This window comes from Pseudoalteromonas thalassia, assembly GCF_049257215.1.
Taxonomy (GTDB): domain Bacteria; phylum Pseudomonadota; class Gammaproteobacteria; order Enterobacterales; family Alteromonadaceae; genus Pseudoalteromonas; species Pseudoalteromonas lipolytica_C.
Window position 1 is genome coordinate 57,672 of sequence record NZ_JBMMUE010000008.1, and the last position, 57,671, is coordinate 115,342.

The 57,671-nt window shown below is 40.9% G+C and carries 57 protein-coding genes (2 of these 57 cut by a window edge); 19 read left to right on the top strand and 38 right to left on the bottom strand.

Translation table 11 applies throughout. The features are described 5' to 3' along the window. Positions 1 to 279, bottom strand: partial view of an HvfA family oxazolone/thioamide-modified RiPP metallophore gene (locus AAEU31_RS11000; protein WP_135924220.1) — the 5' portion only. It extends 261 nt beyond the left edge of the window; 279 of the gene's 540 nt are visible here — the first part of the coding sequence; it begins with the start codon at positions 277 to 279; its stop codon lies beyond the left edge, outside the window. A 170-nt stretch (positions 280 to 449) separates the two neighbouring features. On the opposite strand from AAEU31_RS11000, the gene AAEU31_RS11005 reads away from it, so the two are divergent. Both AAEU31_RS11005 and AAEU31_RS11010 read left to right on the top strand, forming a co-directional pair. After that, positions 450 to 1,427 carry a tRNA-dihydrouridine synthase gene (locus AAEU31_RS11005; protein ID WP_138557976.1) on the top strand — a complete coding sequence of 326 codons (978 nt, stop codon included), beginning with the start codon at positions 450 to 452 and terminating at the stop codon, positions 1,425 to 1,427. A 51-nt stretch (positions 1,428 to 1,478) separates the two neighbouring features. Beyond that, entirely contained in the window at positions 1,479 to 1,814 is a 336-nt protein-coding gene (locus AAEU31_RS11010) for a TraR/DksA family transcriptional regulator (protein WP_135924218.1), read from the top strand. Positions 1,815 to 1,828: 14 nt separating this feature from the next. Here AAEU31_RS11010 and AAEU31_RS11015 read toward each other — a convergent pair whose 3' ends face one another. The 10 genes from AAEU31_RS11015 to pyrC form a co-directional block, all read right to left on the bottom strand. Then, positions 1,829 to 2,836 (bottom strand): hypothetical protein, encoded by a 1,008-nt coding sequence (locus AAEU31_RS11015; protein ID WP_421967226.1) that lies wholly within the window; start codon positions 2,834 to 2,836, stop codon positions 1,829 to 1,831. 56 nt (positions 2,837 to 2,892) lie between these two features. Beyond that, positions 2,893 to 4,152 carry a tetratricopeptide repeat protein gene (locus tag AAEU31_RS11020; protein ID WP_253039177.1) on the bottom strand — a complete coding sequence of 420 codons (1,260 nt, stop codon included), beginning with the start codon at positions 4,150 to 4,152 and terminating at the stop codon, positions 2,893 to 2,895. 11 nt (positions 4,153 to 4,163) lie between these two features. Beyond that, positions 4,164 to 4,781, bottom strand: coding sequence for an energy transducer TonB (locus AAEU31_RS11025; protein WP_135924215.1), 618 nt, complete (start codon positions 4,779 to 4,781; stop codon positions 4,164 to 4,166). Then, positions 4,781 to 5,185, bottom strand: coding sequence for an ExbD/TolR family protein (locus AAEU31_RS11030; protein WP_054551557.1), 405 nt, complete (start codon positions 5,183 to 5,185; stop codon positions 4,781 to 4,783). Before AAEU31_RS11030 ends, AAEU31_RS11025 begins: the two co-directional genes overlap by 1 nt. A 14-nt stretch (positions 5,186 to 5,199) precedes the next feature. Continuing rightward, entirely contained in the window at positions 5,200 to 5,724 is a 525-nt protein-coding gene (locus AAEU31_RS11035) for a MotA/TolQ/ExbB proton channel family protein (RefSeq protein ID WP_062570716.1), read from the bottom strand. After that, a complete protein-coding gene (locus AAEU31_RS11040; protein ID WP_199525763.1) occupies positions 5,724 to 7,088 on the bottom strand; it encodes a MotA/TolQ/ExbB proton channel family protein in 1,365 nt (454 codons plus the stop codon). The genes AAEU31_RS11035 and AAEU31_RS11040 overlap by 1 nt, the downstream gene beginning before the upstream one ends. A 6-nt stretch (positions 7,089 to 7,094) precedes the next feature. Next, positions 7,095 to 7,865: a DUF3450 domain-containing protein gene (locus tag AAEU31_RS11045; protein ID WP_421967227.1), complete on the bottom strand. Its 771-nt coding sequence runs from the start codon at positions 7,863 to 7,865 to the stop codon at positions 7,095 to 7,097. A gap of 474 nt (positions 7,866 to 8,339) precedes the next feature. Next, a complete protein-coding gene (locus tag AAEU31_RS11050; protein ID WP_135924211.1) occupies positions 8,340 to 8,954 on the bottom strand; it encodes a response regulator transcription factor in 615 nt (204 codons plus the stop codon). A gap of 490 nt (positions 8,955 to 9,444) precedes the next feature. Next, the gene (locus AAEU31_RS11055) at positions 9,445 to 9,654 is read right to left on the bottom strand and encodes a cold-shock protein (RefSeq protein WP_036967526.1); all 210 of its coding nucleotides are present in this window, start codon (positions 9,652 to 9,654) and stop codon (positions 9,445 to 9,447) included. A 339-nt stretch (positions 9,655 to 9,993) separates the two neighbouring features. Further along, positions 9,994 to 11,040, bottom strand: a complete 1,047-nt coding sequence (gene pyrC / locus AAEU31_RS11060; RefSeq protein ID WP_421967228.1) for a dihydroorotase — start codon at positions 11,038 to 11,040, stop codon at positions 9,994 to 9,996. 190 nt (positions 11,041 to 11,230) lie between these two features. Here pyrC and AAEU31_RS11065 point away from each other — a divergent pair, with 190 nt between their 5' ends. After that, positions 11,231 to 13,603: a bifunctional diguanylate cyclase/phosphodiesterase gene (locus tag AAEU31_RS11065; RefSeq protein WP_421967229.1), complete on the top strand. Its 2,373-nt coding sequence runs from the start codon at positions 11,231 to 11,233 to the stop codon at positions 13,601 to 13,603. 54 nt (positions 13,604 to 13,657) lie between these two features. Here the strand turns inward: AAEU31_RS11065 and AAEU31_RS11070 are convergent, their stop codons facing one another. Then, positions 13,658 to 15,937 carry an acyl-CoA dehydrogenase gene (locus AAEU31_RS11070; protein WP_421967230.1) on the bottom strand — a complete coding sequence of 760 codons (2,280 nt, stop codon included), beginning with the start codon at positions 15,935 to 15,937 and terminating at the stop codon, positions 13,658 to 13,660. A 169-nt stretch (positions 15,938 to 16,106) separates the two neighbouring features. On the opposite strand from AAEU31_RS11070, the gene AAEU31_RS11075 reads away from it, so the two are divergent. Then, positions 16,107 to 17,954 (top strand): M2 family metallopeptidase, encoded by a 1,848-nt coding sequence (locus AAEU31_RS11075; RefSeq protein WP_421967231.1) that lies wholly within the window; start codon positions 16,107 to 16,109, stop codon positions 17,952 to 17,954. Positions 17,955 to 18,011: 57 nt separating this feature from the next. Here AAEU31_RS11075 and AAEU31_RS11080 read toward each other — a convergent pair whose 3' ends face one another. The 11 genes from AAEU31_RS11080 to AAEU31_RS11130 form a co-directional block, all read right to left on the bottom strand. Beyond that, on the bottom strand, positions 18,012 to 18,800 hold the full coding sequence (locus AAEU31_RS11080) for a putative porin (protein ID WP_421967232.1): 789 nt from the start codon (positions 18,798 to 18,800) through the stop codon (positions 18,012 to 18,014). A gap of 219 nt (positions 18,801 to 19,019) precedes the next feature. Beyond that, positions 19,020 to 19,394 (bottom strand): PH domain-containing protein, encoded by a 375-nt coding sequence (locus AAEU31_RS11085; protein ID WP_421967233.1) that lies wholly within the window; start codon positions 19,392 to 19,394, stop codon positions 19,020 to 19,022. Positions 19,395 to 19,396: 2 nt separating this feature from the next. Continuing rightward, complete coding sequence (locus AAEU31_RS11090; RefSeq protein WP_421967234.1) at positions 19,397 to 20,305, bottom strand: ABC transporter ATP-binding protein; 909 nt, start codon at positions 20,303 to 20,305, stop codon at positions 19,397 to 19,399. Then, complete coding sequence (locus AAEU31_RS11095) at positions 20,302 to 21,120, bottom strand: ABC transporter permease (RefSeq protein WP_421967235.1); 819 nt, start codon at positions 21,118 to 21,120, stop codon at positions 20,302 to 20,304. Before AAEU31_RS11095 ends, AAEU31_RS11090 begins: the two co-directional genes overlap by 4 nt. A 115-nt stretch (positions 21,121 to 21,235) precedes the next feature. Continuing rightward, a complete protein-coding gene (locus AAEU31_RS11100) occupies positions 21,236 to 22,414 on the bottom strand; it encodes a cystathionine beta-lyase (RefSeq protein ID WP_135924202.1) in 1,179 nt (392 codons plus the stop codon). 19 nt (positions 22,415 to 22,433) lie between these two features. Continuing rightward, entirely contained in the window at positions 22,434 to 23,351 is a 918-nt protein-coding gene (gene nudC / locus AAEU31_RS11105; RefSeq protein ID WP_135924201.1) for an NAD(+) diphosphatase, read from the bottom strand. A 114-nt stretch (positions 23,352 to 23,465) separates the two neighbouring features. Beyond that, positions 23,466 to 24,260, bottom strand: coding sequence for a glucosamine-6-phosphate deaminase (gene nagB, locus AAEU31_RS11110; protein WP_138558935.1), 795 nt, complete (start codon positions 24,258 to 24,260; stop codon positions 23,466 to 23,468). Positions 24,261 to 24,469: 209 nt separating this feature from the next. Beyond that, positions 24,470 to 25,600 (bottom strand): transmembrane glucosamine N-acetyltransferase NagX, encoded by a 1,131-nt coding sequence (gene nagX, locus AAEU31_RS11115; RefSeq protein ID WP_421967236.1) that lies wholly within the window; start codon positions 25,598 to 25,600, stop codon positions 24,470 to 24,472. A gap of 61 nt (positions 25,601 to 25,661) precedes the next feature. Then, positions 25,662 to 26,774 (bottom strand): N-acetylglucosamine-6-phosphate deacetylase, encoded by a 1,113-nt coding sequence (nagA, locus tag AAEU31_RS11120; RefSeq protein WP_421967237.1) that lies wholly within the window; start codon positions 26,772 to 26,774, stop codon positions 25,662 to 25,664. Beyond that, positions 26,774 to 27,688 (bottom strand): N-acetylglucosamine kinase, encoded by a 915-nt coding sequence (gene nagK, locus AAEU31_RS11125; protein WP_135924197.1) that lies wholly within the window; start codon positions 27,686 to 27,688, stop codon positions 26,774 to 26,776. The genes nagA and nagK overlap by 1 nt, the downstream gene beginning before the upstream one ends. A 376-nt stretch (positions 27,689 to 28,064) precedes the next feature. After that, positions 28,065 to 28,559, bottom strand: coding sequence for a LabA-like NYN domain-containing protein (locus AAEU31_RS11130; protein ID WP_421967238.1), 495 nt, complete (start codon positions 28,557 to 28,559; stop codon positions 28,065 to 28,067). Positions 28,560 to 28,714: 155 nt separating this feature from the next. Here AAEU31_RS11130 and AAEU31_RS11135 point away from each other — a divergent pair, with 155 nt between their 5' ends. After that, complete coding sequence (locus tag AAEU31_RS11135) at positions 28,715 to 29,329, top strand: hypothetical protein (protein ID WP_135924195.1); 615 nt, start codon at positions 28,715 to 28,717, stop codon at positions 29,327 to 29,329. After that, the gene (locus AAEU31_RS11140; RefSeq protein WP_135924194.1) at positions 29,326 to 30,078 is read left to right on the top strand and encodes a DUF3307 domain-containing protein; all 753 of its coding nucleotides are present in this window, start codon (positions 29,326 to 29,328) and stop codon (positions 30,076 to 30,078) included. Before AAEU31_RS11135 ends, AAEU31_RS11140 begins: the two co-directional genes overlap by 4 nt. A gap of 52 nt (positions 30,079 to 30,130) precedes the next feature. Here the strand turns inward: AAEU31_RS11140 and AAEU31_RS11145 are convergent, their stop codons facing one another. Together AAEU31_RS11145 and AAEU31_RS11150 are read right to left on the bottom strand one after the other, a co-directional pair. Continuing rightward, positions 30,131 to 31,573, bottom strand: coding sequence for a DEAD/DEAH box helicase (locus AAEU31_RS11145; protein ID WP_421967239.1), 1,443 nt, complete (start codon positions 31,571 to 31,573; stop codon positions 30,131 to 30,133). Positions 31,574 to 31,775: 202 nt separating this feature from the next. After that, complete coding sequence (locus AAEU31_RS11150) at positions 31,776 to 32,618, bottom strand: isopenicillin N synthase family dioxygenase (RefSeq protein ID WP_135924192.1); 843 nt, start codon at positions 32,616 to 32,618, stop codon at positions 31,776 to 31,778. A gap of 238 nt (positions 32,619 to 32,856) precedes the next feature. On the opposite strand from AAEU31_RS11150, the gene AAEU31_RS11155 reads away from it, so the two are divergent. Beyond that, complete coding sequence (locus tag AAEU31_RS11155) at positions 32,857 to 33,744, top strand: MBL fold metallo-hydrolase (protein WP_421967240.1); 888 nt, start codon at positions 32,857 to 32,859, stop codon at positions 33,742 to 33,744. Positions 33,745 to 33,751: 7 nt separating this feature from the next. Here AAEU31_RS11155 and AAEU31_RS11160 read toward each other — a convergent pair whose 3' ends face one another. From AAEU31_RS11160 to aspS, 5 genes are all read right to left on the bottom strand, one after another. Then, positions 33,752 to 34,483 (bottom strand): alpha/beta fold hydrolase, encoded by a 732-nt coding sequence (locus tag AAEU31_RS11160; RefSeq protein ID WP_421967241.1) that lies wholly within the window; start codon positions 34,481 to 34,483, stop codon positions 33,752 to 33,754. Between the two features lies 1 nt (position 34,484). Next, complete coding sequence (locus AAEU31_RS11165; RefSeq protein ID WP_421967242.1) at positions 34,485 to 35,072, bottom strand: GNAT family N-acetyltransferase; 588 nt, start codon at positions 35,070 to 35,072, stop codon at positions 34,485 to 34,487. Between the two features lie 30 nt (positions 35,073 to 35,102). Continuing rightward, positions 35,103 to 35,693 carry a pentapeptide repeat-containing protein gene (locus tag AAEU31_RS11170; RefSeq protein WP_421967243.1) on the bottom strand — a complete coding sequence of 197 codons (591 nt, stop codon included), beginning with the start codon at positions 35,691 to 35,693 and terminating at the stop codon, positions 35,103 to 35,105. After that, complete coding sequence (locus AAEU31_RS11175; RefSeq protein ID WP_421967244.1) at positions 35,690 to 35,896, bottom strand: hypothetical protein; 207 nt, start codon at positions 35,894 to 35,896, stop codon at positions 35,690 to 35,692. The genes AAEU31_RS11170 and AAEU31_RS11175 overlap by 4 nt, the downstream gene beginning before the upstream one ends. Positions 35,897 to 35,990: 94 nt before the next feature. Then, positions 35,991 to 37,760 (bottom strand): aspartate--tRNA ligase, encoded by a 1,770-nt coding sequence (aspS, locus tag AAEU31_RS11180; protein ID WP_421967245.1) that lies wholly within the window; start codon positions 37,758 to 37,760, stop codon positions 35,991 to 35,993. Between the two features lie 228 nt (positions 37,761 to 37,988). Between aspS and AAEU31_RS11185 the strand changes: the two genes are divergently transcribed. Together AAEU31_RS11185 and AAEU31_RS11190 are read left to right on the top strand one after the other, a co-directional pair. After that, positions 37,989 to 38,837, top strand: coding sequence for a DUF72 domain-containing protein (locus AAEU31_RS11185; protein WP_421967246.1), 849 nt, complete (start codon positions 37,989 to 37,991; stop codon positions 38,835 to 38,837). A gap of 22 nt (positions 38,838 to 38,859) precedes the next feature. Continuing rightward, positions 38,860 to 39,354, top strand: a complete 495-nt coding sequence (locus tag AAEU31_RS11190) for a M48 metallopeptidase family protein (protein WP_421967247.1) — start codon at positions 38,860 to 38,862, stop codon at positions 39,352 to 39,354. 47 nt (positions 39,355 to 39,401) lie between these two features. On the opposite strand, the gene AAEU31_RS11195 is transcribed toward AAEU31_RS11190, so the two are convergent. From AAEU31_RS11195 to AAEU31_RS11205, 3 genes are all read right to left on the bottom strand, one after another. Continuing rightward, positions 39,402 to 39,797, bottom strand: a complete 396-nt coding sequence (locus AAEU31_RS11195) for a hypothetical protein (protein ID WP_054551587.1) — start codon at positions 39,795 to 39,797, stop codon at positions 39,402 to 39,404. A gap of 193 nt (positions 39,798 to 39,990) precedes the next feature. Beyond that, positions 39,991 to 41,007, bottom strand: a complete 1,017-nt coding sequence (locus AAEU31_RS11200) for a DUF5924 family protein (RefSeq protein ID WP_421967248.1) — start codon at positions 41,005 to 41,007, stop codon at positions 39,991 to 39,993. Between the two features lie 444 nt (positions 41,008 to 41,451). After that, positions 41,452 to 42,132, bottom strand: a complete 681-nt coding sequence (locus AAEU31_RS11205; RefSeq protein WP_421967249.1) for a DUF3334 family protein — start codon at positions 42,130 to 42,132, stop codon at positions 41,452 to 41,454. A gap of 118 nt (positions 42,133 to 42,250) precedes the next feature. Between AAEU31_RS11205 and cmoA the strand changes: the two genes are divergently transcribed. The 5 genes from cmoA (at position 42,251) to AAEU31_RS11230 (ending at position 46,617) form a co-directional block, all read left to right on the top strand. After that, positions 42,251 to 42,976, top strand: coding sequence for a carboxy-S-adenosyl-L-methionine synthase CmoA (gene cmoA / locus AAEU31_RS11210; protein ID WP_063706202.1), 726 nt, complete (start codon positions 42,251 to 42,253; stop codon positions 42,974 to 42,976). Between the two features lie 27 nt (positions 42,977 to 43,003). Beyond that, the gene (gene cmoB / locus AAEU31_RS11215) at positions 43,004 to 43,972 is read left to right on the top strand and encodes a tRNA 5-methoxyuridine(34)/uridine 5-oxyacetic acid(34) synthase CmoB (RefSeq protein WP_054551592.1); all 969 of its coding nucleotides are present in this window, start codon (positions 43,004 to 43,006) and stop codon (positions 43,970 to 43,972) included. 200 nt (positions 43,973 to 44,172) lie between these two features. Beyond that, positions 44,173 to 45,225, top strand: coding sequence for a phosphoribosylformylglycinamidine cyclo-ligase (gene purM, locus AAEU31_RS11220; RefSeq protein ID WP_421967250.1), 1,053 nt, complete (start codon positions 44,173 to 44,175; stop codon positions 45,223 to 45,225). Next, the gene (gene purN / locus AAEU31_RS11225; protein ID WP_054551594.1) at positions 45,225 to 45,872 is read left to right on the top strand and encodes a phosphoribosylglycinamide formyltransferase; all 648 of its coding nucleotides are present in this window, start codon (positions 45,225 to 45,227) and stop codon (positions 45,870 to 45,872) included. The genes purM and purN overlap by 1 nt, the downstream gene beginning before the upstream one ends. Continuing rightward, positions 45,817 to 46,617, top strand: a complete 801-nt coding sequence (locus tag AAEU31_RS11230; RefSeq protein WP_135924182.1) for a DUF3108 domain-containing protein — start codon at positions 45,817 to 45,819, stop codon at positions 46,615 to 46,617. The genes purN and AAEU31_RS11230 overlap by 56 nt, the downstream gene beginning before the upstream one ends. An 18-nt stretch (positions 46,618 to 46,635) precedes the next feature. Here the strand turns inward: AAEU31_RS11230 and AAEU31_RS11235 are convergent, their stop codons facing one another. Continuing rightward, positions 46,636 to 47,400, bottom strand: coding sequence for a class II glutamine amidotransferase (locus AAEU31_RS11235; RefSeq protein ID WP_054551596.1), 765 nt, complete (start codon positions 47,398 to 47,400; stop codon positions 46,636 to 46,638). Positions 47,401 to 47,737: 337 nt separating this feature from the next. Here AAEU31_RS11235 and fadE point away from each other — a divergent pair, with 337 nt between their 5' ends. Beyond that, positions 47,738 to 50,194: an acyl-CoA dehydrogenase FadE gene (gene fadE, locus AAEU31_RS11240; RefSeq protein WP_421967251.1), complete on the top strand. Its 2,457-nt coding sequence runs from the start codon at positions 47,738 to 47,740 to the stop codon at positions 50,192 to 50,194. Here fadE and AAEU31_RS11245 read toward each other — a convergent pair. Beyond that, positions 50,191 to 51,285 (bottom strand): DUF6136 family protein, encoded by a 1,095-nt coding sequence (locus tag AAEU31_RS11245; RefSeq protein ID WP_421967252.1) that lies wholly within the window; start codon positions 51,283 to 51,285, stop codon positions 50,191 to 50,193. The genes fadE and AAEU31_RS11245 overlap by 4 nt on opposite strands. After that, complete coding sequence (locus AAEU31_RS11250; protein ID WP_421967253.1) at positions 51,282 to 51,872, bottom strand: ATP-binding cassette domain-containing protein; 591 nt, start codon at positions 51,870 to 51,872, stop codon at positions 51,282 to 51,284. Before AAEU31_RS11250 ends, AAEU31_RS11245 begins: the two co-directional genes overlap by 4 nt. A gap of 150 nt (positions 51,873 to 52,022) precedes the next feature. On the opposite strand from AAEU31_RS11250, the gene AAEU31_RS11255 reads away from it, so the two are divergent. The 3 genes from AAEU31_RS11255 (at position 52,023) to AAEU31_RS11265 (ending at position 55,209) form a co-directional block, all read left to right on the top strand. Then, a complete protein-coding gene (locus AAEU31_RS11255) occupies positions 52,023 to 53,948 on the top strand; it encodes a S9 family peptidase (protein WP_421967254.1) in 1,926 nt (641 codons plus the stop codon). 303 nt (positions 53,949 to 54,251) lie between these two features. Then, a complete protein-coding gene (locus AAEU31_RS11260) occupies positions 54,252 to 54,689 on the top strand; it encodes a SulA-like leucine-rich domain-containing protein (RefSeq protein ID WP_199525799.1) in 438 nt (145 codons plus the stop codon). Positions 54,690 to 54,729: 40 nt separating this feature from the next. Further along, entirely contained in the window at positions 54,730 to 55,209 is a 480-nt protein-coding gene (locus tag AAEU31_RS11265; RefSeq protein ID WP_421967255.1) for a YchJ family protein, read from the top strand. Between the two features lie 31 nt (positions 55,210 to 55,240). Here the strand turns inward: AAEU31_RS11265 and AAEU31_RS11270 are convergent, their stop codons facing one another. Both AAEU31_RS11270 and AAEU31_RS11275 read right to left on the bottom strand, forming a co-directional pair. Next, positions 55,241 to 56,071: an alpha/beta hydrolase gene (locus AAEU31_RS11270; protein ID WP_421967256.1), complete on the bottom strand. Its 831-nt coding sequence runs from the start codon at positions 56,069 to 56,071 to the stop codon at positions 55,241 to 55,243. 2 nt (positions 56,072 to 56,073) lie between these two features. Beyond that, positions 56,074 to 56,718, bottom strand: coding sequence for a dienelactone hydrolase family protein (locus tag AAEU31_RS11275; protein ID WP_421967257.1), 645 nt, complete (start codon positions 56,716 to 56,718; stop codon positions 56,074 to 56,076). Positions 56,719 to 57,071: 353 nt separating this feature from the next. Between AAEU31_RS11275 and AAEU31_RS11280 the strand changes: the two genes are divergently transcribed. Further along, positions 57,072 to 57,671: the 5' portion of a LysR substrate-binding domain-containing protein gene (locus AAEU31_RS11280; RefSeq protein WP_054551603.1), read on the top strand. It continues 288 nt past the right edge of the window; 600 of the gene's 888 nt are visible here — the first part of the coding sequence; its start codon is at positions 57,072 to 57,074; its stop codon lies off the right edge, out of view.

A 57,671-nucleotide genomic window follows, 5' to 3' on the forward strand; every position in this document is an offset into this window, starting at 1 on the left:
GTCTGCACCGCATTTACCTTCGCCACACTTACCTTCTTTAGCTGCTTTTTTGTCTGCACCGCATTTACCTTCGCCGCACTTACCTTCTTTTTCAGCTTTTTTATCGCCACCGCACTTACCTTCGCCACATTTACCTTCAGCAGCATCTAGCTGATAACCAGCTTGCATTTGCTGAAATTCAAATGGGTTAGCGTTAGCATCAGTGGCTGCAAAACTTGACGCACCAACCACAACCGCACCTAATGTTAATGCAATTGAATTTTTCTTAACTGTGTTCATTATCGACTCTCTTTTTTATAAAGGGTTATTAAACAAGACCTGCGAACTGAAAATTACTTTCAAAATTACTAAATTATTTTCTGAAACCGATGATAAAGCAAATTACGATTTATCAAATATAGAATAGCAGGTAGAATACGCGTCCAATTTTTATTTAGTATACAGGTATCATGCGACTAGTTTTAGCACCAATGGAGGGAGTTGTCGATTTCAAAATGAGACAGCTACTCACTGATTTAGGTGGATTTGATTTATGCGTTACAGAGTTTGTTCGTGTCGTTGAAGACACACTACCCGAGCGTGTATTTCATCGTTATTGCCCTGAATTAAAAGCCGGTGGTTATACCCGTGCTGGAACACCAGTGCGGATTCAATTACTAGGCCAAGTTCCTAATGCATTGGCTGAAAATGCAGTCAAGGCAATACGCTTAGGATCTCATGGTATCGACTTAAATTTTGGCTGCCCAGCAAAAACTGTTAATAAAAGTAAAGGTGGTGCTGTACTTTTGAAAGATCCTGAGCACATGTACGAAATAATCAAAGCCGTACGTGATGCAGTTGATCCACGTCATGAGGTCAGTGCAAAAATCAGACTAGGGTTTGATGACGATAGCAACAGCCAAGAAATTGTTGATGCTGTTGTCAGTGCGGGTGCATCAAGTCTTGCTATTCATGCAAGAACGAAAAGAGATGGATATAATCCACCGGCATATTGGGAAAAGATCCCTCCGTTAATCAAAAATAAAAACATTGCTGTGGTTGCTAATGGTGAAATTTGGCAAGTTGAAGATGCATTGCTGTGTCAAAAACGCAGTCATTGCCAAGACTTAATGCTTGGTCGTGGTGCTCTAGCAATGCCTGATTTAGCAAAGCAAATAAAAGCACATGTCGAAAATGAGCAGTATACTCCGATGCTTTGGGAGCATGTGATTTACCATATTATTCACTCTTCTATGCATCAAGATGAAAGCAAGTGTGAGAAATATTTTGCTTCTCGAACCAAGCAGTGGCTTGGATACCTAAAACGCCAGTACCCACAGGCCAACGCACTTTTTGATGAGATTAGGCGTTTAAAAGCCAAAAATGAAGTTGCAGATGTACTTAGAAAGTATGCCAAAGCGCCGAGTATTGATGCAAATCATAACTAGCTAACTTGTTTTGTTTGATAATGTCAGTATTGCCCACTTGGAATAAACGCGATGAACAATACTGAAATTCAAACAAAGTTATCTGCAGAACTTGCGCAGGTTAGACAACGTTTACTCGATATGCTAACTAATTCTGATCAAGGCTATCACCAACAATTGCTTTCGCAGTTAAGCGAAACCCCTCCTGCAGATTGGCTAGAATTAACCTCAAATAAGCTGGGTCCTGAATATCAAATTTTAATTTCTAGACTCGAAAAGCTAGAGGCGGCGTTATGCCAAATAGACATTGGGCAATATGGCTATTGTTGTGATTGCGAAGAAAAAATTGATGATGAACGCTTATTAGCAGACCCTGCTAGCCAACGCTGTAGAAGCTGCGCTCCTTAGAGCGCAGCAAGGTATTATGAAGAAAATATAAAGCTCGTTGCAGGATAAAGTATAATATCTTCGATAAGCCAATCAGCTTCTTGTTTCGTCACCCCCAAACGCTTTATTAGATTTACTCGCGCTTGCTGTTCACTCCAAGTGTGATAATGAATACCAAGATCTGTTTCCATCATCACTAACCAAAAATACTGCTCGCCCGCTGATAACTCGCGCTTACTTTGTAAAGGGTCTCGATATTCGAGCTGCCAGTCAAGACCCGCCACATTCTCATCTTGACTAAAAAACTGCATCACTAGAGGAGTACTGTGTGACGTCGGTAAATGAAACGCCACATTGTGTATCGCTATTTGCTTTAATTGAGACTGAATATTGCTAAGCCACGTCAGAGGAGGTTGCGTTTTCGCTCCAAAGTAATTCAACTTGCTCTGGTACCAATCTTTACCATTTGCAAGCCCCACTAAACCTAACTTGCTACGTGGTGTGTATTGAGATAAATATTGTTCAAGCTTTGAAAGTGCTGAGTGTACCACTTCATCATCATTATTATTTAGGTGGTTTTGCACCATTGAATGTAACAACTTAAGCTCAATTTTATTTAGTTTTAAACTACTTTCCTCTGCTTGCATTAATTGTGTTTGTACTAATTCCAACCACGTAGCTAATTTTTGAGCAGAATAATCTTTTTTATTAATAGCACGACTAACAACATCGCGCTGCTCTGGCCAAACAAAATAACGTTCTGGATAACGCTCAGCGATGATCAGGTAATTTAATTGCGCCTGTTGCGATTCATCTAGCGCGATGCTTTTCAAGCCTTGATAATTGAGGTGACGAGCTTGTAAATACTCGTTCGAAAAAGGCCAACTTGTTACCGAATCTGAGCTTGATTGATTAGATAGTAAGTTATTTATGTTACTGAGTGCTTGCTGGCCTTCATCAAAGTGATTGAAACGAGGAGGTTGCTCTGAGCAAGCTGTTATCATCACACTTGCGACAAGTAAAAATACGATCTGTCTTAGCATTATAAAATTCCATAAAAAAAGCCCCAGAGGGGCTTTTTAATTTAAAACAACATCAATTAGATTTTCACGCCATTACGGTTCGCTTTATCTTTGATGAAGGTTGACCAGCTCTTCGCGAATTTACGCGTACGCGGATCGTCCATTGCTTTAGTGATAGCGTTATAAGCTTGCTTGTACTTCTCTTGGTAGTAATAAGCTTCAGCTAGGTCAGAGTAGATAGTTCCTTTTTTATCAGAACCTAACTCTAATGCCTTGTTCAAACGAACAACGGCTGCACTATAGTTTTGCGATTGTAAAAGTAATGAACCTGCTTTGCGGTAAAGCTCTGCATCATCATCAAATTTAGCCGCTTCTTCATAGTATTTAGCTGCTTTCTCAATATCTTTTGAGCGGTGGTAGTTAGATGCCACTGCACTGATATTTTGCTTATTACGCTTAACTTTATTTTCGTTAATTGCCTTTTCAAGCACAACTGCTGCTTTGTAAGGAATATCGTTTAACGAATAGAAGTTAGAAAGTACTTTGTATTCAACTTCATTTTCAAAATAGCCATTTTTATAGGCAACTTCCATGGTCGCAAGACCTTTCTTGAAGTCTTCGGTTTGTAGGTAATATTTACCCAAACCAACCCAGGCTTTTTTGTCTTCAGGCCAAACACGAACAATCTCTTCAGCTACTTCTACCATGTTTTTGTACTGTTTAAGTTCAAAATAGGCAGCAAGCTTTAATTGGTAAGAGGCTTTAGCAGGCTCTTTTGCCAATTCGATTGCTTTGTTTGCAGCAGGAAGTACGTCTTTATAAAGTTTTAACTCGTAGTTTGCTTGTGCAATACGTGTATAAACTTTGTCGTCTTCCTCACCTGTGAAGTCCATCCAAGCTGCATAAGCTTCTTTTGCTTTTGCATATTGCTCTGTACCTGCGTACATGTCACCTAATAGTTTTAGGCCTTGCTCTTGGTCAGCAAAGTTTAAAACATCAGGTTTAACAGCTGCTTGAATGTGCTTGATAGCTAACTGGTACTGCTCTTTTTGAGCGTACATTTGACCTAAATAACGGTCAACAGTTGCTCTGTCGAAGTCATCCGATGCATCAATTTCTTTAAGCAATGCAATGGCTTCGTCAAGCTTTTCTTCATTGTACAAGTCAAACGCTTTAATTACTTTCTTACCAACGCGCTCACCCATAACTTTAGTTTTTGCTTTTTTACGCTCTTCAATTTTCGCGTAGTCTGGCGCCGCTAAAGCAGGTGCAGTAAATACCACACCCGAAAGTGACATAAGAAGCGCAAGAGCAGTTACTTTAGATAAATTTCTCATTACTCGCCTCCTTAGTTGCCTTGATTAAGTTTAAAGTCTAGTTGTACTTGAAGACCAAATTGCTTTTGTGGCTTACCATCAATAACTTTTGGACGGTATTTCCACTTAGATAACGCTCGCTTAGCTTCGCGGTCGAAGATACGTTTAGGATCTGCATCGATCACTTCGATATCTTCTACACCACCTACTTCGTTGATAGTGAATGAAAGTTGAACCCAACCTTCTTTACCATCACGCGCTGCTTGCGTTGGGTATTTTGGTTCAATACGAACGATAGGTGTAGCATCACCATCACGTCCAAATGCACCAGGACCACTTAGGCCACCAGCTGTGCTTCCCACATCGATGCTTGGCATATTAAATGACAAACCACCAGTATTTGGGTTGCTGTTTTCCGGCTGAGGCGGCTGCGGTTTAGGCGGCTGCTTTGGCGGTGGCGGAGGCGGAGGCGGAACACGCTTCCTCTCCTGCACCTTAGATTCAGGCGGATTCGTCATAATTTCGACTACAATCTGTTCTTTTTGTTCAGTCGCACGATCAGCTCCACCGGAGATGAGGTACGCCATGAAGTAGAACAAGCCGAAAGTAACTGCCCCACCTGCAATCAGTGAAAACAGAAAACGAATCATTACTGATCTCCAGCTATTGAAATTTTAAGGTTATCACCCGTCGCTTTGATCTGGTCCATAACTTTAACTACTACGCCGTGTTTTGCTTCTTTATCAGCTTGCAAAATTACAACTTCAGTAGGTTGTTCTGCTAATAAACTTTCAAGTTTAGCTGATACACGCTCAACGTCTACTTGTTGTTTATCAATCCAGATTGCACCGTCAGCACGGATAGCAACAAAAATGTTTGCATTTTTTTGCTTCGTAGCTGCAGCTGCTTTAGGTTTATTGACTTCGATACCAGCCTCTTTAACGAACGATGTAGTTACGATAAAGAAAATAAGCATGATAAATACGATGTCAAGCATTGGCGTCATGTCAACCGCTGCTTCTTCTTCTTCACGAAAACGTTGTTTACGTGCCATATTTAATTCTCTCTCTAGTGATGAGGCATGCTATCTACAAGTTTAGCTTTCGCCATTCTCGCTCTTGCCTCAAGGCGTGAGCTAAAGAATACTCCAGATAGTGCCGCAACCATTCCAGCCATTGTTGGGATTGTTGCCATTGAAATACCTGATGCCATTAAACGTGCGTTACCAGTACCTTGAGTAGCCATGGTTTCGAAAACCGCGATCATACCCGTTACTGTACCTAGTAAGCCGATTAAAGGACAAATAGCTACCAATGTCTTAATCAACAACATACGCTGATCTAATTTTTCAGACGCTTCAGAAATCCATGCTTCACGGATTCTGTGTGCGTACCAAGACGTAGTGTCTTGGCGGGCATCCCACTGAGCTACAATGTTCTTCGTCATACGAGGAAACTCAGCTAGTAGGAACCAATAGCGCTCAATCATTAAAACCCACATAAGAAAGAGTGCTATCGCGACCACGTATAAAACCTGGCCGCCTGTGCCAACAAAATCCCTGATAGATTCCCAGATCTCCATCAGGACTAGCATTAGGCTTTCTCCTTCTCCGCGTGAGCAGCGATAATACCAGCGCTTTGCTCATCAAGGACATGTAAAACCGACTTACTACGACTTGCAACGATTGAGTGAAGTAGAATAAGTGGTAGAGCTGCAATTAGACCTAGCGCAGTAGTAACAAGTGCTAGAGAGATGTTACCAGCCATGATCTTCGGATCACCTGTACCGAACAATGTGATTGTTTGGAACGTTAGGATCATACCGATAACCGTACCTAGTAGACCTAGTAATGGAGCGATTGCTGCCAAGATCTTGATGATGTTGATACCAGCTTCGATGCGAGGCGTTTCACGTAGAATTGCTTCGTCAAGTTTAAGCTCAAGGTTTTCAACGTCTTGATTCTTGTTGTCAGCGTAAACCTTAAGAATACGACCCAGTGGGTTGTTTGTATTCGGAGTAGAAAGGTTTTTAAGCTGGCTCTTAATCTTAGTGCTAGTAAGCGCAAGATCAAGGAAACGAACGATGAAGATAAGTAGACCAACAACAAGTAATACAGTGATGATGTAACCTACTGTATCACCTTGATGGTAGTATTCCATTAACGACTTCTTCTGCGTGTTGATACGTAAGATCGCGCCGCGAGTCGGGTCGATGTATACGCCAGCGTAGTTATCTGCAGAAGTTTTTTCTAAATCGCTGATACCCGCTAGGATGTAGCTATCAGGTTGCTTACCTAGAGGTTGGATCGCTTTAGTTTCTGGAGAGTAGATTAAGTAACCGTTGTCAGTAACTAAGTTGAAGTTACCAATACGCGTTACTTTCTTCATTGAAGATGAACCGTCAAGACCTGCAACTTCAGTTTCGAAAGTTGAAACTTTAGCTGATTCAGTCATTTCAGTTTGAAGAGAAATCCAAAGTTCTTCAAGTTCACGTACAGTTGGAAGCTCTTTCGCAGCAGCTAGTGAGCGAAGTACTTCAGCACGTCCTGGTTTTTCAGCAGAAACAAGTGATGCTTCGATTGAACCGATTGCATCAGCAGCTGCACGACGTACAACACCGAACATCTCACCTAACGTACCTTGAGCATTTAAAAGAGCTTGCTCTTTCTCAGCTAAAGTATTTTCGTTTTGTGCGTATTCTTTTGATAAACGGTCACCACGTGCTTTTTCAGCAGCTAGGTCGCTTTTTGCTTTGTTAAGTAACGCTTGCTTGTCAGCGCGAGCTGAAAGGAACTCTTGTTCACGTTGCTTGTTTAATTTACCTTCAGAAATACGTTCTTGCTTAACTTGCTCAAGAATTTTGTCTAAAGCATCAGTGTTTGCGTGTGCATTAAGCGCGGTACCTGCAGAAACAGATAGTACTGCTGCAACAGCAAAACCTTTAAATAGTTTCTTCATTATTGATTACTCCGCGCCAAAGATTGGTAGTTTAACAAGTTCTAATGTCGCTTGTTTACGCGCCATACGGATAACTTCTTTAACAGGTTTTAGGTATTCTTCACCTAATTCTTTCCACTGTTTAGTGTTGTTATCCCACACCCACGCGTGCTTAAGGTCAAAAGACTGTGCTACGTAAGTGATACGACCTAAACGACCGAAGTCTACGTTGATGTTTTTACCATCAATTTCAAGCGTACCTTGTGAAGCTGTAACAGCTGAGCTGTATGCAGTTTCAACAGTGTAAGCTTCAAGAACTTGGCGGAATTTTTCAGATGTAGTAACTGAAGCTGATGCCATGATGTCACGTAGTCTTTCAACACGTGCTAGGCGGTTTTCAAGATTGAACGGAACGTCCGCTTTGATGAATTGCTCAAGCGTATCGATCATGCGATACATCAAAGGCACAACGTTTTGTTTCGTGTTATCGATTGTTGCGATTTGACGGTCAAACGATTCGATAGACGCGTTTTGGTCAGCGACCAAACGTGCTACGTGATCATTATACACCTTCATTAGCTCAGTTTCGTCAACAACGCTACGGTACTCAGCGATTAGCTCCTGAGTTTGACCATATACATTGTCAATTTTAGTTTGAGACTTAACAGCAGCCTTTTGAATTTGTTGACCTGCATCTTGCACATCTTTCAAAGGATCTGCAATCACATTGCTGCTTGCAAATGCAAAAGCGCCAACCAACGCTGATGCTACAAGACTCTTTCTGATTTTAACAGACATAGTTCCCAACCAATTAAGTAATGTTACTTTTATAATTTAATTACCTTCCGAAGAAGACAACCCTGATATCTTTTAATAGATATCAACCCTCCAATAATGCTAAATGCATCAGAGTCTGTCAACTTGATGTTCGGCTTTCGTCCGAAAAATTTGGTAACTCGTCGTTGATAGGAAAATAGCTCGGACAATCAATTAACAAAAATATAACAGACCCACCAAAGGGAAGGTTCTAAAGCCCTTTACTAGCAAACACCACGTTCATGCTGGGTTCAACCTTAAACATAAATGTAACATTTAATAAAACCAGAAAAGGCATAAGAAAATTTAAAAAAAAATTCTATTTAGTGATCTAAAAAATCTAATTTGCAGAATTTTTATGCACTCATCAGTAGGCAATGTTTAGTAAATGCACAATTGCCTTACTAAACACAAGGATGAGCGAGAATTTATCTCTCACCGCTAAGGGTGAGAGTCTCAAAATATGGCGCGGTCTTTAACAAGCTTTGCTAAAGAGATAATTGAATCAACCTCAAGCTTTTCAAAGATTTTTGTCTTGTACGTACTTACTGTTTTGTTACTAATAAACAGCTTTTCACCGATATCTTTGTTTGAGAGGCCCTGTAGTAAGTAATTCATCACTGCAAGCTCTCGCTCTGTCAGTAATTCATCAATATCTTTTTCAGATGCTATTAAATGCTCTTGAGGAAAGAAGGTATAACCCCTTAAAATCATCTCTACTGCAGATGAAATATCCTCTAAGCTTTCAGCCTTGTTAACAAAACCTTGCGCACCTAATTTAGCCGCTGTTCGAATAATGTGTTTATCTTGCTTTGCTGATAAAAATAGCACTTTACCAGAGAAGCCACTGCTAACTGCACGTTTGTATAAACTAAAGCCATCTGAATCTTCTAATTCGATATCTAAAATAGCTAGCGCGACATTATTACTTTTTAAAAACTGTAATGCTTCCTTTTGACTCGCAACAGCTTTTACTTCATTAACCAGAGTTGACTTTGATAGTACCATCTTGATTGCTGTTGCAACCATTGGGTGGTCGTCTACCAAAAGTATATTGTTTCCTATGCTCATCGATTAGCGAACCTTCATTATATTTCATCAAACAAGTATAAGTTACTCAGAATTTATTCCACTTGTGCATACTTTAAGTTTAGCGGGTAATTTTGAGATTGTTGAAAATATCTCAAACATTATAAAAAAGAGGTAACTTAACCTGTTGATCAAAACTACTAGCCAATACAACAGTCAATGTTGCATTGAGTAAATCCCGTCTATGAAGCATATAATACTTTAGTTATGGAGAGTAGCTTTTAGAGGATTGTTATCGAACTTTTAGCTTAATGTCTGACTAAAAAAACCCGAGACAATGCCTTTGGGGGATTAATAATTCGGTACAGACTACCAAGTATGAGGTACAAAGGGATTATTTATATAGAAGTAGTAAAAAATGGTTTAGGAGAAACCGTAGTATGAATGAGGTAGAGAAAGTTGATAAGAGGTATAAATGAATTTTGGTGAAACAGAAACTGTTTCACCAAAATACTTAGTTTCGCATAACGAATTATGCTACTTCTACGTTCTCAGCTTCAGGGCCTTTTTGACCTTGTTTGATGCCGAAAGATACTTGTTGGCCTTCGCTTAAAGTGCGGAAGCCTGTACCTGTGATAGCACTGAAGTGTACAAATACATCAGGACCATTTTCTTGTTCAATAAAACCGAAGCCTTTTGCTTCGTTGAAGAACTTAACTTTACCAGTAACCGTGTTTGACATACCAAATTTTCCTGTAAGTCAATTATTAAAATTCAGCCATAATGGCTCTATCCTCCCTGAGTGAATGCCCAAAAACTAGGGGGTAAAGTACAGGAAGAACCAATAACCAACCGGTAACCGAACAAGCCGCACATTATCCGTAAATTCTATACGCAAAAACTCAAAGCAATTTAAGACTAACACATTAAATAGCTTTTAGCTCTATTAATCGAAAATTATTTTGAGGTCAACGGCTAAACTTTTAAATATGACAGGCATATTTCTAAACAATTAAAAAATAATAAAAAAGCCCAACGTAATGTTGGGCTTCTGAATAATATTAGCTAACAGTAAGCTCGCTTACTTAACTTGCCAATCCATGTTAGCTTCAGCTTTGATCGGCACTACCTCAGAGTCTCCTAGTTTGTAACTTGCAGGAACAGTCCAGCTTTCTCTTACCAGTGTGATCGTGTCTTTATTACGCTCTAAACCGTAGAAGTCAGGGCCAAAATGGCTCGCAAAACCTTCCAGCTTATCTAAGGCTCCCGCCTCTTCAAATGCTTCAGCATATAATTCAATCGCTGCATGTGCTGTGTAAGCACCTGCACAGCCACACGCTGCTTCTTTTTTATCTTTATAATGAGGCGCAGAATCTGTGCCTAAGAAAAACTTTTTGCTACCGCTTGTCGCTGCAGCAATCAATGCTTGCTGATGAATATTACGTTTTAAAATTGGTAAACAATAATAATGTGGACGAATACCGCCCGCTAGCATGTGGTTACGGTTATAAAGTAAGTGGTGAGCTGTGATTGTCGCCGCTACATTATCAGGTGCGTTATTAACAAACTCTACGGCATCTTTAGTCGTAATATGCTCAAGTACTATTTTAAGTTCAGGGAAGTCAGTTACTACGTCGGCTAAAATTGTATCGAGGAAAACTTTTTCACGGTCAAAGATATCAATTGATGAATCTGTCACTTCACCGTGCACTAGTAATAACATACCCACTTCTTGCATCGCTTCAAGTACTGGATAAATATTTTTGATTGATGTGACACCTGAATCTGAATTAGTTGTTGCACCCGCAGGGTATAATTTTGCCGCAACAATTTTACCCGTTGCTTTTGCTTTTTTGATTTCTTCTGGTGAGGTTTTGTCCGTTAAATAAAGCACCATCAAAGGCTCAAAATCACCCTGAGGGCCTGCGGCTTTAATTCGCTCATAATATGATAAAGCACTGTCAGTGCATGTGGCCGGTGGAACAAGGTTTGGCATAATAATCGCGCGCCCCATATAGCGGCTTGCATCACGCACAGTATCGGTTAGCTGATCACCGTCACGTAAATGAATATGCCAATCGTCTGGGCGGGTAATTGTTAGTGTTTCAATCTTATTTATATCTGACATTGCTGGTTTCCACGGCTAAAGTTAGAGGGATAGCGCAAACTTTATACAAATAACGAAGTTATTTTTTGAAGTTTGTGTTCAGATGCCTAGTTTACACCAGTTGCTGTTTTTTTTGAAAATAACTTTGTAGATAGTTTGATAGTAGGTTAACGTAATAAGTTAATAAAACATTTGGGTTACTTTTCCTTCTATGTCTAAGAATTTAGATACAGCGTTTGCACTTGAGGTCAAAACTGACCAACTCCATATTATTAATCAATTCTCTTCATCGCTAATGCAATTAGATACTGTTGAAGAATTATTAGAGTATGTAACTTCGCAAGTAGTAAGCAGGCTTGGATTTATAGAATGTGTCATATTTTTAGTCGATGATGAGTCTCGTACATTAAGAGAAGTTGCGTCTATGGGAACCACTCTCGCAGACGATACATACCATATTGTGCGCACCGAAATTAGTTTTGAGCAAGGTATTACAGGGTATGTTGCTTCAACCGGTAAACCGTTAATGATTGGTGATGTAACAAAAGACGAACGCTATATTGCCGATGCCCGCCCTGCACTTTCTGAACTCTGTGTTCCTTTAGTATATAAAGAAAAGGTATTAGGTGTTATTGATTGCGAGCACCCGCAAGAAAACTATTTTAATGACGCCCATTTAGAAATTTTATCTACAGTCGCACATTTACTCAGTGCAAAGTTAAATCAAGTCAGAACTGTAGAAAACCTTCAGCAAACAGTAAAACAATTGAACGATGCTCAAAAGTTGGAAAATTGCATGTTGCAAATCGCCAACCTTACTTATCAGTCAAGTGAACTCGATAGCTTTTTTGAGTCTTTACATAGCATTATCACCTCGTTACTCAGAGCAGATAACTTTTTCATTGGGCTATATGATAAACAAAGTGATGTTTTAGATTTAGTTTATATTATCGAAGAAGGTGTCCGTTCTAATGCACATACTAAAATTTCTAAAGAACTCTTAAAAGATACGGCCTCTTACTACCTTTTAAAAATCGATAAATCACTGTTGTTTAATAAAGAGGCGTTTCAACAACATATTGATGCGGGTCATTTTAAAATGGTTGGTCGACAAGCAGAGTCTTGGCTTGGTGTGCCATTTAAAGTAAATGATCGAATAAGTGGAGTCATTGCAGTTCAAAGTTACAGTAAACACTACCACTATAATGAACATGACCGTGCTTTACTTACTTATGTCAGCCGCCAAATCAGTATGGCAATCGACAGGCAGTTATCACGTCAGGAGCTAGAACATCGTGCATTACATGACGAACTTACCGGACTGGCAAATAGATCGCTCCTCATCGAACGAATAAAACATGGTATTTTGCGCTTAGCACGCGCAAATAAAGGCACACACCATGCTCTACTCTATTTAGATTTTGATCGTTTTAAGAGCATCAATGACTCACTCGGCCATGAAGTGGGAGATCATTTTTTAGTAAAAATCTGCGAGCTCATACAAGGTACGATCCGAAATACAGATACATTTGCTAGATTAGGTGGAGATGAATTTGCCATTTTCATGGAAAACATTACCGATAAACAACAAGTTCAAGATGCTCTTGAGCGTATTAAGGCAGCTTTAGCAAAACCACTGAATATTGATGGTCATTTATTACAAGCATCAACCAGTATTGGCGTAGCATTCTGTGAAAGCACAAATGATAAGGCTTATAAACTTTTGCAACATGCCGATGCAGCTATGTATGAAGCCAAGTCGTCAGGCCGTGGGCAAGTTAAGTTATTTAACAATACCATGCGCAAAAAGTTAAAAAATCATGCCGACATTGAAAATGACTTACAACATGGCATTGAGCATAATGAGTTTGAGCTTTATTACCAGCCCATATTCACAATTCAAGATACACAGGTTGTTGGTTTTGAGGCACTTGTTCGCTGGCATCATCCAACCAAAGGTTTTGTCTCTCCTGCCGACTTTATTCCTGTTGCAGAAGATACTGGTCAAATAATCAATCTAGATTTACATCTTCTAGATTTAGCTGCGCAACAAATAGCCAATTGGACAAAACAAGGCCTATCATTTGGTAGAGTCACTGTTAATGTTTCCTCACGACACTTTGCAAGTTTAGACTTTGTTTCGCAAATACACGCATTATACGCAAAGCATCAATTACCTTTAGGCTCGCTTTGCATTGAGATCACAGAGTCTGGCTTGATTGGAAATTTAGAGCTTGCGACTAAAATTATTGAGGGATTATCGCCGCTAGAAGTTAAATTATGTCTAGATGACTTTGGCACTGGTTATTCTGCACTTGGGTATTTGCATCAACTACCAATCCACATTTTAAAAATAGATAAAAGCTTCATTGATCACTTAAGTAAAGGACAAAACCCATTAGTAGATGCGATTTTATCCTTAGCACAATCTCTGCAATTAGATGTTGTAGCCGAGGGTATTGAAACGAATCAGCAACTTGCTATTTTAAAACAAACTCAGTGTAAGTTTGGCCAAGGTTTTCTCAAGGCCCGTCCTATGCCGATCAGTGAAGCAGAAAACATTATACGTAATGGTCTTCACTAAGAGTATGAAAATGAAAGCCTTACACTAGCAAGGCTTTCATTGATATCTACTATACTACAACTCCCCAGGCGCAAAGTTATCTACTGCTATTGCCTGCTTGCGAAGCGAGTTCGCCTCATTCATTCGTGTAGCTACAGTTTCATTTATGAGGTTTTTATCTGCAGCAGCAGCTATCGCATCTTCCAATTCTAAGTGACGACCAATCGTGCCTTCTTTTTGCCATTTGCGTAATTGTTTAAAATCTTCATGGGTATCAATCATCGCGATAAACGCATTTTCCATTACCCCGGTGCCTGCATTTTCATCAACATAACAAAGGTGTGTGAGTCTGTCTCTAAAGACGCCTGGTTTACTCATATGCTCACAAATAGTCTGAGCAATGTCATCACTAGGACGGTGATAATGATTTCCCACAGGGAACACAATGCGTTTTAATAAGAAATTGACCACAGGGTTAGAGAAGTTCTTAAAGAAACCATCGAATGCTTGACCAATACAAAATAGCGAATGCTCAACCGCGTATTTTACAAAAGGTAAATCTGCTTGTTGACGCCCTTCGTCTTCGTAGCGCTTCATAACACATGATGCAAGATACAAATGGCTAAGCACGTCGCCTAGACGCGCCGAGATCATCTCTTTACGTTTTAACTCGCCCCCTAACACTAGCATGGCGAAATCTGTACAAAACGCTAAGCCACGACTCATACGGCTTAATTGTTTGTAATACACCGAGGTTGCCCCACACACCGGCGCTTTTGCAAAATAACTGCGAGTTAAAGCATGAACAAATGCCATGCCTGCATTGCTTGCAGCAAATAGAATGTGCTGAAGCAGTAACGAGTCAAATTCTTTCAATGCAACATCATGATCTTCCATTGCGGCTGCTTCCATTTCTTTTAAAACAAACGGATGACAGCGAGTCGCACCTTGACCAAATATCATCAAGTTACGAGTTAAAATGTTTGCACCTTCAACGGTAATTGACACGGGGATCCCCATATAACCATGGGCTAAATAGTTATTAGGGCCCACTTGAATACCCTTGCCTGAATGAATATCCATGGCATCATTCATTACCGTACGCCCCATTTCAGTCATATGATATTTAGCTATAGCAGTAACAACCGAAGGGCTCAGTTTTAAATCAATCGCTCCAGCAGTCATTAACCTTGCTGATTCTAGCATGTAGGTCAAGCCACCAATACGTGCGAGTGCCTCTTGCACACCTTCAAATTGACCAATCGAAACACCAAACTGCTGACGCACTGTTGCATAAGCCGATGTCATTCTTGACGCTAAATGACCTGTTGCGGTGCTAAGTGCCGGTAACGAAATACCGCGGCCTGCACTTAAACATTCAACTAGCATACGCCAACCTCTACCAGCCCCCTTTTCACCACCAATAATCCAATCAAGTGGTATAAATACATCTTTACCGTAGGTGGTACCATTCATAAATGCCATGTTCAGCGGATAATGACGCTCGCCAGTTTGCACACCTTCATGGTCTGTAGGGATGAGCGCACAAGTAATACCGAGCTCTTTTTTATCACCTAATAAGCCATCGGGGTCGTACATTTTAAATGCAAGACCAAGTACTGTAGCAATGGGTGCAAGGGTGATATAGCGTTTTGACCAGTTAAGTTTTAAGCCAATCACTTCTTCACCGTTATGCATGCCCTTACAAACCACACCAGTATCAGGAATACTGCCCGCATCCGATCCGGCCTCAGGGCCTGTTAAAGCAAAACAAGGCACATCATCACCTTTAGCTAAGCTTGGTAACCAACGCTCTTGTTGCTCTTTAGTACCGTAATGTAAAAGCAGCTCACCGGGGCCTAAACTATTTGGCACCATTACCGTAACTGCTGCAGTTAAACTTTTGGTGGCAATTTTTGCTACAATCGTTGAGTTAGCGATTGCTGAAAACTCTTTCCCTCCAAACTCTTCTGGAATAATTAGAGCAAAAAAGCCTTCTTTTTTTAAGTAATCCCAGACTTCTTTTGGTAGGTCTTTATCTTTTTGCACGATTTGATAATCATCAAGCATGGCTAGCAAGGTTTCGACTTGCTCACTCATAAATGCGCGCTCTTTGTCACTTAATTCAGGCTTGGGAAAACCGTGTAATTTTTGCCAATCGGGGTTACCGCTAAATAACTCACCATCCCACCACACATCGCCCGCTTCCATCGCTTCGCGTTCTGTTTGAGATAAAGGTGGCAACACTTTTTTAAACATACTAAACGTGGGCCGCGTAACAAGATTAATGCGAATGTCTTTCACTGCAAAAATCACAATTACAGCAACCAATAGCAAAATAATTACGGTCGTCATTGTGCAATCCTTTTATTTAAGTCAGTTTTCTCAAGTATGACTGATCGTGCCATAAATACAACGTAAGCAGCGGTAACTTCAGTTGTTTTAGTACGCACTGTTTGTGGTTTAGTAAGACACTGCTATTATGCTAAAGCAATAAAAAACAACAAACTTCTAGGGAATAAAAATGAAGACTCCATATAAGCTGAGCATCAGCGCATTAATGGTCGCAAGTGCATTAGCGCTTACTGGCTGTAATGACGACGCTACGAGCACTAAAACAACAACTGCTGAAGTCAAATCAAGCCAAGTAACAGCACAAGATGCTGATAAATTTATCGCCGATACTGAAAAAGAATTAAGCGCACTATATTTAGAATCAAGTCGCGCTGAATGGATTTATGCCAACTTCATCACTCACGATACAGCTGAATTATCTGCTGAAGTAAATCGCAAAATGACCGAAGCCGTAGTCCGCCTAGCAAATGAAGCTGCAAAATTCGATAGTTTAGAGCTTGATTATGATGCACGTCGTAAACTAGAGAAACTTAAACTAGCGCTCACTTTACCTGCACCACAAGATGCTGAAAAAACAGCAAAGCTCTCACAATTAGTGGCTGAGTTAGGAGGCATTTATGGCAAAGGTAAATACTGTAAAGAAGATGGTAGCTGTTTAAGCCTTGGCGAAATGACAGCTAAAATGGCAACGAGTCGTGATTACAATGAATTGCTTGATTTATGGCAAGGTTGGCGTCAAGTTTCAAAACCTATGCGCCCACTTTATGAGCAACAAGTTGCACTGACCAATGAAGGTGCAAAAGAGCTAGGTTATGCAGATACAGGCGCTATGTGGCGTAGTAAATACGACATGCCAGCCGATGATTTTGCAAAAGAACTTGACCGTATTTGGGGTCAAGTTAAACCGCTTTATGATTCATTACATTGTCATGTTCGTGCCAAGTTAGGTGAAAAATATGGCGAAGATAAAGTACCTCAAGACCAACCTATCCCAGCACACCTGCTAGGTAATATGTGGGCACAAACTTGGGGTAACATTTACGATGTTGTTGCACCAGAGAATGCAGATCCTGGTTATGACGTTACAGAACTATTAGCTGAACACGATTACGACGAACTTAAAATGGTACGTGGTGCCGAGAAGTTCTTTACATCAATGGGTTTTGCACCATTGCCAGATACCTTCTATGAGCGCTCATTATTCACTAAACCACAAGATCGTGACGTACAGTGTCATGCATCAGCATGGAACATAGATAGTAAAGACGACCTACGTATTAAAATGTGTATTCAACGTACAGGTGAAGAGTTCTCTGTTATTCACCATGAGTTAGGTCATAATTTCTACCAACGCGCGTACAACACGCAACCTATTTATTATCAAGAAAGTGCGAACGATGGTTTCCACGAAGCGATTGGTGACACCATTGCTCTTTCTGTGACACCAGGTTATTTAAAAGAAATTGGTTTATTAGACGAAGTGCCTGATGAATCTAAAGATATCGGCCTATTAATGAAAATGGCATTAGACAAAGTAGCGTTTATCCCGTTTGGTTTATTAGTAGACCAATGGCGCTGGAAAGTTTTCTCAGGTGAAGTAACGCCAGAGAACTACAACAAAGCGTGGTGGGAGTTACGCGAAAAATATCAAGGTGTACAAGCGCCTATCGCACGTAGCGAAGCAGACTTCGATCCAGGTGCTAAGTATCACGTACCGGGTAACACGCCTTACACACGTTATTTCTTAGCGCACATTTTACAATTCGACTTCCACAGAAGTTTATGTGAAATTGCCGGTAATAAAGAAGCGATTCACCGCTGTTCAGTTTACAACTCTGCTGAGGCGGGTGAAAAACTAAATGCAATGTTAGAAATGGGCTCAAGCCGCCCATGGCAAGAAGCCCTTGCCACTATCACTGGTAAAGAAGAAATGGATGCAACAGCAATCTTAGATTACTTTGCACCGTTACAAAAATACCTTGATGAGCAAAATAAAGGCCGCCAGTGTGGTTGGTAATAATAAAAACGAAAAAGCCCGCATAATGCGGGCTTTTTTATGTCATCAAATTAATGATTAAAACTGTAAGCTTACGTTTGCGAAGTATGCATCGTAATCTGAGTCATCCCAGTTGTTTGCATAACCTGCTTTTAAGCCAACGTTTTTGTTAAAGAAGTGCTGTGCACCAAAGCTGTAGTCATCTTCTTTGTTAAACGTTACAAATACTGATGTTGCTTTAGAGAAGTAGTAGTTAGAACCTAGTTCCCAAGAGCTACCGCTATCATCTGTATCAGCAATAGTACCTTCAATTGTTAAGTAGTTACCTTGTTGAAGATCCATGAAGTATTTTGCATTTACAGCACGGTAATCAAACTCATCGTCAGCTGTGAATGTGAAACCTAAGTAATCAGTGCTGTTAAGCTGATGATTGTATTTAAGGTCGAACATTACAGTGTTGTCACCGTCTTCTACATCGATAAATGTCGCTTTAAAAAGAAGGTTAGGATTAAAGAAGTAACCTGCAGACACATTGAATAAATCAGTGTCTGAACCGTAATCGTAGTTGCTGTAACCCGCACCGATTACAAAATCTTGTACGAAGTACTCACCACCGATGTTAGTTACATCACCAAAGTCGTCATCAGAGTAAGAACCAAATACATTGGTTGTTTTGTTGATGTATTCAAACTGGTCGTATGGACCCATCGTTTTCTTTGGCGCGAAGTAATATGTTGAATCAACACTTACTGTGTCGTTGCCATCGGTGTCCATGTATCCTAAATGGCTGATTGATTGGTAACTATCCGCAGCAGTCGCGGCAGTTGACAGAAGCATACTCGAAATAATAACTGCTAACTTTTTCATAAACAGATTTCCCTATTAACATTGTTTCATTGCTGTTGAAAACTAGCCTGATGGCTAAGTTGGGCACATGCTAACGTGAGAAAACTGAACGGAAACTTAACTAAGCGTTTGTTTTTACTTGATTAATTGTAATAAAGTGTCGGTAAATGTAAAGAAAAAGTTGGCCGAATAATTCTATTCAAAGCCAACTTATAATTTAAAGTCTATAATTTCAGTACCTTATAAAGAGAATTCACTAATAATTCTGTAAACCTCATTAATGTTATCTCCTGTTTTAAAGTCTTTACTGATTGGCGTTGGATCTGAACCAACCCAAATTTTCAGTTCAGCATCTAAGTCAAAATGCCCGGCACTTTCTTTACTAAACTTAGTAATTTTTGAGTAAGCAATGCTCAACATTTCAACTTTAGAACCAGTAACACCTTGTTTATCAATAATAATTAATCTCTTATTGGTAAAGATAAACATATCACGAATGACTTTATAGGCTTTTTGAACTGTTTCACCATCAATCAGAGTATTGGCAAGCAGCTCTTCTAAATCATCATTATCGACTTCACTTGCGTTACCCATTAATCCACTTAATAGACCCATAACTAGCTCTCCTTATGAAAAATTTGGTTTTCGAGTGTGTGACCATTCACCAGTTGACGATACTGCCAACCTTGTTGATAACAAAAGTGTAGAAGATTGATATCAAAAGGCTCAGCTGTTTTCTCAAACTCGATCACATATTCTTTTGCTTGGCTCATATAAACATGATGTACATGGGCAAGGCCTGCAAGCTTTGCTTCTACATCATCATATTGTTGATTCAACTGTAGCGTAATAAAGTGTTTGTTATCTTGTGTGCTAGAACGGGCTTGATGCTCACTTAATACCCCTTTATCTAGGTGTAAAACTTGTGAGCATAAACGCTCAAGCTCAGTTAAGTCATGGGAGCTTAAAATAAATGTTGCCTCGTTACTTAAAGAGCTTACCAGCTCTCGAACCTCACGGGCATGGATTGGGTCAAGACCCGCTGTTGCTTCATCAAGCATCACTATTTCAGGTGAACCAATTAAAGCTTGTGCAATAGTCACTCGCTTACGCATACCATGAGAAAGGTCATCCGGTCGCTGCTTAGCCACTTCTGACAAACCAACTAGCTCTAAAACCCGAGCCGTTTCTTTTTTACGAACCGCGCCACTGAGCCCTTGTAATTGACCATAAAAGTTAAGTTGATGCGCAATACTAAAACGGGGATCAAGCTGGGCATCTTGTGGTAACGCAGTTAATTTACCAAATAACGTCGCACTACCTGGGTTATGCCCCATTACCGATAGCTTTCCTGAACTTGGTAAAATATAGCCACATAACAAGCTGAATAAGGTTGTTTTACCCGCACCATTTGGACCAACCAGCGCCACTGGTGCCCCTTTATTTATTTCAAAGCTGACGTTATCGAGCGCTCGTTTAACCCCGTAGTTTTTTGACAAGCCTTGTGCTTGAATTAAAAAGGTCATAATGAGCTCCTCGCAAAAATTCGTTCACCAGCAATTAATAACACTGCCGTTTGTAGAAGTGGTAAACCAAGAGCAAGTGTGATGCCGGCACGTTGACCAGCCATTAAATCAAGTTGATAGCCCGGAAATATGTAATTTAAAACCTCAAATGCAGGCCATTGCCATGTTAGTAAGCCAATCACAATATTACCGCCGGCAAAGAACAAAATGGCCAACACAAATGCAAGACGCGATGAACGCGCAAAGGTATTCAAAAAGCTCATCAAAGCAATAAATGGCATAACCGCAACAAGCAAATAAAATAACAACATAAAGCTTCGCGTTAAGCCTGAAAGCAGCAAACTGGGCTCACGATAGCCAAGCATTGCAACGGTTGCCATCAAGGTAACAAATAACAGTGCCGCCAAAATGAGTAGCTGCCCTAAAAAGCGACCTATGATAATTTCTGAGCGAGTGGCTCTAAGTGATAAAAAGCGTAACGTACCCCGTTGTCTGTCGCCCACAGTTTGGTCGCTGCATAAAAACAAACAAAAGCTTGGGAAACTAAATAAAGCAATCAGCCAATAAACAGCTAGTTCAGATTCAGGCCAATCAAGTAATTTACTGATGCCAATGGCGCCAAAGGCTTGCCTTGCAAAGTCAGCAAAATCAGGTGAGCTAATCAAGGTCACAGATTGGGCAATGGGATAGCGTAAAATAAGTAGCCAACAAATGGCAAAAGCGGCAACCGCCAGCAAACCACGTTTGGTCAAAAATAGTCGTACCAGCTCAAATTGGGCAATTTGTGCAAGACGTTTAGGATGTAACTGCGTCACTCATAATCCTTAATGAATTTTATTATTAGAATTACACTAAGTTGAAACAGCTTGAATTACCAGAAAAAAAAGACCCGACAAGCGGGTCTTATGTAACAAAGTATAAACCTTTTACCTAAAGGTGGCTTTCGTACACAGCCAGTGCTTGATCAAGGTCGGCTAGTAAATCTGCTACATCTTCAAGGCCAATGTGAAGTCTTATCACTGGACCTTGCGACCAACCCGTTTCTGAGCGAAGCCCTTTCATGCTCAGGTTTGCCGTGACTAAGCTCTCATAACCGCCCCAAGAAAAGCCCATTTTAAAATGGTGCAGGCTATCTAAAAACGCATCAATCGCTTGTTGATTACCTTGCTTCATTACAAATGAAAATAAGCCATTACTACCATCAAAGTCTCGTTTAAAGAACTCATGACCCGGACACGTTGCAAAGGCCGGATGGCGAATATGATCAACCAATGGGTGTGTTTCAAGCCATTTAGCCACTTCAATGGCTGCTTGTTCATGCTGTTTTAAACGCACAGCCATAGTACGTAGACCACGTAGCGCTAAATAGGCATCATCCGCAGAAGTACATTGACCAAGTAGGTATGAATTTTCTCGAAGGGTTGGCCAATACTTTTTATTGGCGACCGCCACACCCATCATCACATCTGAATGACCAACAATATATTTTGTAGCAGCTTGAATACTAATATCAACACCATGCTCAAGCGGTCTAAAATGCAGGCCATTACCCCAGGTGTTATCTAACATAGTCATAACACCGCGCTCATTTGCCTTAGCAACCATTGCAGGCACATCTTGCACTTCCATGGTGATTGAGCCCGGTGATTCTAAAAACAATACGCGCGTGTTCTCTTTAATAAGCTCACTAATACCTGCGCCAATTCCCGGCGGGTAATAGGTTGTTTCAATCCCTAATCCAGCCAGTATTTTGTCACAAAAATCCCGGGTAGGTTCGTAGGCAGTATCCACCATTAAAATATGATCGCCCGTTTTCACAAACGATAACAGCGCATTGCTTATTGCGGCCGCACCTGATGGGTAAAGCGCACAGCCTTCACCGCCTTCTAGTTCAGCAATCGCTTCTTGCAAAGCAAAATGTGTCGTCGTACCACGACGGCCATAGAATAACGTTTTGTCGCCACGCTTCTTCGCCGCAGCTTTTAAATCAGCCACTGAATCGAATACCACAGTTGATGCACGTTGTACCACAGGGTTCACAACCCCTTGTGTGTACGCTTTTTTACGCCCTGCAGAGACGATTTGGGTATTTTTATTTGTCTTTGTCATAATTTATCCAAGCTGTACTTTACAGGTTGCGCCAGTGCTCAACCAAAAATCGAGAAATAGAATCTTGTCGGGTTAGTTTAAGATGACTACCCTGTTCATGCCATTGGCCGAATTCATTAAGTTCAGCGCGGCTAAACCATCTTGCGTCATCTAACTCGTCTTTATCTACCTGAATATCTTCAGAAACCGCTGTGGCCATAAAGCCAAACATAATTGATGACGGAAAAGGCCAAGGCTGTGAAGCGATATATTGAATATCTGTCACCGCAACACCAGCTTCTTCCATAACTTCGCGAGCCACGGCTTGCTCTAGTGTTTCACCTGGGTCAACAAAGCCCGCAAGTGTTGAAAAAACGCCTTCTGGCCAGCTTGCTTGACGGCCTAGCAAGCAGCGCTCAACTCCGTCTGAAAAGGTTTTAGTCACGATCATAATCACGGCAGGATCGGTACGCGGAAAAGTTTGATGCTGGCAAGTTTGGTTTTCACATAAACGCGAATGCCCTGCTTCAACCATATTATTTTCATGACCACAACGCCCACAAAAACGGTGTGTTGCGTGCCAAAAACATAAGCCCCTTGCCAGTGCTGCAATAGACCCTTGTTTAAGCTCAACTTGTGGGCCTAACTTGCGAATATCAACAAACTCAGCGCCATTGAGCATAGGCTCAATGAGTGAGTCTGGTTCATGGCTGACATCTAAAGCAAAGTGAGCCACATTATCGTCGTCTAACCCCAATAAAATGCCTTTTGATAAATCGAGGTGATCGACTTGAGATAAGCGTAAATAACACACTTCAGGACTGTCTTTAACAAATAAACTTTGATTGTTATTGACCAATAACCAGCGACTCTGAGAATTCATTTGAGCCTTTAACCACTTAGGATCTTTACGGCGATTTGATGCACGATCCAATGGCATTTGAGAGTAATTCAGCATGGCGTTCCTTGAAAATAGTTTACTCGCTAAAACTACCATAAGCTGATGATAAACCCAATTTATTACACGTATAAAAAAAGCCCAAACAGGGCTTTTTTATTCTCTCTCACAATTTTACAAGGTCGCGAGGTGCGCTTGTAGTTTTTGGTTCTCAGCTTCAATATGCTGATAAAACTCTAAATCTTCTAGTTTACTTGCGGCAGCTTTATCAATGATGATCACAGCATCTTTATGAAGTTGCAGAGCCGAAGCTGGGCATTTGGCCATTAACGGGCCTTCTACCATGGCGTGAACGGCATCAGCTTTACTTGCACCGGTTGCTAAAAGCACTACTTTTTTGGCTTCTAAAATAGTACCAATACCCATAGTGATTGATAAATGCGGTTGATATTCGCCTTCTGCAAAAAATCGCGCATTGTCTTCAATCGTCGCTTTTGTCAGTGTTTTAACTCGGGTGCGTGATGTCAAACCTGAAGATGGTTCGTTAAAGCCGATATGACCATTACGGCCAATACCAAGTAGCTGTATATCAACACCACCAGCTGCTGTGATTTTTTGTTCATATTCAGTGCAAGCAACAAGCGGATTTACTGCATCACCCGGCGGTACATGAGTGTTCTGTTTGTCAATATCTACATGGTTAAATAGCTGTTCATTCATAAAGTAGCGGTAACTTTGTGGATGTTCGCCAGTTAAACCTAAATACTCATCTAAATTAAATGTTGTCGCTTGGCTAAACGAAATCTCGCCAGCTTTATTTTTAGCAATCAGCTCTTGATATAAAGCAACCGGCGTTGAACCAGTTGCAAGGCCTAGTACTGATGCAGGTTTTTTTAATAGTTGTTTAGCAAAGATGTTAGCACCATACGCTGCAACTTGGGCTGCATCATCAAGAATTACTATTTGCATATCGATTAGCTCTAAATTATTTAAATTGAAAAAAATGGCTCTAAAACCCAACCCACGTGCAATCGAGTTGGGTTTTAGACTAACCACTGCCAGGATACATTACAGTAGTTAAAACCATTATGACAACGCTGTCATTATCACTTTTAGCCTTACCTTTGTAAAGTAAAAGTGAATAAAAAATTACTCTTTTTGTTGGTGTTTAATAATTATCAAACACTAACAAAGATCTTACGGCGATACATCCAATGCAATACCAGCATTTGTACTGCTAATAACGCTATCACCGCCATCAGAGGTTGCCATGCCTCTGGCACAGCTCGAACCACCCCACCAAATACGCTTTGGCTTACATAACCCCAATTCACTAGACTTGACGCTAAATAAATAATAATTGAGTTTGCACCTATGATCACAAAGGGATACGCGGCGCGTTGCCCTGGCAGAATATCCACCAGTGCATAAAATACGGCGAGCAATATGGCACTCCAGCCAACGGTTACAAGCACAAATGAGCTGGTCCAAAGTTCTTTATTGACTGGGAACTGTAAATCCCATAACCAACCTAAACTTACACTTACCGCCCCTGCGGCGAACAGTAATGCGGTCATTTTCCACTCGCCAATTTGCTGAGCACGAGCAACTAATTGCCCTGCAAACACGCCCATCAATGCATTAACAATCGCTGGTATATTCGACAATACACCTTCAGGGTCCACCACACGGTTTTGATAACTAATACCCGGTAGTAAGTGCGCATCAAACCATGCATTCCAACTGCCTGCAGCCGAAAGGTCGCCAGCACTGCCACCAGGCACTGGCACAAAACAAAGCAGTAACCAATAAGCCACTAAAATAGCGCCTGCAGTAATAATTTGTGTTCGCAAACTAGTGTGCCAAACCAACATTGCACAGAAAAACCATGCAATAGCGATACGTCCAAGCACACTGACATAACGAATTTCATCCAACGCCATTGGCATCCCTGTGCCCCAGCCGTGGTTATACAAAATACCTAATAAGCACAATAGCAAAAGACGCTTACCCGCCTTGCGGTAATACACTTTGCGCTCATCAAACGGTAAATGGTCAATGCGTTTTGGGGCTAGCCCCATCGCCACACCTGATAAGAATATAAATAATGGGAAAATCAGATCGTAAAATGTGAAGCCATGCCAAACACTATGCACTGTGTGCGCTTCAAAAACTTTCCAGCCAGTCCAGCCAGTTAAAACGAATAGCGCTGCAAATAGTGACTGTCCACCTAATATCCAAAACATATCCATGCCGCGCAATGCATCCAGCGATGCCAATCGTTTTCTTGTTGGTTGTGTTGTTGTCATTGTTTACCTTTAATACAAAAAGCCCCGCGATACTTCGGCGGGGATTTTTCCAGGGAAGTTCTTACAAAGCTTTACCAGCTATATATGTCGCTTTTACATATTGATTATCATCTAGCACAACAAAATCAGCATCAAAACCGCTCAGCAAGCGACCTTTTTTATGTAAACCTAAATATTGTGCAGGATAAAGTGATGCCATTCGTAAGCTCTCAGCAAGGCTAACATCCAATGTATTCACTGTGTTACGCACCGCACTTGCCATATCAAGTACGCTGCCTGCTAATTCACCGGTCGTTGAATTTAATCGATCGCCAGTACGAATAACTTTACGACCATCAAAGAAATCAAACTCCATATCGTCAGTACCCACAGGTGGCATTGCATCTGTGACTAACATAATTTTTCCGCGTTGTTTGCTGCGAATTGCTAATTTTGCTGATGAAGGGTGCACATGATGACCATCAACAATTAAGCCACACCAGCTGTTATCATCCCAAAGTGCAGCACCAACAACACCCGGCTCTCGTGATGTAAACGCTGACATCGCATTAAATAAATGGGTGAATCCATCAGCTCCTGCTGCAAGTGCAGCATTGGTAGTCGCAAAATCCGCATTAGTGTGGCCAATAGATACCTTTACGCCACACTCAACTAGGCGCGCGATATCTTCAGCACTAACATTCTCAGGCGCTAAGGTAACCATTTTAATACCTAGATCTTGGCGTGCATAAATCGCAAATTCTTGCTCTGTGATTGGGCGAATAAACTGCTCGCTATGGGTGCCTTTTTTCCCTAATGAAAGGTGCGGTCCTTCGAAGTGTACGCCCATAACGCCCGGGATCCCTTCAGCAATTGCTTGTGCAGTGGCATCTGCGGCTTTTGCCATGACTTCGACTTTGTCGGTAATCAGCGTTGGCATAATCGCTGTTGAACCAAACTGACCATGTGCTTTGGCTATTTTATCTAAACAATCTGGTGTTTGTTCAGCGTTAAAAAACGCCCCACCACCGCCATTCACTTGTACATCAATAAAACCTGGCGCGACTAAACCCGTTAATGCAACGGCATCAGCATGTGCTTCAACACGCTTAAACACGCCATTGTCGACGCTAAAATATACGTCAGATAAAAATTCGTCACCGGTAAACAATTTACTTGCATGATAAATCGTCATTACAAACTTACCTCTTGGTTTTGTTCAAGCACAGATTGCTGAGCAAAATACACAGCGCCCATTTCGGGTGGTTGAATCGGCGCTTCAACTCGTTTCGCTATATCTTCATCAAGCCAACAGTTTAATGGTTCAGCTAAACCACCGATCATAGATAAACGTGGAGGGTTATTTTCAAGTAATCGGTGTGCTAATTTACTGACGTAATTAGCTCCTTCCTTAACAATTTCAATCGCTACTTGGTCGTTATTTTTTGCTGCTTCAAATACATAACGTGCTAATTTGGCAAAACTACTCGAAGGCTGCCCTGACATTTGCTCGACAATCCCCATGGCATTATCCACCGAGAAATGCTGACAAATCACATCTGTTAACTCTGTTTTTTCACCCAAACCATCTAAATCAAGTAATGCGTTTTTTATAGCTTCAAGCCCCATCCATGCACCACTGCCCTTATCACCAAGAGCAAAACCATGACCACCATAGTTTGTGGTATGACCCGCAACACAAGAGAATCCACATGAGCCCGTACCGGTTATAATTACCGCACCATCGCTACCTTCGTGTGCCCCAATACAAGCAGTATGTAAATCGGTAGTGAGAAACATTTGTTTAAATGGATGGTCCCATTCCATAATCTTGTCGTACAAGCTAGGTAGGTTTACACCAGCCAGACCCAAACCAGCATACAGTTGATGAACTGTCTCAAGTGGTAATCCAGCATCTCGAAGAGCTAACTGTGTTGAGACCATTATTGATTCAAGCGTGCGTTCTAAACCATGTAATGGGTTCGCGGGGCCACCAAGGCCGGTTCCTAATACACCTTGCTTAACAGAGTAGATAGTAGCTCGGCATTTTGTTCCGCCACCATCAATACCAATAAACAATTGGTCCTCACTCACACTCTTCGCCATCATTTAACGACCCCTAGCCTTCGTTTAGTTTTTATTTAAATCGCATTATTTTTATTCTAAGAATGCGAAATGATCTCAACCTTTGTTGATTTAATGTTACACAACAAATGACAGCGTTGTCATTATTTTTTTTATAAAAATGCACATAAGTTTAAAATTTACCTACAACACTTTGAAACTAAAGAGCATTATTCGTGAGTAATAAATAAAAAATCGTCCAGTAATCACTTCTCAACTTATTCTCGCTACTTTTTTGAGTGCAAATTAGCGACAAAGCTCCATGTTACTGTGCTTTTATATACTCAGTATTGTATCTAATATTAGCTTAGCGCAAATAATACTTTAGTTAAACATTTTATTTAAAGTGGAATATTTTTTTCTATCTTGATAACAACAGTGAATCATCAATACAGTGAAACTCAGCAGCGGCTTGCTTTAAAATATCGGCAGTGAGGTGCTCTGCTCCATAGACATCACACGGTAGCTGATAATTATTCGCTAAGTGACCAAGCAATAACGCAAAATCACCATCACCCGAAAGTAATACCATTCTATCAAGCTGCTTGGCATGCTCTAGCATATCAATGGTAATGCCAACATCCCAGTCCCCTTTTGCACTACCATCTCTGCGCTGAATAAAAGGTTTTAGTTTTACCTCAAAACCAATTGCGCGCAGGATATTTTGAAACTGCGATTGCTTTTCGTCACCTCGGTATATTGCATACGCAATAGCACAATCAATTTGGTAGCGTTCGCTCATCTGTGCCCAAAAGGCATTGTAATCAAAGTTTTTCTTGTAACTTTCTTTACAGGTGTAATAAATGTTTTGTACATCTACAAAGATACCGACTCTTGGCTTATCAACTACTGACATAATTATTCTGTTTTTAGTGATTTGTGTTCACTGTAGCATATCTAGGTTGATATTTACGAAAAAGTAACCTAAATTGGTTACATAAAACAAAGTAACCAAATTTGGTTACTTATCGCGATGTAACTAAATTAAGTTACTTAATCTAAGGGATCATAATGATTGCGGTGATCAGTGGTGATTTAATTAAATCACAAAAAATTCCACAACAAGAATACGATGCCATGCTGTATCAGCTTGATCAAAGCTTACGCTTTGTTGCCAAGCGTTTTAATGCAAGCTTCACCATTTACCGAGGTGATGCGTTGCAAGTACAGCTATCAGAGCCTGAGCTGGTGTGTCATGCAGCCATCTTGTTGTATTTGCAAATGAAAGCAGCCAATTACGAACTACGACAAAGTTTGGCTATTGGCTCACTCGACAACCCCCGCGCCGATATAAAAACAGCCACAGGCAGTGCTTATACCTTATCTGGTCGCGGCTTAGATAACATCGGCCAGCAACGTTTGGTGATCAATATTGAAAATAACACCCTTGAAGAAGCCTTTGCGCTTAATATTGCTTTTGTCGAAGTACTACTTGAAAAAATGAGTCAAAAGCAGGCCAATGCCCTGTTTTATTATTTAACCGTCGAAAATAACAGTCATGCAGAGCTTGCCAAAGAGCTTAATACTAGCCGAGAGAATGTCACTAAGTTACTCAACCTAGCCCATTATCAACTAATCGAGCGCTTTATAAATTACAGCCAAACCACACTCAAAGGATTGTTATGACCAGTTTTGCTCTATTACTCACTGCTTTAGTACTGGGTCACTTACTTGCTGACTTTTATTGGCAACCAATGAGCTGGGTGCACGATAGAAACAACCGTCACTTTCGTGCCAGCAAACTCTACTTGCACGTATTAACACATGGCGTGACCTCTTTAGCTGTGCTAACACTGTGGGAATACACCTACGGCTGGCAAGAGTTCTCTCGGGTATTGTTAGCAACTGTGGCGATTATGCTGAGCCACTATGTCATTGACTTGGCAAAATCGTATTCAAATAAAGGCGTGGTGCCCTTTATACTCGACCAACTAGCCCACCTTGTTGTGATTGTAATGCTAACGGTTTGGCTTACCGATAAAAATGAATTTTATAGCTTAACATGGCAAAAGCTGATTGCCCTCGATACCTTGTTTGTTATTGCAGCTTATTTATTGGTGCTTAACCCAAGCTCTGTGTTTATTCGCATGATGCTAGAAAAAATCAATATCCAGATCAACAATGAAGGCAGTATTCCTGCTGCGGGTCATTTTATTGGCTTGCTAGAGCGGGTATTAATGTTGAGCTTTATCTTGCTGGGTGAATACGGCGGTGTGGGCTTTCTACTGGCAGCAAAATCTATATTTCGCTTTGGTGATTTAAAAGAAAGTAGCGAAAAACAACTCACCGAATATGTCATGCTGGGCACTTTATTAAGTGTCACCGTGACACTCTTTATTGGTGTCGCCACCTTGTATTGCATTAAACTTTTTTAATCGCTTAGAAAAACAAAAACGCGCAATTGCGCGTTTTTTGTTTTTACTGTTATCAACTATCCGCAGCAGGTTTACGTCTTGGTCGAGATGGCCCAGACACACGCTGACGATTACCCGCAGGTTTATTACCTGTGGGTTTGTTGTTATTCGATTTATTAGCGTTATTACTGCCTTTTTGGTTTTGGCCCTGCTCTTTACCTTTACCCTGCCATTTACCTTGTAAAGGTCGCTTTTGCGATTTAGGTTTTGGCTTTTGTGCAGGTTTTGCTGCGCCTTGACCATCTTGTGCTTTTGGCTTTTTCGGTTTCTTTGGCTTTTTAGGCTTGATTGGACGCGTATCTAGCGGCTTTTCAGCAACCGGCTTACTCGGCTCAAAGCCAGCTTCTGTTGCACGCGGAATAAGCTCACCAATAAAGCGCTCAATACCATATAAATCGTCGGCATCATCAGCTGTTACAAACGAAATAGCATGACCCGATGCACCTGCTCGGCCCGTACGGCCAATACGGTGTACGTAATCTTCATAAATATTCGGTAAATCGTAGTTAACAACATGAGGTAGCTCAACAATATCAAGGCCTCGGGCAACGATATCAGTTGCCACTAGTACGCGCACTTCACCCGATTTAAAGCCTTCAAGCGCTTTAACGCGAGCACCTTGCGATTTATTACCGTGAATAGCAGCTCCCACAATCTCATCGCGTTCAAGCTGCTTAACTAAGCGGTTCGCACCATGTTTAGTGCGGCAAAATACTAATACTTGCTGCCAATCATTGCTACGGATCAAATGACTAAGTAGTGCTGTTTTGCGTGTTTTATCGACCGCATAAACAGACTGCGAAACCGTTTTAGCTGTGGTGTTTTTTGCTGCGACTGAAATTTCAACTGGGTCGTTAATTAGCCCTTTTGCAAGTTCACGAATTTCATCAGAGAAAGTCGCTGAAAACATCAGGTTTTGACGTTTAGCAGGCAATTTAGCTATGATACGTTTGATGTCATGAATAAAGCCCATATCGAGCATACGGTCGGCTTCATCAAGGATCAGCACTTCTAAATCATCAAACTTAACAGCATTTTGATTATGTAGGTCTAACAAGCGACCTGGTGTTGCTACTAAAATATCAACACCTTTGCGAAGGCGCAGCATTTGTGGGTTAATTTTAACGCCACCATAAACAACAAATGAGCTGACATTTGAATGTTTTGCATATTGCTCAACATTTTCACTTACTTGTAAAGCAAGCTCACGGGTTGGTGCCAGTACCAATGCTCGTACTTTATTACCACCCGCTTTAGGGCCTTTTGACAAGCGCTCAATTAACGGCAGCGTAAAACCCGCAGTTTTACCTGTACCCGTTTGTGCGGCAGCCATAACATCGCGGCCTTCAATGATCGCAGGGATAGCTTGTGATTGAATAGGCGTTGGTGCTTCATAGCCCTTTTCTAAAACTGCATTTACTAAAGCTGGTGATAAACCTAACCCATCAAAACTCATACTATCTCTCTTTAAAAAATTCAGCCGATACGGCGAAGTGCGCGCATTATACCTAGGATAGTCAATAATGCATGGAATTATTTACAAACTCATATTTTATAATGAGCTTGGTCGATTAATTTAAGGCATAAAAAAAGCGGCTCATGCCGCTTTGTTCTCATATACCCAAACCACCTCAAGGTGGTTTGGGTATAGCTAATCTTTACTTAACACCAAGCTCGCGCAAACGCTCTTGTAGGTAGCTGTCTGCGGTGTAGCGCTCAGATAGCACAACATCAGGACGCGGGTGTAAGAATAATGGTAACGAAATACGTGATTTCGTTGACGCTTTACCCGTTGGGTTGATCACGCGGTGAATCGTAGATGGGAAGTAACCACCTGACGCTTCTTGAAGCATGTCGCCAATATTGATGATCAGGTTACCAAAATCACATGGTACGTCTAACCAACCGCCATCCGTTGTTTGTACTTGTAAACCAGGCTCATTCGCCGCAGGTAATACAGTTAATAGGTTGATGTCACCATGCGCTGCCGCACGGATTGCACCTGGCTCTTCATCACCTGTCATTGGTGGGTAATGAAGAATACGCAGGAGTGTTTGCTCTGAGTTAGCAATCATATCTTTAAGATCGATAGAGAACTTAGCGCGCACCTCTTCTGGTGCTTCAGCTTGAACCCAGCTTAATAATGTAGCTGCAAACTCATTCGCTAAACGGTAGTACTCACGAATTTCTTCTTCTAGCTGTGCTGGGACACGGCCTTTTGGATAAACGTGGTAGTACTCTTTAATATCTTTAACGGTAAAGCCTTTTGCAACTTCTGACACTGATGGTGGGAAATAACCATCTTGTGTCTCTTTTGAAAATAAAAACTCGTGCTTTTGCTCAGAATTAAAGAATTCTTGCCAATTTTTGTAAATAGACTCAACTAATGACTGAGGGATTGGGTGATTTTTTAATACACCGAAACCTGTGTTTCTTAGTGACTCAACAAATTGAGCGGCCGCATCGCTCGCTTTATAATCAACGGTAGGTAAATGTTGCATTGTCTTTTCCAGTGAATAAGGTTCTAGAAGTCTGTGCTAAGCATAGCATTTCTTCATTATAGCGCTTCGCGAGGATAGAGAAACACAGGCAAAAACATAAGGACTTATGTCCGCCCCTACCTTGCTTAACTCCTTAAGTTTGATACAGATCAACTAAGCATTTAAGTAGTATAATATGTACTATCATCTAAACTTAGGTATGACCAACTAGACACGTTTCAACGCAAAAGGATCGCTAATGTTCAAAAGGCTGCAAATGTTACTTTTCAGTGCGCTGATACTCGTAACCAATCAGGTTATCTCAGCAGAGCAAGCCAACTATAAAGTCGAAAATATTAAAGACAACGTATACCGCTTTAGTGCTGGCCATTACCACAGCGCTTTTATGATTGTTGATAACCTTGCCTTAGTGACTGATCCTATCAATAGCGACGCCGCAAAATACCTAAAAAACTATATCAAGAAAACCTTTAACGCCGATATCAAATATATGCTGTACAGCCACAGCCATGTTGACCATGCAATGGGCGGTAATGAGCTAATCGATACCAACACAACTATCGTTGCTCATCAGTTTGCAGCTGAGGACCTTAAATTAAATAAAGTGCCTACGGCTCTGCCTGATCTTACTTTTACCGATACACTCAAAGTCGATTTAGGTGATAGCTACGTGCTGCTTAATTACTATGGGCCCAATAATGGCCGAGGTAATGTCAGTATGCGTTTTATGCCTGCCAATGTACTTTATGTTGTTGATTGGATTGTGCTTGGCCGCATGCCATATAAAAACCTGATTGGCTACGATATCAATGGCATGCTGCATTCAACCAACGCGGTGTTAAATGAGCCTGCTTTTGCTGCATTTATAGGTGGCCATGCAGATACTGGCAACCGCGATGACGTTGTTTCGTACTTACACTATATTGAAGACTTACACGCTGCCGTTCGCGATGGCATGTTACAAGGTAAAAATCTTGCGACCTTACAAAAAGAAATAAACTTACCTAAATACAGCCATTTAAAAATGTACCAGCAATGGCTACCACTGAATATTGAGGGTGTGTATAACAACCTTGTCGAGATGGGCTATTTTAATTTTCGCAGCGATATTGATGCTCGGTTTTAGCTGAGCATCAAAAGCGAGATAAAAACACGCTAAGTTCTTTACTCATTCGTGCTACAAGCGCTTTCGGCCCACCATCATACATATCGTTATGACGCGAATCTTTAAGCTTAATTTGCGTCACTGGGTATACAGAGAGCTCTTGCGGCGTTAGCAATACGTTGTCATCTGCTGGGTAATCGCTACCACGCAGTGTAAGTACAGCAATATTTTTGTTTCGCGGGATCAGCATACGACGATGATCAAGGGTGATCAACTTAGAAACCTTAGCGGGATAAATAGCGGCATATAATGCTGCAATATCACCCCCATTTGAGTGACCAAATAAAGTGAGCTGATTAAAGTCATACGCAGGATAACGCTTTGCAAGCTCTGTAGCTAAAAACTCAAGGGTTTGTACACCACGGTGCCAGTTTTCCATGCGTGTGGTCATGTAGGGTGGCTCAGGGTTTAAACTCGGGTCGCCTTTTAACTCATGAGCAACTTCAACCGTTAAATAACCATGCTGATGAAAGACCTGCTGGGCAAATTGATAGTCTGTATGTGCCATACCATAGCCTGCTCCAATAAATGCCACGGGGCACTTTTTCTTTACCGTGCATTCGCTATCGGCTGCTGTAATGATCACCGGAATATGGCGGGCTCGCTTAGTATCAAACAGTGTCTCTGTTTGGTTTGCAAAGGCTGTTTGCCCGCTAAGAGTTAAAGCGAGTATTAGCGCCGCCTTTTTAATATTTAACATTCTATGACTGCGCTAATTTGAATTCTAAACTACGTTTAACCATGGGCCACTCACCATCAATAATTGAAAACAGCACGGTGTCGCGTACGCAGCCATCGGCCATTATTTGGTGATTACGAAGTACCCCATCTTGTTTCGCTCCTAAGCGAGCAATGGCATTGCGCGAAGCCTGGTTATGCCAATGAGTACGAAACTCAACGGCAATCACATTAAGCGTTTCAAATGCATAACTCAGTAGCAGTTTTTTACATTCAGTATTAACACCAGTACGTTGAAAACGCTTGGCATACCAGGTGTAACCAATTTCTAAACGGCGGTTTTTACTGTCGATATTACAAAAGCGAGTTGAGCCTATCACCTCATCGGTGTGTTTATCAATAACAGCAAATGGTAATGCGCGACCAAGTGCTTGTTGTTCAAACGCCATATTTAAATAATCGTCAACTCGTTCTTCATTGGGCACCGAGGTAAACCACAATTCCCAAAGCTTTCCATCGGTAGCGGCGTTTACTAAAGCATCACGGTGCTCAAGCGTTAACGGCACTAATTTAACAAATTGACCTTCTAAGGTGATGGGACTTAAATCCATAACTTTCCTTACTTTAATTAGCAATAATATTTAATCCACCAGCTCTATATCGAGCCCTGCTAATAAATCCAAAGCAGCATAACGTTCAAATTTGGCCTTACTGATATTGTTAGCTGTTATATCAATAGCAAAGTGGCTGGCACCAATAAAGTTAGCTTTACTGAGGTTGGTTTGTTGGAACAAGCTGTCACGAAAGTCCGTATCAGTAAAATCAGCTGAAGATAAATCTGCATGTCTAAAATCAACATCTTTGGCAAAACAGCTACGCATTTTTAAAGCTTTTAAACTAAGTTCAAAAAAGCTACTATGGCTTAGTTCACAGCCAATAAAACTCACAGGGGCACGGCTGGCAAGTAACGGCCAATCAACATCAGTAAAGCGCACACTGGTTAATTTACACTGTTTAAAGCTCACCTCTTCGAGTGAGGTGTACCTAAGCCCAAGTGCAGCTAAATTGCAGTTTTTAAACTCGCATTCTATAAACCGACAGTTTTCAAACTGACTGTTGTTAAAGTCACAGTCGATAAATTCGCATTGCTCAAACTCACAATGTGAAAATGTTTGCCCTGCTAGGTTTACTTCAAAGGTGTGTTCAAAATAGAGGGAATGGCTTGCGATCACGCGGTGGTCTCAATATCTTGTTTAAGCGCAAGTACAGCAATAAAAATAAGACCGAACAATGGAATTAGCCCTAGTAAACCACCAATAACGGCCACCACGATTGGTGTTGAGGTTTTACGCTTACCTAAGTAATAGCTGATCGCGGCAAAAACAGGGATCAAAATAAAAATTATTTGCCCGATTAAAGTTGCACTGATATTCACACTCTTTCCTTGAAGAACATACTAAGTATTTATTTAAACACAAAAAACCCTAAGGCATACACCTTAGGGTTTTCGTAAATCAGGCTTTTACCAATTATTCAGCGTCTTTCGCTACAACATCAATTGCAAGCTCAGTTAATGCATCTGCATTTGCTTTGCTTGGTGCATCTGTTAATAAACATGATGCTTGAGTTGTTTTAGGGAAAGCAATAACGTCACGAATATTATCAGTACCGCATAACAGCATAACTAAGCGGTCAAGGCCAAACGCAAGACCTGCATGCGGTGGCGTACCGTATTTAAGTGCGTCAAGTAAGAAGCCAAACTTGTCTTGTTGCTCTTGCGCTTCGATACCTAAAATTCTGAATGCTGTTTCTTGCATTTCTGCATTGTGAATACGTACCGAACCACCACCAACTTCGTAGCCGTTTAATACCATGTCGTATGCATCTGATAGTGCACCAGCTGGGTTTGCTTCAAGCTCTTCAGGAGAAATACCTTTCGGTGCAGTGAATGGGTGGTGAACCGCATGCAATATACCTTCGTCGTCGTCTTCGAACATTGGGAAGTCAACAACCCATAATGGTTTCCAGCTATCTAGATCAGTAATGCCTAAATCAACACCAATCTTAAGACGTAGCGCACCCATTGCTTCGTTTACAACGTTGCGCTTGTCAGCACCAAATAAAATGATGTCGCCAGATTGTGCGTTAGTACGCTCAAGTAACTGGTTGATCACCTCTTCGTTTAAGAACTTAGCGATTGGTGATTGTACACCTTCAACGCCCGCAGCACGGTCGTTCACTTTCATCCATGCTAGGCCTTTCGCGCCATAGATACCAATGAACTTAGTGTAATCGTCGATTTGTTTACGAGAAAGCTCAGCACCGCCTGGTACAGTTAATACCGCAACACGGCCTTTTTCGTCATTAGCAGGACCAGAGAATACTTTAAACTCAACGTCTTTTACTAAATCAGCAACGTCAACAAGCTGCATTGGGTTACGTAGGTCTGGTTTATCAGAACCATATAAACGCATTGCTTCGCTGTAAGGCATAACTGGGAAGTCGCCTAAGTCAACGTCTAGTAATGATTGCCACATTTCGCGGATCATTTTCTCAGTCATTGCACGCACTTGATCAGAGCTCATGAATGATGTCTCTAAATCGATTTGTGTGAATTCTGGCTGACGGTCAGCACGTAAGTCTTCGTCACGGAAACATTTAACAATTTGATAGTAACGGTCAAAGCCCGACATCATTAATAATTGTTTAAATAACTGTGGTGACTGAGGTAAAGCATAGAAGCTACCTTTGTGAACACGGCTAGGTACTAAGTAGTCACGCGCACCTTCTGGTGTTGCTTTTGTTAGTACCGGTGTTTCGATATCTAAGAAACCGTTGTCATCTAAGAAACGACGCACAAAGCTGCTCGCTTTTGCACGAAGTTTGATACGGTCGCTCATTTCAAGACGACGTAAATCTAGGTAACGGTATTTTAAGCGGCGCTCTTCAGAGTTTTGCTGATTAAAATCAAGTGGTAATGGCTCTGAACGGTTGATGATAGTTAAGCTTGTGCCTAAAATTTCAACTTCACCTGTTGCCATGTCTTTGTTTACTTGGCTTTCAGGGCGTGCGCGAACAACACCTTTTAACTGCACACAAAACTCTTGACGTAGTTTATTCGCAGTATCCATTAATCCTTCTACTTCAGGATCAAAAACAACTTGTACTAAACCTTCTCTGTCACGTAAATCGACGAAAATAAGGCCACCAAGGTCACGGCGTTTGTTGATCCAACCACATAGTTCAACTTCTTGATCTACGTGAGATTTATTTAGCTGTCCGCAATATATAGAGCGCATAGTATTCCTGTCAGTTAAAGACTTATAGCCGCCTGCTCTTAAGAGTTCGCTATTTTGAGAGCAAAAGCCACTATACAAAGTAATCATTTAAGGCAGAGCATTATACCCAAACCATCTCAAAATGCGAGTGCCAGCAGTGCCTGTCGGGGGGCTAAATATATGCCCCGGCTTCTGAGCAAACATTTCTTTTGTTACACTAGACATAATTTAAATTTATTGGTTGATTTAATGCTGTACTTAGGTTGTCCGCAGTGGTCTAGCACCGCATGGAAAGGAAATTTGCTCTCTAGTCACTGTAAAAGCGCCGACATGCTCAGTGAGTATGCGCAATGCTTTAACTCAGTCGAGGGCAACACCAGTTTTTATGCTGACCCAAGTCATGAGTCATTAGTGCGCTGGCATGATGCTGTCCCCGAAGACTTTAAATTTACTTTTAAGTTTCACCGGCGTTTTAGTCACGAATTACAACTGACGAATATAAATAGTGAGCTTAATGCGTGGCTAAACTTATTTGAGCCCATTTTTGCTAAAACGGGGCAAATCATGTTGCAGCTACCCCGTGCCTTTGGCCCTGATGCCCTCCCCCTTCTTGCTAATTTTATTGCACAACTACCTAAACAACTTAGTTACGGCGTAGAAGTACGTCACCCCGGCTTCTTTAATAAAGATGATGCTGAAATTCGTTTAAATCAGCTATTAATTAAAAATAATATAGATCGCATCAGCATGGATACCCGCGCTTTATTTGCGGTACCCGCCGATACCGATGCACTCATTGATGCGCAAAAGAAAAAGCCTTATTTACCTGTGCATGCTATTGCAACAGGAAATCAGCCAATGCTGCGCTTTGTGATTGCCAGTCTTGAACACGAATACAAGTCGTATTACCAGCCATGGCTGAAAAAAGTAAAGCAATGGCTTGATGAAGGAAAATCGCCCTATTTGTTTTTTCATACCGCAGATAATCGCCAGTCACCACTTTTAGCAAGACAGTTTTGCCAAGATTTAGATTACAATCACCCCGTGCTTGCGCCTTTTATAGGTGAACGCGAAGCAAGCCAAAGCAGTTTATTTTAGCGCCCGATTTATCAGAGAAAATATGAAAGATTACAGCCGTTATTTTCAAGGTTACCCGCCCCACATCATTGAGCAAGTGTTACAGCTATTTAATGGTGACAGAGCCGCAAAATACCTTAAAGGCAAATACCCTGATGCGCATAGCATTACCAGCGATAAAGCTTTATACAATTACGCCACTGAGCTGAAAAAGCGCTACCTTAAAAATGCCCTGCCTTTTGGCCGTGCCGCATTCAAAAAACAAGGCGATATGGTCACAAATGCCTTAGGTACCCATACTTTTCGTATGCAAGGTAAAACCCGAAAACACGATCTTGCCATTAATAGCGACCTACTTCGCGCACCTGAGCCACTACTCAAAGCACTCGTCGTACACGAGCTGGCTCATTTTAAAGAAAAAGACCACAACAAAGCCTTCTATCAACTTTGCTGCCATATGGAGCCGCAATACCATCAACTAGAACTGGATTTAAGAATATTCGGTGTGCTGGTAGGTGAAGGGAAAAATCCTTACTAAAGATATAAGTAAAAATAATATGAAATCTAATACCAAAAATAGACTGTTTACTTGAGCTTTTTTATAACATCATCACTAAAGAGCATTAGAATCAATGCACCTTCGCAAAGAGTAAGTAAATAACCAATAGATGCATCAAAATACATTGTTACATATAACCCAAGAATGTAAGGGCTCACAAGAAAGTTAAAGGCGATCAGTGAACAAAATAACCACTTTGCTAATTTTTTGTATAAATAAAGACCAAGCAGACTTAATACATATACCATTGAGTAAATGTATGGAAACGAGCTTTGAGGTTCAATGATTCCACCTGTTCCTGAAGCAGATAATAAGTGAGAAATGTCTTCAGAGTAAATATATTGCCAAATATAAGGTAAGAAAAAAAAAGTCGTATATAAAACTGCTGTAACCAGCACAGTAAACTGAAAATATCTAGTCATGCTTCTCTTGCCAAAAATTTTAAACTTAATATTTACAATAATTAAGTTATTGGTTCATAGCAATATGTTCCTCTAAGAATACGTTATGAGTAAGGCTGTTGATTTCAAGCCAAATAAAGCCTCATTCAAAATGTTTTTATTCATAAACGTTCAATCAAAATTGCCCACTCTAATTTCGGTTGAAAGCTGACGGCTAGACTTCAATTACTTCAAACCTTCTTTGCCCTATCAGCTGCCCAGACTCGGTAACCACTTTAATGACCCATTTTCCGACGGCATTTGCAGGAAAATTCGTTTTATGGCTCCACGCTCGATAGCCCTCTTTACGACCACCAGAAATATCCAAGGCTATGCGGTCAACTTCTTTACGATTATGCACCCAAACATGAAAGATTTTTTCATTTAGCCCTCGCGGTGCTTTTACTGCACTAAAACTATATAGACCTTTTTCATGCAAGCTCTGCTCGGTGAGTTCTGTTATTGGCGAAAGCGGTTTACGGGCTTGTGCATCAAGCTGATACGACATGCTCATATCGGTTAAACGCAGTGCCGCAGGTGGCACAAAGCTACGCAATTGCCAAAGCCCAACACCTAATGCACAAAGCAATAACACCAACAACGGAAAACGCCACCATTTAGCATTGGGCATCAAATTACCAAGACTTGGAATTGTTAAAATAACAGCCGTGATCAGCGCAATTTCAAAACTTTGGCTGGTCGTTAACTTTAATAAAATTGGCAAGGTAACCGACAACACGACAAACAAAGAAAAGCTATGAAACACACTAAACCACACACTGTGCCTTGCAAGCTTTTTGTAATAGAGGGGGTCAACAACAGATACGAACGCACAAAGAATAATTAAAGCGGTAAACGCGGCCTGACCATGGTCCCAAGTAGTCACCGCCAAGAAAAATGGTAAGGCAAAAAACAAACTTTCTTGCTGCACAACCTGCAGCGCAAAGCGCATCACGTTAGGCGACACCGCCACACCAAAACGCTCCTCTACTTTATCTCTAAGCCAGTTGTCTATTAACAACCACAACCAAGTGACTAATAATAAAACAGAGATAAGCTGCGAAAACGATTCTTTTCGCTCAACAAAGACATAGCTTGCCACACCACTACAAAAAGCCAACACCGCCATCAACCCCGGCCGCTTCTGCATCATGAAAACAAATTTAGTTATAAAGTTTTTTAAGTAGTTCATGCAATCATCAAATCCATTTAAGGCTTTATGAGTAAAGCATAAATTGGATGAATGTAGGCTTTAAAACGAGCTTTAAGTTCAAAGCTTTAAGCTGTAAGGTATTTAGATGAAGTGAACAAGCATAGAGTATTTTCTAAAAGGAAAAAATGGAATGTTATATAGAGTATTGATAATACTTTTATTAATTTCTAAGTGTACAACTGCAAACGCATTTGAAGATTATAGTTTTAAAGATGGTAAAGGGACTTGCAAGATGAAACCAGTATTAGCAAACGGTGCAATTTCATTAATTGGCCTCCTAGACAAAGATGTTATCAATTGCTCTAAAGCACAAAAAAAGCGCGGTCTAAACCGCGCCTCTATTTTTATCTGACGGCTGAAAGCTGATGGCTGACAGCTCATGTCGTTGGGTTTCGCTGCGCTCTACCCAACCTACGAATCCGGTTACAAACCAAGTTCTGCCATAAAATCATCATCTACATCGTCTGCTTGTGATGATGCTTTTTGCTTTTCAGCTTTTTGCTTGGCTTCGTTTTCGATGATGTCATCTGGGTCAACAGCTTCTGAAATATCAAAATCATGTAGTTTGATAAATTCAGTTTTATCCATTGCCAGTTCTAGATAGAAGATATTTTGCTTCGCTGTAGTGAAAGTCACACGGCGTGCTTGTGGTCTATCCATAGTGGTATCGACAGAGATTTGCACTTGTTTATTAATCGCCATCATCTTAGGTTGGTTTTGCGTAATAGAAGTATGCAGCTGGTCGCGTACTTTTGACGTAAAGTCACCAACGATTTGGTTCATCAGCTCGCCGAGTACGTTTGCCACATCATCTGATAAATGGCTTTGTGCAATTTCGTCTTCTGGCATACCCATGTTGCGCATATAGTCATGGTAAATTTCCATGGCTGCTTGGGCTGTGAAGTTTGTTACCACAAGGCCAGTAAAACCACCATCGAATAATACAAAACAGCCAATATCTGGGCGCATACAGGTGCGGGTTATTTTTTGTACCATGGCAGAATAACTAATACTATTACCACTTGCTGAAGACAGAACTCCAGTCACTGAATGACACAGAGTTGATAAGATATCTTCTGTACTAATCACTTTGCTTTTTGTCATTAAACTTCTCTTTTTTGTACTTGTTATTGATAATTCTAGCCAAGCTACTGAATTTATCACTGACTATCCAGTTAAAAATGCTAAAATAGCGGTATTATTTTTTAAAGAGACTGTTCACGTGACGCAAAAAGACAGTATTTATGCCACTGAGCAAGCGGTTAAAGACTTTAGCTTTGACCAACATGTAGTAGAAGTTTTCCCAGATATGATCCAGCGCTCGGTGCCGGGTTACGCAACCATTGTTAGCACCATAGGTAAACTGGCTGGCGAATACGCGCAAAGTAATTCAAACCTATACGACTTAGGCTGTTCACTTGGTGCAGTAACTTTAAGTATGCGCCGTAATATTCGCACCGATAACTGTAATATTATTGCCGTTGATAACTCAGAAGCGATGGTTGAGCGTTGTAAATTACATTTACAAGGTTTTCGCTCTGACGTGCCAGTCACTGTCACGCTGGGTGATATAAACGATTTAGCCATCGAGAATGCCTCTGTGGTGGCAATGAACTTTACATTACAGTTTATTCCACCTGAAAAGCGCCAAGCGGTGCTTGAAAAGATTTACGCAAATTTAAAACCAGGCGGCGTTTTGCTGCTGAGCGAAAAAATTAGAGGTGAAAATGAGCAATGCGATAATTTGCTCATTGATTTACATCATGATTTTAAACGTCATAACGGCTATTCAGAGCTTGAGATCAGCCAAAAGCGCACAGCTATCGAAAATGTCATGCGCCCTGATCATTTATCTACCCACTTAAACCGATTAAGTGAAATTGGTTTTAGCCAAACGCAAGTGTGGTATCAATGTTTTAACTTCTGTTCGATGATTGCAATCAAGTAATCATCACAACGATATAAAGAGTATTTCATGTCTCAATGGTTTAACCAATTTTATGCTGCTATCGCACAAAGTCCGCTTAGTCACTGGCTCGAAACTTTACCTGGCCAATTAAAGCACTGGGAACTCGAAGCCAGCCACGGTGATTTACCTAAATGGCAAAAAGTGCTGAAAAACTTACCTGAGGTAAGCACAAACCATGTAAACCTGCAGGATAAAGTACAAATCGGTACCGGTGATGAGCTATCTGAAGGTCAGCAAAAACAGTTAACGCATTTATTAAAGCGCATGATGCCTTGGCGAAAAGGCCCCTTTAGCTTACACGGTATCGAGATTGATACTGAGTGGCGCAGTGATTGGAAATGGGATCGTTTACTGCCTCATATTGAACCGTTAAAAGGCCGCACTGTGCTTGATATTGGTTGTGGCTCAGGTTATCACTTGTGGCGTATGCGCGGTGAAGGCGCTAATTTTGTAGTAGGTATCGATCCATCTGATTTATTCTTATGCCAATTCCAAGCGATAAAGCATTACCACCAAGATGAAAACGTGCATTTATTGCCATTAGGTGTTGAAGCTCTGCCAGAGCTAAAAGCATTTGATACAGTATTTTCGATGGGTGTTTTATATCATCGTCGTTCACCAATCGACTTTTTAGCGCAATTAAAAGCGCAGCTTCGTCCTGGCGGTGAGTTAGTCCTTGAAACACTGGTTGTTGAAGGTGATGAGCACACAGTTTTAGTGCCAACCGACCGTTATGCAAAAATGCGTAATGTGTGGTTTATCCCAAGCACCGCGGCATTAAAACTATGGATGGAGCGCGTTGGCTTTAAAGATGTACAAGTTAAAGACTGTGCAATCACAACGCTTGAAGAACAACGTAAAACCCAGTGGATGGAAAACGAATCATTGGTCGACTTTTTAGACCCAAATGACACCAGCAAAACCATCGAAGGTTACCCAGCCCCCCTACGCGCTATTTTAACAGCGAAAGCTTAACAAATAGTGAGAAGTCTCTAGTTACAAGGTCAAAGTGACATTTACTTGATACTTTTGCCTTGTAACTTGAAAGCAAAAAACCGGACAACTGTCCTTGTCAAGTCGGTTAAAGTGATTTTTCAACTAGCCGCGCCATTGCAATTGTTGTAAAATACGCGCGTTTCTAAGCAACCCACATGCAACTTTTTTGAGGAAAACCTGTGAGCGAACAAAAACAGTCTCTTAGCTATAAAGACGCGGGCGTAGATATCGATGCCGGTAATGCACTTGTTGAGCGTATTAAAGGCGTAGTTAAAAAAACCAGACGTCCTGAAGTAATGGGCGGTATCGGTGGTTTTGGCGCACTTTGCGAACTACCAACTGGCTATAAAGAGCCTGTACTGGTTGCTGGCACAGACGGCGTTGGTACAAAACTACGTTTAGCAATCGATCTTAAAAAGCACGACACAGTGGGTATCGACCTTGTTGCTATGTGTGTAAACGACCTTATTGTACAAGGTGCAGAGCCACTATTTTTCCTTGATTACTATGCAACTGGTAAATTAGACGTAGACACTGCGGCTGATGTTGTAACAGGTATTGGTAAAGGCTGTGAGCTTTCTGGCTGTGCATTAATCGGTGGTGAAACTGCTGAAATGCCAGGTATGTACGACGGCGAAGACTACGACATGGCTGGTTTCTGTACTGGTGTTGTAGAAAAATCAAAAATTATCGACGGTACTAAAGTTGCTGCAGGCGACCAATTAATCGCCCTTGCATCAAGTGGCCCTCACTCAAACGGCTTCTCATTAATTCGTAAAGTTCTTGAAGTATCTGGCGCAGACACGAGCGCTGAGCTTGAAGGCAAAACACTTGGCGATCACCTTTTAGAACCAACTCGTATCTACGTTAAACAACTACTTGAGCTATTCAAGCACGTTGACGTACACGCGTTATCTCACATCACGGGTGGTGGTTTCTGGGAAAACATCCCACGCGTACTTCCTGAATCTGCAAAAGCAGTTATCAAAGGTGACAGCTGGGAATGGCCTTTTGTTTTCAACTGGTTACAAGAAAACGGCAACATCACAACACACGAAATGTACCGTACATTCAACTGTGGTGTTGGTATGATTTTAGTTGTTCCAGCAGACAAACTTGAGCAAAGCTTAACAATCCTTAAAGATCTTGGCGAAAATGCATGGCATATCGGTGAGATCCAAGATGCGAAAGCAGGCGAAGAGCAAGTAGAAATTTTAGGTGGTCGTGACTAATGACCCCTTGTCGTCTTGTTGTATTAATTTCTGGTAGCGGTTCAAACCTTCAAGCCATCATCGACGCATGTGCGCGTGGTGAGATAAAAGCCGAAATCGCCGCTGTAATTAGTAATAAAGCCGACGCCTATGGCCTTGAACGAGCAAAAAATGCAGGTATACAAACACGTGTACTTAGCCATAAAGATTTTGACTCGCGCGAGGCCTATGATGCTGAGTTAATGGACATTATTGACAATTTTGAACCAAATCTAGTTGTATTAGCTGGTTTTATGCGTATTCTTACTCCTAGCTTAGTGCAAAAATTTAAGGGAAAAATGTTGAACATTCACCCTTCTTTGTTGCCTAAGTACCAAGGGCTGAATACCCACCAACGAGCGATAGATGCAAAAGATGACGTTCATGGTGTCAGTGTTCACTTTGTCACAGAAGAGCTAGACGGCGGTCCCGTTGTTCTTCAAGCCAAAGTGCCGGTACTCGAAAACGATACCGCAGAGACACTCGCACAACGTGTTCATCAGCAAGAACATATAATCTATCCATTGGTGGTCAAGTGGTTCAGTGAACAACGACTCAAGATGGAAGCAGATTATGCAGTTTTTGACGAAAAGAAACTTCCTGCACACGGCGCGCACTATCCAGAATAAAAATTTAAGTGCCCTACTCGCTTGTGTGGGCACTTTATTACTTCCTACCAGTGTTTTAGCTGGCGATCTCACTCAATATGAAGCCAAATACGATGTACTTCGTAAAGGCGAAACCCATGGTAAAGCAATCCGCGAGCTTAAAAAAGCCGCCGACGGTAACTACGTGATCACTTATCACAGCGAAATCGAATGGATGATTTTTTCTGACTCACGAAAAGAAACATCTAAATTTACTTACCATGATCAAAAAATTTCTCCGCTAAGTTACACCATGGAGCGCTCAGGCACAGGGCCTGATAAAGAATACAGCTTAAAATTTGATGCGGCGCAAAAGCAAGTACAAAGCAGCGAAAGTAAATACCCATTAAAGCTTGATTGGTCTGACGATTTTCAAGATTCACTGTCTTACCAAGTGCAAGTGCGCGAAGAGTTAAAACAAGGTAAAACGCAATTATCGTATCCATTGATTGATAAAAAAGGCAACCTGCGCAATTACGACTTTGAAGTTATCGGCACCGAAGTTATTTCGCTACCTGTTGGTAATGTAGAAGCGATTAAAGTTAAGCGCTTATATGATAACGATAAACGCCAAGCATTGGCGTGGTTTGCCCCAGAAATGGACTACATGCTCGTGCGTATGTGGAAAGGTGAAAAAGGCGTAGAGCAATTTGAAGTGCAACTTAATTCATTCACTGTGACCACACCAGTCGCCGTAACAAATGAAGTGAGTAATGAAGCGCCTTAATAGCGCTTCATCTTTTATTTAAATTTTTTCGCCCATTTTAAACAGTGCAAACTCACCGGGTTCCATTTTCTGCCAGCGTTCATCATTGGTGAGAGGCCGTGTTGCAATAACGGTAACCACATCGTTCGGTGTGGTTTCTTTTTGAAAATCAATCACCATATCTGCATCAATTAATGTCGCTTTGCCAAATGGTGCACGGCGCGTGATCCAATGTAGGTTATTGGTGCAATAAGCTAACACATAAACACCATCGGTCAGTAACATATTAAATACGCCTTTTTCGCGCAGCGTATGGGCAAGCTTTGCCGCATAACGAAATACAGACGCCATATTTGATGGCCGCTTAGGGTATTTTTCGCGGATCTTATCGAGCAGCCAACAAAACGCCAGTTCACTGTCAGTGTTACCGACAGGTCGATAATAGTCTGGCTTTAAATCATGATAATTAGATAATTGCCCGTTGTGTGCATACGTAATTTCACGGCCCCATAACTCGCGGGTAAACGGATGCGTGTTTTCAAGGCATACACGACCACGATTCCCTTGGCGAATATGACTTATCACCGAAATACTTTTAATAGGATACGCTTTAACGAGTTTGGCAATTTCTGATTGGCAACTTGGCTCGGGATCTTTAAATGTGCGACAGCCCTTACCTTCATAAAAGGTGATGCCCCAACCATCTTTATGCGGGCCAGTGTTTCCACCACGCTCTAATAAGCCCGAAAAACTAAAACAAATATCCGTTGGTACATTGGCTGACATGCCAAGCAACTCACACATAGAACTATTAACCTATAAAACTAATCGAAGTAAAAGGCATGATGGGCTGATCCCTGCCTGCGCTCATTGTTGTACATAGCGCTAAAGATGGCAACTGCTATGCTGAGATTTTCAGAACTATCTGATAAATAGTGCATATTTTACACACCTTTTTATGTGCACCATTTACATAAACTAAATAGTCATAAGCCCACTGTAAATTTTTTTGCACTGTTCATACAGTTTACTCACTAAAAGGTTTTACAAAGCATCGTTTTATCTTTGTTCCCCTCTTGATAATTCATGGTTGTAGCGCTACTCTAAAAGAGGTGGTCTGACCTCTATTAAGGAATAATCAATGACTCTCATATTTTTACTTGGTTTACTCGTGCTACTTAGTGTGGCGAGTTACCACAGATCGAGCTGGAATACCTGTTTAGGTATTGCCATTGCGACCTTACTTGTTGGCACTTTTGCTGGCGCGTTTGGTGCAATCAGTTGGCTACTATTTTTACTTATTGCTGTGCCACTTTCTGTGACAAGCATTCGTCAACAATACATCATTAAACCTATTTTTGCTGCATTTAAAAAAGTAACCCCGACAATGTCGGATACTGAAAAATCAGCAATTGATGCCGGTACTACGTGGTGGGAAGCGGATCTATTTTGTGGTCGTCCTGACTGGAACAAATTACACCAATACCCAGCACCAAAACTGACTATCGAAGAACAAGCGTTTATTGATGGCCCAGTTGAAGAAGTGTGTAGCATGTTAGATGACTGGCACGCAACGCACGAATTAACTGATTTACCGCAAGATGTTTGGCAATATCTAAAAGATAATAAATTCTTTGCCATGATCATCAAAAAAGAATATGGCGGTTTAGAGTTTTCTGCTTATGCACAATCATGTGTACTGCAAAAACTAACAAGTAAATCAACGTTACTTTCATCTATCGTAGGTGTACCTAACTCATTAGGTCCGGGCGAATTACTTCAGCACTATGGTACTAAAGAGCAAAAAGATCATTACTTACCACGTTTAGCGAGTGGTCAAGAGATCCCATGTTTTGCTTTAACATCACCAGAAGCTGGTTCTGACGCAAGTGCAATTCCTGACTACGGTGTTGTTTGTAAAGGTCAATGGAACGGCGAAGAAGTTGTTGGTATTAGCCTAACGTGGAACAAACGTTACATTACTCTTGCTCCTGTTGCGACTGTACTTGGTCTTGCATTTAAACTACAAGATCCAGACGGTTTACTAGGTGATAATAAAGAACCTGGTATTACCTGTGCGTTAATCCCAACAGATACTCCTGGAGTAGAAATTGGCCGTCGTCACTTCCCGCTAAATGTACCATTCCAAAATGGTCCTACTCGCGGTAAAGACATCTTCGTACCACTTGATTACATCATTGGTGGCCCGAAAATGGCTGGTCAAGGTTGGCGTATGCTAGTTGAATGTTTATCTGTTGGTCGTGCAATCACCTTGCCGTCTAACTCAACAGGTGGCATTAAAACAATTGCGCTTGCAACAGGTTCTTACAGCCGTATTCGTCGTCAATTCCGTTTACCTATTGGTCAAATGGAAGGTGTTGAAGAATCAATGGCAAAACTTGCAGGCTACGCTTATAGCTCTGATGCTGCCGTTAGCATGTCTACCGGTGCTGTTGACCTTGGTGAAAAACCATCGGTTGTATCTGCGATTATCAAATACCACTTAACTGAACAAATGCGTGAAGCAACAATTCACGGCATGGATGTTCATGGTGGTAAAGGCATCATGCTTGGTCCAAACAACTACCTAGGTCGTGGTTATCAAGGTGCGCCAATTGCAATCACTGTTGAAGGTGCAAACATCTTAACGCGTAACATGATCATTTATGGTCAAGGTGCAATTCGTTGTCATCCATTCGTGTTAACTGAGCTAGGCGCTTGTGCAATTGAAGACCGTGAAGAAGCGCTTGCAGTATTCGATAAAGCATTAATGGGTCACGTTGGCTTTACTATTTCGAACCTTGTTCGTACTAAGTGGTTAGCACTAACGAATGCTCGCTTCACAAGTACGCCGTACAAAGACGAAACAGCTGAGTTTTATCGTGTTGCGTCACGTTTCAGCGCATCATTAGCATTAATGTCAGATATCAGCATGGCGGTATTTGGTGGTTCATTGAAGCGTAAAGAGCGTATCTCTGCACGTTTAGGTGACTTACTAAGCTACTTATACCTTGTATCTGCAACACTTAAACGTTACAACGACGAAGGCCGTAAAAAAGAAGATTTTGCGCTAGTTCAATGGAGCTGCCAAGATCACCTTTACCACTGCCAACGAGCTCTTGCTGACCTAATCAATAACATGCCATCTGCACCACTTCGTGCAATGCTAAAAATCATGTTATTCCCATTCGGTCGTCCAGTTCGTAAACCTACTGATAAGCTTGAGCATAAACTTGCGCACTTATTACAAGTACCAAGCGAAACTCGTAACCGTTTAGCTAACTATATTTACCTTAAAAACGAGCCACTTAACCTTGTTGGTCGTCAAGAGCAAACGCTTAAAGACATTCTTGAAGTTGAGCCGCTGTTTGACAAGGTATGCCGTGAAAAAGGCGTAAAACTGCCTTTCTTCCAGCTTGATAAAGTAGCGCAAATAGGCCTAGAAGCTGGCATTTTAAGTCAAGCTGAAGCCGACAAACTAGCGGCTGTTGAAAAAGCCCGTCTTGACGTTATTAACGTTGACGACTTTGACCCAGCAGACTTAGTTGCTGGTAAAGTAGCCCGTGGCGAAAGCGATAAAAAAGCAGACGCTGCCTAAGCTAGCAAAACAATTCCAATTGTTATGAAAAACCAAACCAGCGCAAATTGCGCTGGTTTTTTTTGCGCTATATATTGCTGTAATAAACACCAGCCTGCGCCAATGGGTATGTAAATCAAGTTAGTGCCAAGCATGCTTATAACTACCATTAAAGCCACAGCAAAAAATATAAGACTCGGTATAAAATGGCTTACATAAAACAGCTTGTCTTGGTTATTACTTTGAAAGAATAACCGATATTTTTTAAAAACAGCCATGCAATCGAACTGTAACGAGCTAGTTAGCAACACACATACTGATAAAGCTACAGCCTGTATCAGATCACTAAAGTCACTCCGAATTGTTATTAGCTGTAATAAAGAAAACAAACATGCAACCAGAACTGAGCCACGCCATATTAAACACCAACTGTGTTGTAAAAAGTAACTAAGCCAAAATAAAGCAAACGAGTGTACTTTCAACTTATGGCTAATTCTTACAGAAGGGATTAAAGTCGAGCAGCTGAAAATAGCAACAAATCCTAGATAGTATTGCAGCGAAGATAAACTAACAGGCAGTAATATCAGTACAGAGCTTATTAACAAGCTATAAAAAAGTGCAATTGGCCTATAAAGAACAAATACCCCACATAGCCACTGCAAAAACACAAAAATCATAAAATGAGGCACTTGTAGCCATTGTTTCAACGATAAATCTACAGCTATTAATAAACTCGCAATGAGCCAAACATTACTTAAAAATAATAACTTGCAGTCAACACATACTCGCCAAGAGGGTTTATAAAGGCTTCGCTGAAATGCCCTGTTTTGCACATTTTTAATGGCTGGCGCCATGGCCCATAACATCACCGATTCAAGTAAAAGATAAACCAATGCTAATTTGGCGCCAGAAGCGGGTTCTGCATGGCTATCGACTATTTTCCCAAGCCCTAAAAACAACAGTAAAACCATACCAAGAAATGCAGGGCCAAGTAAGAGTGCGAGCAACAAGCTAAAGCTCTTTAACTGAGACAGCATGCTTTTAAGGTTAGTCGTATATGCTAAGTATCGATAAGCAAGGAATGACGCGTAGCTAGCAAGAGAGTCAATCATAATGCTGTACACTCAAAACCGTGCTGTATAAACACCTGAGGTTCGTGGCTTGTAATTATGATTTGCCCATTAGGTTTATCATCTAGGTAGTCATCAAGTAAGGTCAGCAAAAATTGAATACTTGTTTGATCAAGCGCTGCACTCGGTTCATCTAATAGTAAAAATGGGGCTTTCTTTAAAAAAGCAGTAATGAGCTGGCATTTCTTTTGGTTTCCACTAGATAAAGAACTGAAGCGAGTGTTGAGATGCTCTGTAAAGTTAAAACCTTTAATGAGCTGCTCTGATATGTCTTTCTTTAATGCCTTGCAACTAAGTTCAATAATTTGCCTCGCAGTTAAAAAATCAGGCAGCACAATACGGTCGCTAGCAATTGAAACATCGTTTTGCGGTGATTTTAATGCCTCATTATTGTATAAAATCTGCCCTGACTGTGGCTCTTCTAGGCCAGCGAGCATCATCAGTAGCGTTGTTTTTCCTCTGCCATTGGCTGCCTGTAAACAAACTCTTTTACCTTGTAATTGCTTATTGTAGTTTTCAAAAACGTGGGCTGAGGCAAAACGTTTATTGAGGTTGTTTATTGCAATCATGTTTACTTCCTTTAATAGTGGAAAAATAATATCACACTCATGTCCCTATTTATTTACATGATTTGTAACAAATATCAAATGGGTAAAACTTGCGTTTAGATTATGAACAGGCAACACTTTATAACGAAAAATTAACAAGGAATAATTACAATGAAACCGAGTTTTCAACTAGCAGCCGTGGCATGTGCACTCAGCCTTGCACTTGCAGGATGTTCACAATCAACCCAATCAACAAGCAGCACCGAAAGCGTGCAACAAAGCCAAACTGTTAAACAGTATGATGCTGAAACCTTTTTTGATACAACCTCAATTATGGGCAGCAGCTTTTCACCAAAAGGCGACAAAATACTCGTTAGCAGTGATGAAAGCGGCATTTATAGCCTGTATGAAGTAGATATAAAAACCGCCAAAAAAACCCGCTTAACAGACTTTGAAGACAGTACTTATGCAGTGGCTTATTTCCCTAAAGATGAGCGCGTACTATTTACTAAAGACTCAGGTGGTAACGAGCGGTATCACATCTATGTTCGCGAAACAGACGGCACAGTTAAAGACCTCACCCCAGGTGAAGAAACCCGTGCAGGATTTGCAGGCTTCACAGAAGACGGTAAACACTTTTTTATAACCAGCAATCAGCGTGATGCTAAGTTTATGGACCTATATCGTGTTGATGCTAACAGCTATGAAGTAACGCCGGTTTATCAAAATACCATGGGGCTGGATGTCGGTGCTATAAGCCCTGACGGCCGCTTTATTGCTTTATCGAAAAACAATTCGAACAAAGACAGCGATGTGTTCATTCTCGATACGCGTAAAAAAACCCTTAAACCAGAGCTTATCACCCGTCATGACGACGACGCTAAGTATGGCCCAGAAACCTTCTCAAGAGACAGTAAATCATTGTATTACTCAACCGATGCTAAAGGTGAGTTTGCACAAGTGTGGCGTTATGACTTAACTACCGGCGAGCACAGCCCTGCCCTCAAAGATGAGTGGGATGTCAGCTTTATATACTTCTCTAAATCTGGCCGTTATCAAGTAAGTGGTGTTAATGCCGACGCCAGCACTAAGGTGTCGATAATCGATACCACCACAGGTAAAGGTATTACTATGCCATCGTTGCCTGCAGGTAACTTACGTGGTGTTAATTTTTCAGCTGATGAAAAAACTATGGCGTTTTATTTAAATTCAGACACCTCGCCAAGCAATTTATTTGTGTGGCAAGTCGGTGAGCCGAAAGCTAAACAATTAACTAACACATTAAGTGATGCAATTAATCAAAGTGACTTAGTTGAGAGCACAATTGTGCGCTTTAAGAGCTTCGATGGCTTAGAAATCCCGGGGGTTTTATATAAACCTAAGCAAGCCAACAGCAACAATAAAGTACCTGCTTTAGTTTGGGTGCATGGCGGCCCTGGTGGACAAAGCCGTACTGGATATAGTGCGATGCAGCAACATCTAGTCAATCATGGTTATGCCATTTTTGCGGTTAATAACCGAGGCAGCTCAGGCTATGGTAAAACCTTCTTCCATTTAGATGATAAAAAACATGGCACTGATGATTTACAAGATATTGTTTACGGTAAAAAACACCTGCAAAGCCTAGATTGGGTCGATGCCGATAAAATTGGTATCATGGGGGGCAGCTACGGTGGCTTTATGACCGCCGCAGCACTTGCCTTTGAACCTGAAGAATTCAAAGTAGGCATTAATATCTTTGGTGTAACAAACTGGGTTAGAACCTTAAACTCGATTCCACCATGGTGGGAAAGCTTTAAAAAGGCACTGTACGATGAAATGGGCGATCCCGCGACAGACAGTGAGCGTCACCGTGCAATTTCGCCACTATTTCATGCTAAAAACATCACTAAGCCATTAATGGTGATCCAAGGTGCTAATGACCCACGCGTTTTACAGGTTGAAAGCGATGAGCTCGTTGCCGCTGTAAAGGCAAATGGTGTGCCTGTCGAATATGTATTATTCGATGATGAAGGCCATGGTTTTACTAAAAAGGAAAACCGCATTAAAGCCTCAAACGCATATCTTGAGTTTTTAAATACCTACTTAGACAAATAGCAAAATTGCAAAGATAAAGAGCCGGTTTTTAAACCGGCTTTTTTATGCAAAACACCTGTATAGAAGCAAAATATAGCAGCTCATACAGTACTGTATAGAATACTGTATAATTTTAATGATAAATTTTTCACCTTTTTAACCTTCCAAAACAAAAAAGTAACCCATTGTTTAATAAGAACTAAATAAATTTAATTAACATAAAACTGAATAATTGGTTAAAAAATAGCAAAAAAGTACTTGCGCAAAAACACTGTATAAACTACTGTATACACATACTGTATAAACAACCAGTGAGTGAAAGTTATGTTACAGCCAATTACCTTAAGAACAGTTAAAAGCTACCAACAAGATAACGACAAAGCGTCTGTTAATTTAATTCAAATTGAAGACGAAATATCAGCAACCTTTGAGCTATTAAAAGTATTGCATCATTACAATAGCCAAAATGCATGGACACTATTAATTGCCCCTGATCATGTTCCTAGCAAAGCATTATTAGATTCGTGTTCGATTGATACCAGCAAACTACTTGTGATCAGACAAAAGCATTTAGTTAACCTTGAGTACGTACTTAGCTCTGCATTACATAATGGTAATTTTGCCGCAGTGATCACATGGACAGATATCGTAAACAATCATCAACTTGATTCGATGAATCTAAATCTTGAGCAAGCATCTGCTAAGTTTTATTGTTTTACAACAAGCGCTCAATTAAACAATTTAGTACCGCAGCCACAATAGGCTTGTTAAAATAACAATTTATAGTTTTAGGTAAGTTGTTATGACATCACTCACCCACCCCCTTTGTCCTTGTGGCAGCGAATCGACTTACGAGCTTTGCTGCCAACCTTTTCATACAGGTGCAAGCCAAGCTGATACGCCAGAGCAACTTATGCGTTCTCGTTTTAGTGCATACGCGCTGAAAGATGCAAAATATGTATTTAGCACCTATGCACAAAGCCAACAAACCGCAAACCCGGTTCGCGAAATTAAAGATTTTGCTAATAGCTGCCGTTTTACCAAACTCAGTGTTTTAGATACAGAATATAATGATCAAGAAGGTTTTGTAGAATTTAAAGCAAATTACTTTTACCAAAACTTGTATTGTGAGTTACACGAAAAGTCGCGTTTTATTAAAGAAGATGGCCTATGGCGTTACCTAGATGGTGATATAACGCCAGTTGCAGATATTAAAATTGGCCGTAATGACGAGTGTCCTTGTGGTAGTGGTAAAAAATATAAAAAGTGTCACGCTCTTTAATTGCTCTTATACCAATCCGCTTAATTAAGTATTATTGCGGGTTAGTATTAGTCTGGTAAATCCAGTCTAGGGCTTGGGTAATCGTTGTTGGGAATGCGGTTGCATGGCGTGCCTGAGGAATAACAAATAAATTTGTTGTAACAAGCGCGCCACTTTGTTTATTAATTTTAGCTGCTAATTGCCTTGCGCCCGACACCATTTTTTCACCTTCGCTTTCTTCAAGTTCACCCACTGCGATGTAAACTTTTGTTGTGTTGGCAGCTGGTTTTACAGCCATAGCTAATATTGAGTTTTCTTTAAACCATACTGAAGGACTGCCGATAATGTAACTTGAAAAAAGCGAAGGCTCGGTAAATAAGGTAAAGGAAGCAAATAAACCACCCAGCGAGTTACCGACTAATGTACTTTTTTGGTTTGTTCTGTAGTGAGCCTTAATATATGGCAATACAGATTGTTTTAGAAAGTTTAGATACTGGCTTGCTCCGCCAGTTTTACGTTGCCAATTTTTATCTTCAAATGGCGTATAGTCATAAATACGGCTATTAAGCCCCGGCACACCTTTTTGATACCCTACTGCGACGATAATCACCTCTTCCATCGCCCCCGAATTCATCATAAAGCGACTAGCACCAGAGGCAATTGGCAAACTGTAGTTTGCATCCAACAGGTAAACAACGGGGTAGCGCTTCTGGTTTTGTTTTTGGTAGCTGCGTGGCAGTTTAATTGTAATGGGGTATTCGTTTTCGATATGTTTATCTTTAACTAAAACAGTATTAGTGCGCGGCAAAGTAAATGGCTCAGCATCGCTTACTGAGCTCACGCCGAAAACACTGATCACAAAAACGAGCAATAAATAAGGCATAGTTAATCCTTTAGCCACTTCTTAATTGGTAACAGCCACTCATCTTTTGGCTTATAAAATGCACCATGGGAGAGCCCCGTATTGATGCTTAGTTCTTCGAACTTAGTTACTGAACTTCTATCAATTAAAAACTGGCAAGAGCCAACCTGATCTGAGCGTTCAAAGATAGAGTAAACCTTGCCGTAAGCTTTAACTGATGAGTTCTTTTTTATTAGGCCAGCACAACCTGCCAATATAACTAAGTTAATATGTGTGCGTTTAAGCTCATTGGCTGCCAGTATCGACAATGCCCCGCCCCGTGAAAAACCAACCAAACTAATATTCGACTCATCAACACCGGCGCTGATCAATGCTTCAACATCTGCAGCAAGTTTTTTCGCAAATGCAAATGGCTCAGTACCTTTTGGCCTGTGATAGGCAATTAAATGATAACTATCATCTGCAAGTGCTTCTTTTACCGCAATAAAGTCATAAACACCAAAGGTTTTGTGAACAGGCTTAGGGTTTTTACCTTCGACGATAAAACCATGGGAATAAAAAACATAGTGCTCATGCGGATCAATCTCTGTTGGAAACTGGCTATAAATAGTGCCAGCGAGAGCAGGAATAACCCAACAAGCACAGGTTAAAAGTAGTGTACGTAACACTGGTATCCCTTTGAAAAATAAAATCGTACTGATTACACGATAATAACAGTTTTAAAAATAATATCTTAGTTGTAAGTCAGGTCGCTTTGCCTAAGTGAGAAGTGAGTTAACCCTAATCAAAAACCTAAAGAGATCTCCAAAAAACAACTTGAGGTATATTCATAGCTTTTTGATATAAATTAAGTAAAAAAAACAATGACAGCGATGTCAATTGACAGTGAAAAAGCGTATTGTAAAAAAACAGTTAAAGTAACCACGAATTTTAGACGTCTAGACGTTGAAAAAACAAATTCTTAAGCGTACTATGTTCGTAATCTGAGTTTGGCTCACATTTTTCATGAGATTTTTTAAAGATGATTGATATAAAGCACCTAAAAACCATAGCGACCCTTAAAGAGACAGGCTCTTTGGTCAATACCGCCCGCGAGTTGTTTTTAACTCAATCGGCTTTATCACATCAAATTAAAGATCTCGAGAATAAGCTAGATTGCCAACTGTTCGAACGTAAGACGCAGCCTGTGCGTTTTACACCGCAAGGCATGTTACTGCTGGAGCTTGCTAATGAGGTTTTACCGAGGGTTGAAGCGACAAAGTGTCGTTTAAAAGAAAGCCTTAACCAGCCAATTTCAAATTTACGTTTAAGTGTTGAGTGTCATGCCTGTTTTCATTGGTTGCTACCAACTATCAAAGAATTTAATAACTTTTGGCCTGATATCAAAATTGATTATGAGCGCGGCTTTAGCTACGACGCCATTCCAGATTTAATTAATGATGAGTTAGATCTTGTGCTGACTTCTGATATTCGTGAACCCGATCAGCTTGAGTATGCTCACCTGTTTGATTTTAAATTAAAATTAATCGTTGCACCGGATCATGAGTTGGCAAAAAAAGCCTATGTCACCGCCCTTGATTTAAAAAACGAAACTATTATTTCGTACCCTATCCCGCGAGAG

Coding starts and splice junctions, on each gene's coding strand:
- AAEU31_RS11005 (WP_138557976.1), top strand. CDS start 450: ATGCGACTAGTTTTAGCACCAATGGAGGGAGTTGTCGATTTCAAAATG.
- AAEU31_RS11010 (WP_135924218.1), top strand. CDS start 1,479: ATGAACAATACTGAAATTCAAACAAAGTTATCTGCAGAACTTGCGCAG.
- AAEU31_RS11015 (WP_421967226.1), bottom strand. CDS start 2,836: ATGCTAAGACAGATCGTATTTTTACTTGTCGCAAGTGTGATGATAACA.
- AAEU31_RS11020 (WP_253039177.1), bottom strand. CDS start 4,152: ATGAGAAATTTATCTAAAGTAACTGCTCTTGCGCTTCTTATGTCACTT.
- AAEU31_RS11025 (WP_135924215.1), bottom strand. CDS start 4,781: ATGATTCGTTTTCTGTTTTCACTGATTGCAGGTGGGGCAGTTACTTTC.
- AAEU31_RS11030 (WP_054551557.1), bottom strand. CDS start 5,185: ATGGCACGTAAACAACGTTTTCGTGAAGAAGAAGAAGCAGCGGTTGAC.
- AAEU31_RS11035 (WP_062570716.1), bottom strand. CDS start 5,724: ATGCTAGTCCTGATGGAGATCTGGGAATCTATCAGGGATTTTGTTGGC.
- AAEU31_RS11040 (WP_199525763.1), bottom strand. CDS start 7,088: ATGAAGAAACTATTTAAAGGTTTTGCTGTTGCAGCAGTACTATCTGTT.
- AAEU31_RS11045 (WP_421967227.1), bottom strand. CDS start 7,865: ATGTCTGTTAAAATCAGAAAGAGTCTTGTAGCATCAGCGTTGGTTGGC.
- AAEU31_RS11050 (WP_135924211.1), bottom strand. CDS start 8,954: ATGAGCATAGGAAACAATATACTTTTGGTAGACGACCACCCAATGGTT.
- AAEU31_RS11055 (WP_036967526.1), bottom strand. CDS start 9,654: ATGTCAAACACGGTTACTGGTAAAGTTAAGTTCTTCAACGAAGCAAAA.
- pyrC (WP_421967228.1), bottom strand. CDS start 11,040: ATGTCAGATATAAATAAGATTGAAACACTAACAATTACCCGCCCAGAC.
- AAEU31_RS11065 (WP_421967229.1), top strand. CDS start 11,231: ATGTCTAAGAATTTAGATACAGCGTTTGCACTTGAGGTCAAAACTGAC.
- AAEU31_RS11070 (WP_421967230.1), bottom strand. CDS start 15,937: ATGACGACCGTAATTATTTTGCTATTGGTTGCTGTAATTGTGATTTTT.
- AAEU31_RS11075 (WP_421967231.1), top strand. CDS start 16,107: ATGAAGACTCCATATAAGCTGAGCATCAGCGCATTAATGGTCGCAAGT.
- AAEU31_RS11080 (WP_421967232.1), bottom strand. CDS start 18,800: ATGAAAAAGTTAGCAGTTATTATTTCGAGTATGCTTCTGTCAACTGCC.
- AAEU31_RS11085 (WP_421967233.1), bottom strand. CDS start 19,394: ATGGGTCTATTAAGTGGATTAATGGGTAACGCAAGTGAAGTCGATAAT.
- AAEU31_RS11090 (WP_421967234.1), bottom strand. CDS start 20,305: ATGACCTTTTTAATTCAAGCACAAGGCTTGTCAAAAAACTACGGGGTT.
- AAEU31_RS11100 (WP_135924202.1), bottom strand. CDS start 22,414: ATGACAAAGACAAATAAAAATACCCAAATCGTCTCTGCAGGGCGTAAA.
- nudC (WP_135924201.1), bottom strand. CDS start 23,351: ATGCTGAATTACTCTCAAATGCCATTGGATCGTGCATCAAATCGCCGT.
- nagB (WP_138558935.1), bottom strand. CDS start 24,260: ATGCAAATAGTAATTCTTGATGATGCAGCCCAAGTTGCAGCGTATGGT.
- nagX (WP_421967236.1), bottom strand. CDS start 25,600: ATGACAACAACACAACCAACAAGAAAACGATTGGCATCGCTGGATGCA.
- nagA (WP_421967237.1), bottom strand. CDS start 26,774: ATGACGATTTATCATGCAAGTAAATTGTTTACCGGTGACGAATTTTTA.
- nagK (WP_135924197.1), bottom strand. CDS start 27,688: ATGATGGCGAAGAGTGTGAGTGAGGACCAATTGTTTATTGGTATTGAT.
- AAEU31_RS11130 (WP_421967238.1), bottom strand. CDS start 28,559: ATGTCAGTAGTTGATAAGCCAAGAGTCGGTATCTTTGTAGATGTACAA.
- AAEU31_RS11135 (WP_135924195.1), top strand. CDS start 28,715: ATGATTGCGGTGATCAGTGGTGATTTAATTAAATCACAAAAAATTCCA.
- AAEU31_RS11140 (WP_135924194.1), top strand. CDS start 29,326: ATGACCAGTTTTGCTCTATTACTCACTGCTTTAGTACTGGGTCACTTA.
- AAEU31_RS11145 (WP_421967239.1), bottom strand. CDS start 31,573: ATGAGTTTTGATGGGTTAGGTTTATCACCAGCTTTAGTAAATGCAGTT.
- AAEU31_RS11150 (WP_135924192.1), bottom strand. CDS start 32,618: ATGCAACATTTACCTACCGTTGATTATAAAGCGAGCGATGCGGCCGCT.
- AAEU31_RS11155 (WP_421967240.1), top strand. CDS start 32,857: ATGTTCAAAAGGCTGCAAATGTTACTTTTCAGTGCGCTGATACTCGTA.
- AAEU31_RS11160 (WP_421967241.1), bottom strand. CDS start 34,483: ATGTTAAATATTAAAAAGGCGGCGCTAATACTCGCTTTAACTCTTAGC.
- AAEU31_RS11165 (WP_421967242.1), bottom strand. CDS start 35,072: ATGGATTTAAGTCCCATCACCTTAGAAGGTCAATTTGTTAAATTAGTG.
- aspS (WP_421967245.1), bottom strand. CDS start 37,760: ATGCGCTCTATATATTGCGGACAGCTAAATAAATCTCACGTAGATCAA.
- AAEU31_RS11185 (WP_421967246.1), top strand. CDS start 37,989: ATGCTGTACTTAGGTTGTCCGCAGTGGTCTAGCACCGCATGGAAAGGA.
- AAEU31_RS11190 (WP_421967247.1), top strand. CDS start 38,860: ATGAAAGATTACAGCCGTTATTTTCAAGGTTACCCGCCCCACATCATT.
- AAEU31_RS11195 (WP_054551587.1), bottom strand. CDS start 39,797: ATGACTAGATATTTTCAGTTTACTGTGCTGGTTACAGCAGTTTTATAT.
- AAEU31_RS11200 (WP_421967248.1), bottom strand. CDS start 41,007: ATGAACTACTTAAAAAACTTTATAACTAAATTTGTTTTCATGATGCAG.
- AAEU31_RS11205 (WP_421967249.1), bottom strand. CDS start 42,132: ATGACAAAAAGCAAAGTGATTAGTACAGAAGATATCTTATCAACTCTG.
- cmoB (WP_054551592.1), top strand. CDS start 43,004: ATGTCTCAATGGTTTAACCAATTTTATGCTGCTATCGCACAAAGTCCG.
- purN (WP_054551594.1), top strand. CDS start 45,225: ATGACCCCTTGTCGTCTTGTTGTATTAATTTCTGGTAGCGGTTCAAAC.
- AAEU31_RS11230 (WP_135924182.1), top strand. CDS start 45,817: ATGCAGTTTTTGACGAAAAGAAACTTCCTGCACACGGCGCGCACTATC.
- AAEU31_RS11235 (WP_054551596.1), bottom strand. CDS start 47,400: ATGTGTGAGTTGCTTGGCATGTCAGCCAATGTACCAACGGATATTTGT.
- fadE (WP_421967251.1), top strand. CDS start 47,738: ATGACTCTCATATTTTTACTTGGTTTACTCGTGCTACTTAGTGTGGCG.
- AAEU31_RS11245 (WP_421967252.1), bottom strand. CDS start 51,285: ATGATTGACTCTCTTGCTAGCTACGCGTCATTCCTTGCTTATCGATAC.
- AAEU31_RS11250 (WP_421967253.1), bottom strand. CDS start 51,872: ATGATTGCAATAAACAACCTCAATAAACGTTTTGCCTCAGCCCACGTT.
- AAEU31_RS11255 (WP_421967254.1), top strand. CDS start 52,023: ATGAAACCGAGTTTTCAACTAGCAGCCGTGGCATGTGCACTCAGCCTT.
- AAEU31_RS11260 (WP_199525799.1), top strand. CDS start 54,252: ATGTTACAGCCAATTACCTTAAGAACAGTTAAAAGCTACCAACAAGAT.
- AAEU31_RS11265 (WP_421967255.1), top strand. CDS start 54,730: ATGACATCACTCACCCACCCCCTTTGTCCTTGTGGCAGCGAATCGACT.
- AAEU31_RS11270 (WP_421967256.1), bottom strand. CDS start 56,071: ATGCCTTATTTATTGCTCGTTTTTGTGATCAGTGTTTTCGGCGTGAGC.